Origin of the sequence: Nostoc sp. DedQUE07, from assembly GCF_034530975.2 — a bacterium.
Taxonomy (GTDB): Bacteria; Cyanobacteriota; Cyanobacteriia; order Cyanobacteriales; family Nostocaceae; genus Nostoc.
The window spans coordinates 1-53,084 of record NZ_JAVRCC020000053.1; the positions used below are offsets into that span (position 1 = coordinate 1).

The window sequence follows — 53,084 nt, forward strand, 5'->3', positions numbered from 1 at the left end:
ATGCGATGGAAGCTGTGCTTCACACAGCGGCTTAACCGCCTTGGCGGTTGCTATAAACCGAAAATTGAGACGTTTGTGGTAAATCTGCCTCAAATTCCGAAGATAGGTGAAACAATTGTAGTCGAAAGAATTTCACCGCAAAAGCAGTTTGTAATTATCTTTGAATACATTGTAACGGCAGTGCAATTTAATGCATCTAGGGAATCGGCTGATTCAGTAGATGCCCAGGTAAGTGCATTTCTGAATCACTGTTGGGAGGGAACATCAAATTTCAAAGTTACAAACTTTTTAGAAAAATAATCTCTTACCACAATAGATGATTGAGTAAATATTGTTTGAATTTCCTCATACTTGTAGCCTTGATAAACCAGCTTCACTTGCCTTACGCTTTTCTCACCTCACGGGCATCTGGGCGATTATCTATAAATTCTTGTAGTTCTGCCTTAGCGAAGCTCACCGTTCGCGTAGCGTCTCGTAGAAAAGGTATCGCAGGTTGTAGATGCTGGTCTATCATTGTTCGCTCTTAGACAGAGATATTCCTCCGTATTATCTCGTACATTTTTTCAGAAATCAAATATGATTCCTATAGATAAGCGTATACCTATGAAGAGTAGATATTATCCTTGGTCAGCGATCGGACGAGTGGAATACACCAAAGCTAATGGTAAAAGCTATTATTGCACGGGCACATTAATTGCTGATGATATTGTTTTGACTAATGCTCACTGTGTAATTGATTCTGAGACTCATCAACTTAGTAAAGAACTTCGGTTTCTACCCAATGTGATTAATGCTATAACAATCATATTGATTTGTGAAATTCACAGATCCCCGACTTCTTAAAGAAGCCGGGGATCTAACCACCACAAGAAAAACACTTTATTATATTCAATTAAAAACTACTATAGTTGTTTATGAATAATATTTCGACAAGCAATAATTGGGACACTTCGCTTTACGAAGATAAACACGCCTTTGTTTGGCAATATGGCGAAGACTTGTTGCAATTACTCAACCCTCAACCAGGAGAATCCATTTTGGATCTCGGCTGTGGTACTGGACAACTCACAGAAAAAATTGCCCAAGCTGGGGCTGAAGTAATGGGAGTTGATTATGCATCTGAGATGATTGAGAAGGCAAGACAAAACTATCCCCATATTCGCTTTGATGTTGCTGATGCTAGAAACTTTCAAGTAGATAAGCCATTAGATGCTGTATTTTCCAACGCTGTACTACATTGGGTAAAAGAAGCAGATAGCGCGATCGCTTCTATCCATCAATCCCTAAAACCGGGAGGGCGTTTTGTCGCAGAATTTGGTGGTAAAGGGAATGTAAAGGCGATCGCCACAGCTTTATACAGTGCTTTAGAGTCCATTGGTATCCCTCAAGCACAAGTAGAGAATCCTTGGTATTATCCCAGCATTGGCGAATACGCCAGCCTCTTAGAACATCAAGGCTTTGATGTGATTTATGCTATCCTGTTTCCTCGCCCAACTTCCCTAGCAGAGGGAGAAGCAGGCATTGCAAACTGGATTAAAATGTTCGCCAGTCCATTTTTAACCGGACTTTCACCTGAGCAACAAATACAAATAATTCCCGTCGTTGAGGAATATCTGAAGCCAACACTATATCAACAAGGAACTTGGACAGCAGATTATCGAAGAATTCGTATAGTTGCCATTAAACTTTAGATTGTGCCCTAATTACGAATTATGAATTACGAATTACGAATTAGTATCAGTTATGCATATACCTAAATTGTGCGATCGCCCTACAGCCCTTTGGGCATCCTACGGCTGGCGTTGGCTGTGCCATCGCCAAACATCATTTTCATTACTATTAACTATTAGCCTCACCACTTTACTAGTCCCACCCTCACTAGCACAAACCCCTTCAATCCCGTCGCCTTCTAGTGCGCCTTTAGAATTAGACTTATTGACCAAGCCAAAAGATTATATAATCACAGTTACCACCATTCATCCAGAACGATTGACCGTTCCCAGTTTATGGTGGGCACAACAAAACTCTGAAAAAAAGCTATTGGATAATTGGATCGCATATCCAGCTTCTAACAAAGAACCTGCACGAGTAGACTTGATCGTAAATCAGCAAATTTGGAGCTTACTAGAGTATATAGAGCGCTACGACTTCGTAAATCGCTTGGGTAGCGCTGCACGGAACTTTGGTTACAACGTCCGGGTATTTAATTATCAAAAAGAACCCTTGGCAACCTACACTTGCAACTTTAGTATAAGTCCAGCTTTATGCAGTATCCAAACCATTATTAAGAACAAGATAGGGTTACAGCGTTCTTTGTAGGGACTGGGGACTGGGGACTGGGGACTGGGGAAGATGAGGGAGATGAGGAGGATGAGGGAGAAATAATTAATGCCCAATGCCCCATGCCCAATGCCCCATGCCCAATCCCCAATTAAACTTTCATTTTGGCGAATAAAGACTCGTATTGTTTTATTGCTGATGGAGGTAAAGGAAGTAAAAATTCACTCTTATCGAAAACTTTGCGATCGCTCTCTAACAAACTCCATAATGGTTCTTGGATATCGGAAGCGGCAATATTTGTAGAAATTGGCGAATTAGTTTTAGTCAGCACCGAAATTTGTTTAGCTGTGCTTGGTTGCCAACAAAAATCAATCCATTGATCTGATAAACTATCCTTAGTAATCCCTGCGGGACGTACCCATAAGTCCGCCCAAATTGCTGTTCCTGACTGGGGGATAACTGCGGCAAGCTGCGGATAACGTCCCAAAATAGGCAATACATCGCTTGACCAACCAACTGCTAGCCAAGTGTCTTCCATAATTAGAGGTTCCAAATAATTATTAGAACTGTAAAACTTGACCTGTTGGTTTAAAATCTGTAATTCCTTTTCCAAGTCTGGTACTTGGTCAAGATTGTCTGTATTATAAGATTTTCCTAACTTTTTTAAGACCAAACCAATAACTTCTCGTGGTTGATTGAGTAGAGAAATACGCTGCTGCATTCCATCTCGCCACAAATCACCCCAATCTTTGGGTGTCCATCCCAATTTTTGCAATTTGTCACGGTTATAAACAATTACTGTACTACCCCACCTGTAAGGCGCACCCCACACCTTCCCTTGAGTATCCAAAATACCCTGGTCGTTGCGCGTTACCAGTTGTTTCCACCTTTCATTTAAAGTAGACCACTGCTTTAATTGGTTTCCCTGCATTTCTTGGAGTGGTTGAATCAATTTCTGTTCAATAGCTGCTTGTAGCCAGTAATCTCCCAATGTCACTAGGTCTGCGTCAGCGACTTTTTGACCTTGCCTAAAAGGTATAAAGCGTCTCCATCCCTGCTCATCGCTGGTCTTTGGCTTCTGCTGCCAATTTTGTAATTGGTGAAATAAATCCTGTATATGCTCAACTGGAGCAAACTTTAACTGCACCTGTTGCTGTAAACCTTTGTGGAACCGATTCACCACCTGACCAGGTATAGAACCTTTTAATAACTGTACTTTTAGTTGCGTTTGCTTGTTTCCACCACAGCCAAAAAGCAGTTGTGAAAGCGCCAGTGTGCTTGTACCCAGCAAAAAAGACCGTCGATCCATTGATTTTGGATTTTGAGATTTTTGATTATACCTAATATTAAGCAGAGATTCACCAGTGGCTGACTAGCTGAAAAAGTGAATCTGGAGAATTATCGGGATTTTTTCTTGGTAATACGGTTAATTTTGAATATTTGACTCAAATTAGCGAGTTTTTAGCAAATTTATACCTCAAGATTAATTATTATCCATAAATTTACTTCGTGGTACTTATGGTGAAACCTTACTTGTATTTAGAAGTAATGATTTAAATGTCACATTTTCACCAAAAATTATCAATACTTAAATAATCCATAAGTATCGTTAAGTTTGAGAGTAAATTGAATAACATAGAGAAAATGTACGAATAAAGGTATTAAATGGAGCTATTACAGCAACAGATCCTGACTTTAAGCCAAAAGCTGGATGACCTGTGCCAAGTAATTGAGCAGCTTGATGGTAAAGTCACTCAAACTTTCTCAGAGTGTTCTTTAGCCAATACACAAGCAAAGGATAATTGCCAAAAAAATGACGCGGCTGGAGGCTACCAGTTTAAAGGACGTAACAATTTAAATCCAGAAATGGAACACAAGGATGTATTGACAGATGGCATTTATCTAGACATGCATCGTCAAAGTGGAGATAACATAACACCAGAAATTCAAATACAACGACTGACAGCGCAATTAACAGCAGCGTACAATCGCATTGCTGCTTTAGAAGAACAATTACTTAGAGAGAGAATTCATTAAATTTAACCTGAAGTTCAACGAATTAAAAAAATGGATTGAGGTAGGTCAGACAAGCCTTTAGGTTCAGTTTTGAGTGATGGTTTGATAAGCATATACTTAGATACAAGTAAGTAATCCAGCCATCAAATTGATAAAAAAGTTAAACATTTACGTAGTAAAACCGTCCCTCTCCGAGCCGGAGAGGGAAAAACAAACTTTAATCTTTAGTTCAAGGCAGTACTTAGGCGTTCAAGTTGGGCTTCAATGGCTGCCAAAAGTTGGTGTTGCTGCCAATCTTGGCTAAGATGAGCGGCTATGCAAGCAGCTCCAGCGCCCATGCCTTCTTTCACAAAGCCCTGCTCATATGCTCTCAGTTGAGGATAACGAGAATCAGCAAAGCTCAGATAAGTTGCTAATAAAGGAGGAGTTCCTCCATTATAAGTTAAGCTGTTTTTTCCTAAGTTAAGGGCTAAGTCAACTGTAGCGCCAGTTGGATCTTCTGCTACCCAGCGGGTTGTGCCTACAACTACTGCTTCTGGTTGCCATGATAAAGCGTAAGCTTGAGCGATCGCACTCATCAACGCATAAACCGCCAGCATTTGCGTCCCTCCAGCCAGCATTACACCACAACTACGGCTAGCAGCGATCGCCATCCCAGCTACCACCACTTGCATCGGATCGCCCACGGCGGCGACGAGTTGTAGCGGATCGACAGAATTTTGGATTTTAGATACTTCTCTACGAGAGGCTGCGCCAACGACTTCGCTCAGTACAAGTTTTGGATTTTGGATTTGAGATTGGAAGTTTATCTCCCCCTGCCCCCTGCTCCCCCTCATCTTCTCCAGTCCAGCTTGCACTAGTGCCCACTTTTGCGCGTGGTTACAAACAGGGTGGCTACTGTTAACTTTTCCGGCAGCATCTATACCTAAACCAGTTAATATTGCCAGGGCAGTTGTAGTACCTCCGACAACGCACTCACCGACAATCAGATACTTCTGTTGGATATTGGCAGCTAGGCGTTCTCCCCAAAGTAATCCTTGTTCAAACAAGTGATGTACTGTTGTAATTTCCATAGCAGCCCCTTGACTTAAACACTTAGCAGGAGCACCACCCAAATCAATTACTGGCACAGCAGGAGCTTGGGGTAAACCAGCATTAAATAAATAAATTGGTATCTTTAATGACTCAAATACAGCGCGAGAAATCAGCACAGGTGAAGCGCCAGCGGTCAATGGTGGTAGGGGATATTGGGCTTTATGTTCTGGGCCGTAATACAAAAACTCAGCATCGGCACAAGCTGTATATTTTCGATCGTCTGGAGTGCGACCAGCTGCTGAAATCCCTGGAATTAAACCAGTTTCAGTAAATCCTAAAATACAAGCAAATACGGGTAGACAACCACGATACCTTCGCAGCCATTGTTCACCCTGTTCTTTATGAGTATAGATACTAATTTGGGAATTGGGCATTGGGAATTGGGCAAGGAACATTGGTTATTAGTTAGAACCGATCGTTTAACCAATGACAAATGACAAATGACAAATGACTAATAATTATCCTTCATAATCCATGAGAACTTGTACCCAGTGTGGTGGGCGGGGAATAGGGTTGCCCAAGCGGTCAAAAAGCAACCATGCTGCCAGGTGTACCACAAAAAGGTAGATAAAGTTGTTGAGTATAATTAAAGCGATCGCTCCCACTTGAATCAAAAATACACTGGGACTCGCCAATAAACTCAAGTTAAAAAATACCCACTCAATGAACTCAGTCACTTGGGTAATTACATAAATCCATAGGTCTTCACCCGACAAAACAGACAACAACCACAGCCTAAAAAAGACTCCTAAAGTACCCAATAGCGTACCCAAAGTGATAGAAACAATCCAGGGAAGACGACGACGACACCATGTAGCGCCTAAAAGGACGCCCATGAACCCGTAGGGCATGACAAACAGCAAACTGCGGGCTGGCCCCATCAGTACCGTCAGCAGTAACCCAGAGGTGAGTGCTGCCATCCATGCCGCACGTTTGCCCCAACGCAGATAAACTAGAGCGATCGGCACTGGAAAAAATATCCGCAAAACTGGGCCCAAAGGAAAGTAAAAATTTATAAACCAAATTAAGCTAGCGGTACTGGCTAAAAATGCCGTTTCCACCATCCTCAAGGGCGCATCAGCTTTGATTTGAGGAGGCATTAACTGCTGTTCTTTATCTAACCAATGATTCTGAGGAGTTGGAGATTCAGAGGATGGATCTTCCTCCGGTTCATCTGGGAGAGAATCTAAAATACTCATATCTGACAAGTTTTTAAACGATCATTCTTTCTAAGGCTGACAAATCGGGAATACAAATAGTGTCTTGATCCCGTTTAATCAAGCCTTTTTTTTCTAGCCTTGTCAATACTCGTGTCACCGTTTCCCGGGCCAGTCCGCTCAAACTACTCAATTCCCGATGAGGTAAATTGGGAATTTCGGTTCCAGTTTGCCCTTTTTTTCCCTGTCCTTCTGCCAAAAATAACAACGTATCTGCTACCCTTGACTGGCTATCAGATTCCCGCAACCGCAATCGGCGATTTACTTGCCGTAAACGTCGTGCCATTAGTTGCGCCAATCGAACTCCCGCCAAAGGTTCTATCTGAAGTAATTTGACAAAATCCTGAGCAGGCATACTACCAATTACCGTTGGGGCCAAGGTAATCACATCCGTGGATCGAGGTGCTTCATCTAGCGCCGCCATTTCACCAAACAATTCACCTTTGCCAATAATATTCAGCGTTACCTCTTTTCCTTCCAGATTGTAGGTGCGAATTTTTACCCATCCGTCCATAATAAAATACACAGAACCACCCCAGTCATTTTCCAGTAGAATCACCTGATTGGCTGGGTGAGTGCGGGTAACTAGATGGGTGAGGGCTGATTCTACAGCAGTTTCTGGCAACCCTTGAAAAAAGGGAGCGGAGGCGATCATCCAGGAATTAGCCTGTGCTTGCAAGCTATATCGATCTTCCATTACGACATCTTTAATTCAAGCTGCTATGTACACACAAAAAACAGGAGCGCCATTTGTAGCCTAAGCTATCATTGCACAGCTCCCTTTCAAAGAAAAAACTAAACTATGCTACACAAGAAAGCGACAATAAGTTTTTCTAAATAATCTTTACCTATAAGTTTAAACGGGGTAAAAGTTTTGCAAAAAGTAGTTTATAGCCTGCGGTTGGATTGCTTAGGGGCTAGCTGCACTGCAAACTTGATTAGTTATGAATATAGGCAAACAACATTAATGATACTAAAGGGAGTAAATTATTGCTCAGGTATTTTAGGGATTTTCAAAAATAGGGAACCAATGACCTGCAAAATTAGGCTTTTCGAGCAAAGGCTGTCTGAAGAGGACAAGGAGAGGGGGAGACAAGGAGATGGGGGGACAAAGAGAAACTTTTTTCCTTGTTTTCTTCGATGATTGAAGATTGCCACGACTCCCAGTAATCCATAACATAATGACTAGTCACAATTCCAAGTAGCGGCTTTGGCCACTCAAAATTTCTTCTATGGTCGACGCTGCGCGTAGCAAGATCCCCATAGGGATACGGTGATTGTAAATTAATTGTCACATTAGTTGACATACATTTTTAAGTAAGGTAATCAAAGTGACTTTTAGTACAGATGAAATTCAAAAGCTGATCGCAGACATTGACAACTTACTTGCCAGCGGTGGCAAGCGCCTGTCTAGATTTTTGTCTGGTCAGGCGCAAGAGCCGAAAGAAGTTTTAGAGCGAATTCGCGACTTCTTGGTGAGGTTACAAGAAAAAGAAGCATTAGAGAGCAGCATCCCAAATCAGTCTTCTGAAGAACCGCGATCGCCCTTGGGGGAGCCATCGCCTTTGTTAACAAAATTTATCGATCGCGGTAATAATCAGTATCCACTACCACCGCCCGAACTCACTCAGGAAGAGAATACTGTTGGCACCGGACAATTAAATAATGAATTTTCGAGATTGATTCAGCCGTTGCGATCGGAATTAGAATTGCTTTTGCAAGAGCGAGCCACTCTCATACAAGAAATTCGGCAACTAGAGCAAAAGCGATTGCAAAACTACTCCTTAGCGCAGCAGTTGACAAACCAGGAGCAAATGATTACCGAGTTTTTACAGGTACTCATGAGTCGCCTTGTGCCAACTTTAACACCACTGCTTGGACAGACGAGGGAAAATTCCGCCAGTTCTTCAGAAGCTATTAATTACGCAAATTCTGCAACTCAATCTTTATTAGAATCCTCTGACGATGTGGAGCGCTTAACCCAGCTAGCTAGGGAGTTAGATCGACGCCTATTATCACTAGATGGGACAGTGAATGTAGTCTTTGAAGCACTACAGCGCAATATTAATACTTATTACGAATCCCTGTCGCAAGCACTGGCAAGAATGCATAGCAAGGGGATGCAAGGCGAACAGCTGATGGCCAGCTTTGTCAACAATTTGACCCAGCATTTGCAACAAGAATCCCCTAGTTCGCAGTCATCTTTCCTGGGAGGAGAATCTGAGACACTACCATCATTGACTGAACCAAGCGAGATGGCTGCTGGAATTGCGCCCCAACCATTGGAGCTTATCCAGCCAGAAACTTCATCTCTACTCGCAATTGAGCAACAGGAAACTACGCTCACAGAGGATCTAGATGCAGTGCTGTTGCAGCTTGGTGTATCATCTGAATATTCTCAAACCCCGACCGAATTACCGGAAGATATTTCTGCGGCAATTGGTGATGAAGTAGACCAACTTTACGCCAGTTTGTTTGATGCTGGTGATGTTAATAATCCCAGCCTCGATATTCCCACAAATGACTTATCTGCTTCCACAGCCTCTGCATCACAGTTGAACATCGCCCAGACCCCGCCTGTCTCTCCAACCGTGGATTCTGCGGTTATTACTCCAGATACGGATCTTTCAACCCCAGAGACTTTAGGAAAAGAAAGCACAGATTCATCAGAGCCACAGGAAGAACTATTTTTTGAAGAAGAGACTGACCTAGATTCACCTCTTAGCTTCTCTACTCCACAAATAGACAGTTTGTCAGTACAAATCGGCACTCAGCCAGCTAGTGTTGATACAATTAATACCCTAACTGAGTTATTACCTGATACCGATAGTGAACTGCAATTGCTGGAAGTCTCATCTTCTTCTGTGGATAATGCCACAGCTACAGGAACTGACCTATTGCCTGATAGAGATAGTGAACTGCAACTGCTGGAAGTGTCATCTTTTATGGATGATGCCACAACCACAGCACCAGTGACTCCAGAAGTACCAGAAATTGCCTTGGCAGAGCCTAGCGAAAATATCGCCACATCGCAAGTATTAATTAACAGCGATCGCTCCGAACTGTCTTCAGATAACTACATTGCTGCTTCACCCCAAGAAAACTTACTTTCTATTGAATCAAACCAGTCTCCAGCCGTACCAGATATTTCTTTAGATGAAGAACAGTTGCAGCAATTAGATCGGGATTTGGCTAATTTCGATCGGCAGCTAAATTCTGAGTCGCAGCCAGCTAATAACTTGGATGTTTTCTCGGAACTATTTGATAATACTCAAGACACAATCCCCACAACTTCCCCTGAAAATACCCAAATAGCAGAGAATACATCAACAAATGATTTCTCAAGTTTGGCAGTTACCCAGGTAGAAACTGAAAAAAAAAAGGAAGTCACAACTCCCGTACCAGAAAGTTCTTTACCTCCAATTGCCAACTCCATAAATAATCCAGAAGTTTCGTTAAATACTTTAGAATCAGTCTGGTATTTAGGAATTGATTTAGGTACAACAGGAATTTCCGCTACATTATTAAATCGCTCGACTTTTGTTGTACATCCTATCTACTGGTCAGCAGAAAATCCGCCAGGAACAAGTTCCTTTCAGCAATCGTTTCGTTTACCAACAGAGGTTTATCTGCCTACAGCTTCTGTACCCCACGGTGAAAACGAAACTATCGAAGCACATGAGCAGACAGCACCTGCGGCTGTTGCCCAAGATAAAGCACCCGATCGCTCGGCTACTACTCCTGCAACACCAAAATCGACAGCAGATCCGACGAAAAATAACCTCTACTCGGCGCAGTTGAAGCCTTACTTACAAGTAGCCATTCCCTACAAGAGCGAACGACAGAAATGGGAACCTGTTTTGCAATTAAATGAATTTTCGGCAGGGCCTTTGATTTGGGTTGTGCGATCGCTCTCTAAGTTACTATTAACTCTCAAATCCGAAAAAACAAGTACCACCCCTAGTTTAATGGCTGCCGCTGTTGGGATCGGCGAACAAGATTTTCCCCAGATTATCAATAATATTGCTGGTGTAATTTGTACCTGTCCATCTAGCTGGTCGGAACAATACCGCTTTAACGTGCGGGAAGCTTTACTCACTAGCAAACTTATTCAACATCCGCAGCAAGTCTTTTTTGTTGAAGAAGCGATCGCTAGCCTACTTTCGGAACTTGATGCTGCTAATGGTGAGCAAGTAAAACTAAGCGATGCTCAAGGTACTCATCCAGCAAAAACTAGCGAACATCCGATTGTTGGCAACACCCTGGTGATTAACATTGGGACAACTGCCACAGAAATGTTGCTGGTGAATCTACCAGAAACCTTGCAGCAATTGACATACAATGATTTCATGCTCCATAGTTTTGCTTATGCTGGCAAGGGTATTGAACAAGATATAATTTGCCAACTGCTATTGCCACCGAAATCTCGGCAATCACGCAGAGAAACACCAAGCGATGGCAAAACTACCACGAGTAATTCTTGGCAATGGCAACCGTCAATTCCCGGTTTAGACCAAATGCGTTGGCAGACTTTAGGGTTGGAAGAATTAGAAATACCTAGAGTCGGAGAACCAGATATCACCGCTCGAATTCGTCTCCAACAGCGTCTAGAAAGTTCTCTACTAGGACAGGCGGTATTAGATGCGGCATTAGCCCTAAAGCTGATTTTGCAACACCAAGACTCTTTTACCCTAGAATTAGCCGATCAGCGGTGGGTTTTGCAGCGACGAGACTTAGAAAGCCAGGTATTTATTCCCTTTGTGCGCCGCCTGAACCGAGAACTTAACAAGTTATTGGTAGCTCGTGGCATCCCCACAGAAGCGATTAATCAAGCGATCCTGACTGGTGGAGTGGCTTGTGTTGGAACGGTGAACCGCTGGTTACGCCAAAAACTTCCCAGCACTAAGATTATTCAAGATTTATATCTTGGCGAAAATGGCGCTCCCAATTGCAGCCGGGTTGCTTATGGTTTGGCGATGCTGCCTTTGCATCCGCAGATTTTAGATATACCCAGGCAACAATACACTGATTATTTCTTGTTTACAGAATTGTTGCGACTGCTACCAGACCGTCCCTTATCTTTCGGTGAAGTTATTCAGTTATTTGAGGGTCGTGGGATTAATACTCGCATTTGTCAGCAACGGCTGCTGGCTTTTTTGGAAGGTGAACTGCCTTCCGGTTTGATACCTTCAGTCACAGAATCAACCTGGCTTACCCAGAGTTCGCAAGAAAATCCTGACTATCAGGCGATCGCCACAGCACCACTTTTTGAAAAACAAGGAAGTCTCACTTATCGTCCCAATTCTCAACAACTGTTGTTTTTACGTCGCTATCTAAATGCAATTAAGGCTAGTAATCAGCAATCACTGGAGGAACCATATACGGTGAATTTTGCCTTAGAGGTCGATCGTTGAGACTAGCAGATCGCGCTAGAAATAAGAATACTACTCAAAATTCCAAATGCTTATGTTACGAGCATTTGGAATTTTGTGAATTACTACTAGCACTTCAGCGCAGTAATTTTTGGGATATGTGGGATATGTACGATAGTATTATCTTTTTATTAGTTTTTATTAGATGGATAAAATACCGTAATTTTACAATCTATCACTTGAATTGAAAGATTCTGTAAATTTTTGGTTTTTGGTTTTTATCTCGGCTGAAATTTGTGTATATTAACACTCGGTAGTATCGACAATAGTAGAAAAAATCGCCTAACAATCATGTCTATGTCTACACTACTAATGTAAAAATTCCTGTTATAAAACTAAGTTAGTTCTTGTGAATAATCTTTATCTTTATTCAGTTAATTGTTTGCAACAGCCTTCACACCCGTCAACGTTAAGCGTGAGAAAACGATTAATTGACATTGTTGGAGCCATTGTCGGGCTGATTGTTACATTTGTAATAGCAATTCCTGTAGCAATTGCTACTTTTATTCATGAGCCAAGTCCAATATTTTATTCTCAAATTCGCTGTGGTTTAAACGGAAAAACTTTCCGCATCTGGAAATTCCGCTCAATGATAGTCGATGCTGATAAATTCAAGCATTTGGTTGAGAACCAAGCCAAAGGTCATATTTTTAAATCCGTTGACGATCCTCGCATTACTCCTGTTGGGAAATTTTTGCGGCGTACTAGCTTGGATGAATTCCCTCAATTTTGGAATGTTTTGTTAGGGGACATGAGTTTAGTTGGTACTCGTCCACCTACTTCTGATGAAGTCAGCAATTACGATCCACACCACTGGGATAGATTGCGAGTCAAACCAGGCATTACCGGCGAATGGCAAGCTAATGGGCGTTCCAGCATTACAGACTTTGAAACCATTGTCAAAATGGATATAGATTATCAACGCAAGTGGTCTGTAACTTACGATCTGAGTCTGATTATTAAAACTATCTGGGTGGTCTTGAAAAAGACTGGGGCTTATTAAATTAGAGCATTGGGCATTAGGAGTACTGTTAGCGTCAGCGGGGCGTTTAGCCCGTGCTGAGTTAAGAGGTAAGAGTTAGGAGTTTTGTTTATCTCCTTGTCCCCTTGTCTCCCTCATCTCCCTCATCTACCACTTTCTTGTTCTGACTTCTGACTTCTGAATTCTTCTTCACCCCTTGACTCCGCTACCTGTTTCTGTAGGTACAATGTAACGTTGTAAAAACAAAAATAGTAATAATACTGGAGCGATCGCAATCACTGAGCCAGCCGCTACTAACCGCCAGTCAAGGGAAAATGTACCTGCTAGCTTGGCGACTCCCAAGGGAAGAGTATATAAATTTTCGTCTTGGATGACAATTAAAGGCCACAAAAAGTCACTCCAAGCACCAATGAATACGAAAATAGCTAAAGTTACCAGTGCTGGGCGAACTGCTGGTAACATAATATGCCACCATAATCCTAACTCTGAGCTGCCATCCATCCGGGCGGCTTCTTCTATTTCTTTGGGGACACTCATGAAAGCTTGGCGCAACAGAAAAATGCCAAAGGCAGAAGCTAAACTCGGAAAAATCATCCCTAAATAAGTATTTCTCAAACCCATCTGGACTGTCAAAATATAAAGGGGAATCATCACGATTTGGAAGGGAATCATAATCGTAGAGACGATCGCTACAAAAATCCAGTCTCGCCCGACAAACGATAATCTTGCCAACGGATAGGCAGCTAAAGCGCAAAACAGCAGATTTAAGCCCACAGTCAGCACTGACACCAAGGTACTGTTGTACAGGTATTGCCCAAAAGGTAGGGAGTTCCACACACTAGAGAAGTTATTTAGTGTCGGTTGACTAGGTAGCAACTGTGGCGGCGACTGAAAAATATTTTCCGTTGGCGATTTCAAGGATGTACTGATTAGCCATAGTAAAGGAAAGAGCATCAACAGTGCGATCGCTCCTAATAGCGCATACATTAACAGATTTTGCGATCGTGACTTTTTCCAGTTCAGCATTTGATTAATGAGGAAAAATTCCTTTCATAAAAGATATTTGCACAGTCAGCAAAATAATTATAAATGTGATTTTCTAATTCAATAGTAATGTAAAAATAATGCTATTTGCTGTTTATTTAAAAAATATTTGAGGGATACCTAGCTAGATTTTTAATCCTATTTAATTGATCGACTTGTGTCAATAATATGTTTAAATATATCTACAGGTAGAAAAAGTCCTATAGGTGAAACAGATATAGCAAGACAAACAGTTAAATCATTACAAATATACTGTTGTTTGGCTTTCCATTAATTCTTTTCAGTTATTTAAGTTTTGGAAATTTATGAACATACGACGTTTAGCTTTAATTAGTGCATTCGCTGTAATACTTCCTGCACTCAGCTTGAGCATCAAACCACCAAGTGCTGATGCTGTAGTTTATGGACAATATAAAAACATTAAGCTTCCCTTTGCCGCTGGTCAATCTCGTAAGGTAACAGGGACTCACAACAGAGCAACTGGTCGTCATGCCATTGATTTTGGTATGAATAAAGAAAATGTCCTAGCTATTCGTGGTGGCACAGTTTATCGTAAAGCGTTCGACTCTGAGGGTGGCGGTAATATGCTGATTATTGACCACGGAGACAATTTTTGCTCCATTTACTTGCATCTAAATGAGTTTAAAGTTTCTGAAGGTCAAACAGTACAGCAAGGGCAAGTTATAGCTATATCTGGAAATACGACATCTGTAGGTGCTACGCTTCCCTATCACCTTCACGTGAGTGTAACTCAAAAGGTAAATGGGGTTTGCTCGGCAAATCGAAGCCAGGAAATCGCAATGTTTTTTGATGAAATGCCAACCAGAGAACTACAGTACCCAGAGTTTATAACTTCTCAAAATAGGATTTCTAGCTCTAGCATTCCTTTTGCATCACCTGTTTCCAGCCGACTGAGCATGTCTTCATCAACTGTTGATCTTACAGTCAATGCTGCTAACTTACCTGGTAAAACGGTTTACGTGCAAATGTGGCGGTCAACAGCTTATGGCTATGCACCAAAAGAATGGAATTTTAGTAAAGTAGCTTCAGGAACTTCCATAACTTTTAATGACCTTGATGGGCCTGGTAATACTTTTGCTGGAGTTTCTTATTACACTATCGCCTCACTAAAACCTATTCCAGCAGGAGAAGCGGCAAAACAACGCACCTCTTGTTTTAGCGCGACAGGAGGACAGTATCTTTGTGACACAGTTCGTCGTTGATTAAGTAGACGTAGATTGGGTGGAGCGGAGCGCAGCCCAACTGATTATCAGGATGTTGGGTTATGCAAAGCCTCCACCCAACCTACAATTTTTTTGCAACTTAGCTTCTGTACACACAGGGTTCAAAAGTTTCTCTTACAGGCTAAAGCCAATTCACAGTAGTTAATCTTCAATCGCTACATAAGGTTGTGGTTCCCGCGAACGTTGGGCAATTTGTTCTCGCCGATACTTTGCAAGTTCGCTGTAAAGCCTCTTACGAGAGAGATTCACACTTCCAACAGGCTCATGCTCTAGCAGTGTATGCCAAGGGGAAAACAATATACCCTCATCTAAGCGTTTGCGTTCTTCAAAGTCAAATTTCTGACTGGGAATACGCACAGTTGCAACTTTAATAAATGGTGAATCTGCTTCTTGCCATTCCTGAACGTGGTCTTCAATCGGTGTTTTGTCGTCATCTACATAAAACTGAATTAGGAAGTCAAAAGATGCTTCTCGACCTTCTTCAGTCAAATATTTGACCAGCGTTTCTCGAAGGTAATTTTCTGATTCTGGAAGTGTTTCTGGTGGTTTTTCAGGTTGTTGAGATTTGACAGATAATTTTACAATCCGCTCACCAAATTTAAACGGAGCCATACTCCAATATTGAATCAAAAGTGGATTTCCTACCTTTTTGCTACCAATTTTTTGCAAGATAGCAAAGGCGTAACCAAGTTCTTCCAGCCGTTCTGGGGACAGTTTTCCACTACCTGCTTGGGAAAGGTCGGCGTAATCACGAACATCTTTAGTCAAGAAAATAGGATAATTGTTAAGTATAAAATCTTGAGTTTTTTCTTCATCATCCAAGACTTTTTGCCCGTCCACATTCATCACCTTGATGGCGATACCGCGAACATCAGGCTGGCTATCGGAGTGAAATTTACCACGTTTTTCAGGCGAACCACCACTAGAGAAACGAATCCACGCAGGATAGGTTTGAGGCGTTTTGAACAAACCTACTTTTAGGTCTTCAGGAAGATTGGGTTCAACAATAAACTCTCCCCAAAGGAGTCCATGACTTTTGCTATGAATTTGACGGAGGTCTGGGCCTGTTTTTTGTTGAGCTTGGAGACTACTTGCTATAATTTCGTCAATTATTGCTTCCTGCTCAGTGGTAGATGACGTTGGATTAGTCATAAAACATTTGATAATGTGTCCTCATTATCCTGAATCCTGGAACCTTTTTGAGTCAATCCGGTTTCCGTACAAATAACTTGTAGTGGTTTATCCCAAGGTTCAATAGGTATATGAGACAAATAGGCAAAATCAAAGACAATTCCGATAGTCGGCTTTGTCTGCCATTGCGGTAAACTGAGCAAGCGATCGTAATATCCGCCGCCATAACCCAAACGATATCCTTGATAGTCGCAAGCCACACTGGGTACAAGAATCAAATCTACTTCGGTAACATCTAATAGGGGAGCGTCGGGATGTGGTTCTGTTATGCCATAAGCACCGTTTTGGATAGAATCACTCGGTGTCCAAGTATGCCAATATATGGATTTATCAACGCAGCGAGGAAATCCCCAACGGTATTTGGTGTTTGTAAATAGGGGACTGAGGTCAGGTTCTTTGCGAAAGCTGAAATAAGCAAGTATTGTTTTTGCTTGGGTGAATAAAGTAGAGTTTTGTAAATGAGAGCATAAGCGATCGCTTTTTTCTCTCCATTCTCCAACGGACATTGATTTACGTCTTTTAAGTAGAGTGCGGCGCAGTTGTGCTTTATTTAGTTGATGATTGACTTTGTCCATATAAATAAAAATATTCAAAAAAATAAGCTGGGCATCGCCCAGCTTGTATCACTCTACATTCAGCAGTACATTGTTATGCAGCGTGTTGACGATACCACTCAATGGTATTCTTTAGCCCTTGCTCAAAGCTCACCTGAGCCGTGAAATTAAAGGCAAGATTTGCCCGTTCAGTATCTAAACAGCGGCGGGGTTGACCATTAGGCTTATCAGTTTGCCACACAATTTCCCCCTTAAACTCCATCAATTCGCAGATTAGAGTTACTAAATCAAGAATGGAGATTTCATAACCTGTTCCCAAATTAACTGGTTCCGATTCATTATAGAATTGAGTCCCCATCACAATCCCCCGCGCTGCATCTTCTGAATAGAGAAACTCACGGGTAGGACTGCCATCACCCCAAACTGCAAGTTGCTTTTCTGCATTAATTTGGGCTTCGTGAACTTTGCGAACTAACGCTGGAATGACATGAGAACTTCCGGGGTCAAAGTTATCTTCTGGGCCATATAAATTTACTGGCAGTAGGTAAATCCCATTAAAACCGTACTGCTGACGGTAAGATTGCAATTGAACTAAAAGCGCTTTTTTTGCAATTCCGTAAGGGGCGTTGGTTTCCTCTGGGTAGCCATTCCACAGATCGTCTTCTTTGAATGGCACTGGAGTGAATTTAGGATAGGCGCAGATTGTGCCAACACAAACAAATTTTTCTACTCCCGCTTGGTAAGCAGCATGAATGAGCTGGGTTCCCATGATCAAGTTATCGTAGAACAACTCTGCGGGTTTTTCACGGTTTAAACCGATACCACCGACATGAGCTGCTAGATGGATGATTATGTCTTGCTGGTCAACTGCACGTTGGCTATTTTCCCAGACACGCAAATCGTGATCGCGCGATCGCGGTATTGTAATTTTCTCGCGATCGGCTCCTGCTTTACACAGTTGATCTATCACCTGACGGCCTAGAAACCCCGATCCACCAGTGACTAGAATCCGTTTATTTTTTAGTTCTAAGGCGGTCATATTTTATCCTCTGTGATGCCAAATCAGAAGTGCAAAGCGCCCAGTGTTTGACGAATAGTCGCAATGTCATCTGGAAATTGCGAACCTTTTCCATTGGGTGAAGTATGACCCAATGCTTGTAAGTCTGCTTCTACCATTAGGGAAACTAGTTCTTCAAAGGTTACTGATGGTGCCCAGCCCAAGTTCTGCCGTGCTTTGGTAGAATCGCCAATCAACAACTCTACTTCAGATGGACGCAGGTAACGCTCATCAAACTCTACATAATCTTGCCAATTAAGATTCACATAACTAAATGCCAGTTCCAAAAACTCTCGTACCGAGTGGGTTTCACCAGTAGCAATTACGTAATCGTCTGGCTGGTCTTTCTGCAACATCAACCACATTGCTTTGACGTAATCCTTCGCATAGCCCCAATCTCGCTTGGCATCTAGATTACCCATATAAATCTTTTTCTGCTTCCCAGCAACGATACCAGCTACCGCTCTAGTAATTTTGCGGGTTACAAAGGTTTCACCCCGCCGTGGTGACTCGTGGTTAAAAAGTATGCCATTACAAGCAAACAAATTATAAGATTCACGATAATTTACAGTTTGCCAGTGAGCGTAAACTTTCGCACAGGCATAGGGACTGCGGGGATAAAAGGGCGTTGTCTCAGTTTGAGGTATTGCTTGTACTAAACCGTACATTTCTGAAGAACCCGCCTGGTAAAATCGCACCTGAATTCCGGTACGATGCTGGTAGTCTCGAATTGCTTCCAACAGACGCAATGTCCCCATTCCTACTGCATCTACTGTATATTCTGGTGAATCAAAGCTGACTCTGACGTGGGATTGAGCGCCGAGGTTGTAAATTTCTACTGGCTTTACTTCTTCTAAAATACGCCGTAACGTTGTACCGTCTGTCAAGTCACCGTAGTGAAGAAACAAGCGCACTCCCTCTTTGTGGGGGTCTTCGTAAATGTGATCGATGCGGTCTGTGTTGAAGGTAGAAGTCCGGCGAATTACCCCATGAACCTCATAACCTTGTTCCAACAAAAACTCACTTAGATATGAACCATCTTGTCCAGTAATACCAGTAATCAACGCTCGCTTCTGTTGCGTCATGCTCAATTATCCCTTATTGTCTTTGATTAAAAAGTTACAGCCAATCTGATACAACCTAGCAACTAATTGCTGAATTGCCTAATGGGAAACCTACGAGTTCTTGTTTTTATGAGACTTTTTCCGTAAATAAATATACTGAAGAAAAAGCAATTTAGCACGTAAGTCCAACATTTAGATAACTCAAAATTATTTAATTATGTATATTTTCTTTTACCAGACGATCGAGATTATTTTTATATATATTTTTTGTCAAAACTTCATATATCTCTAGTTATGTGAAGACTTAATAAAATAGCCATTTGAAATTAGACTTCTGGCAAAAGTACCAAATATCCACACTCACAGAAGTCTGAATTAAGTAGAAAAGCACAAATGATAGAAATAAACATGAGCAATCCTGTGAGGGGAGAATTGGTACTTAGGGGCATTAACTGCCCCACAGAATCCACCCTAAGTATTTACTTAGTATGCGCCGTTATTTTTGGGTAGAATTACTACATCAACAGTTTTCAAGATGATCCATAAATCAAGCCAGAAATTCCTAAATTTGACATAATGCAGGTCTATTTGGACTCTCCGAGGATAGGGAATGTCATTACGCCCAGATACCTGCCACAAACCAGTAATTCCTGGACGGATTGTTAAAATCTCATCAATGTGATAACCGTATTTTGGAAGTTCTTCTCTTACCAAGGGTCGGGGCCCGACTACACTCATATCCCCTTTTAAAACGTTCCAGAACTGGGGAAATTCGTCTAAGCTAGTAATTCGCAAAAATCGACCAATTTTGGTAATCCGGGGGTCTTGTTTTAGCTTAAAACTGCTCTCAAATTCTTGTCGCAATTCGGGCGATGTTTCCATCATTTGCATGAGGATTTCATCCGCATTGCTTACCATTGTTCGGAATTTAATACAATTAAACGCTTTGTAATTTTTCCCTACCCGTTCCTGGACATAAAATATTGGCCCTTCTGAGCTGAAGGCAATCAGCAAGGCCAAAATTAAGTAGACGGGGAAGAACAAAATCAATACCGACAGCGAAAACACTATATCGAACAGTCGCTTGGCAAACTCTCCGTTTAAACCCTGAAAAGATAAACCTTTGGGCTTAACTTTTGGCGTCTTCGTTTTTTGACCGCGTTTTAAGAAACGCACAGACGCTCTAGTGTCTTGCCTTACGCCTCGCTTGCCGGAGAGGAGTGAGCTCTGGGCAGTCATCATACTCCTTAATAATCCACACCACACATAGTCCCAATATTAAAGCCAAAATGAGATGCTTCTGGGGGAAATTGCCAAAAGCCTAAAAAAATAAGACGTTAATCAAGACCATCATTGCAAAAATGGTCTTTTTTCGTTGCACTTGTTTACAAAATCTAGATAACGATCTGCAAAGATTTGCGGTGAAAACTGCGCAGCGTGCGATCGCATATACTCAGAATTGAATGAACCCTCATACATTTCAAATTTTTCTACTGCCTCCACCAAAGCCGCCTCTGTTTGCGTCTTGAAAAATATACCTGTCCCTGTATCCGCATCAGAGCGAATATCTCGCACTGTTTCTAAAGCACCCCCTGCACCATAAGCAATCACTGGCGTGCCGCAAGCTTGTGCTTCCACTAAGGCAATACCAAAATCTTCACAAGCTGCATATACAAACGCCTTAGCCCTAGACATATATTTTTTTACCACATTATCGGGTTGCCATCCCAGTATTTGGATATTAGAGTTTGCCATCTCGCGAATCTTGTTCATTTCATCTCCTGTACCAATGACTACTAACGGTCGTTTTAGTTGATTAAAAGCCTTGACAATCAACGATATTTGCTTGTAACTCACTAACCGGGAAACTGTCAGGTAGAAGTCTTCTTTCTCAGACAGAAACAGAAATTGAGCAATATTCACTGGTGGGTAAATGACTGTTGCTTCTCGTCGATAGCAACGCCAAATCCGCCGAGCTGTATGTTGCGAGTTGGCAATGAAATAATCAACGCGATTGGCACTCAATACATCCCACTGGCGCAAACGATGTAATAAATATCGCGTCACCCATCCAGGTAAGCCACTACCCAGTTTGCTGTGGTGCAGATAATCAAAGGTCAAGTCCCAGGCATAGCGCATAGGGCTGTGACAGTAGCAAATATGCATCTGTTCGGGAGTGGTAAGGATTCCTTTGGCAACAGCATGGGATGAAGACAGAATGACATCATAATGCCGCAAATCCATTTGTTCAATTGCCAAGGGCCACAAAGGCAAGTATTTTTGTATACCGTTGCGGGCATAAGGAAAGTTCTGGAGAAACGTCTTACCAATTTGACGCTTATATAAATAACTTTCAGGATTGCTGGATTCAAAATCGATGAGAGCATACAAATCAGCATCAATGTGATTCAAAATTTCTCGGACAACGAGTTCTGAACCACCGGTGGCTTTGGGTGTTAGCCACTCATGAACCAGAGCATATTTCAAGGGCACAGCTAACTTGAATAAATGGAAAATACAAAGGCCAACTTGATGACGTTAACTTAAAAGTTTCCTCTTGTGATTAATTAACGGGAAGCGCCCCAGATTAGCACATAAGACGGAATCTTTCCCTTAGAGGTTCCAGATGGATACTACAACCTGATAATCTCAGATTGGGCATGGGGCATTGGGCATTGGGCATTAGTTATTTCTTTTTGTCTCCCTAATTCCTAGTCCCCAGTCCCTACTCCCTCGATGAAAACTGATATGAAAGGGTGAATTTATGCGAATTCTGATTATGGGTGGTACTCGGTTCATTGGTGTTTATTTGACTCAATTACTGGTGGAACAAGGACACGAGGTGGTGCTGTTCAATCGTGGAAATCGGCCAGCACCTTCTTTAAAGGGAGTAGGACAAATTATAGGCGATCGCACTGATGCTACTCAATTAAAAGCAAAATTATCACAAGAAAGCTTTGATGTCATTTTTGACAATAACGGGCGAGAACTTACTGATACTCAACCATTAGCAGAAATTTTTCAAGACCGAGTGCAACATTTTGTGTATATGAGTTCTGCGGGAGTATATCTCAAATCCGATCAATTGCCACATGTAGAAGGCGATGCTGTAGATCCCAAAAGTCGTCATAAGGGTAAACATGAAACAGAAGCTTACCTGACTCAATTGGGATTACCTTTTACTTCCATTCGTCCTACTTATATTTACGGGCCTCGTAATTATAATGAGTTGGAAGGCTGGTTTTTTGATAGAATTGTGCGCGATCGCCCCGTTCCTATTCCCGGAAATGGTTTGCATATCACCCAGCTAGGTCATGTAAAAGACTTGGCGCTGGCAATGACTCAGGTTTTGGGCAATGAAAAAGCCATAGGACAGATTTATAATATCTCTGGCGATCGCTTTGTCACTTTTGATGCTTTAGCCCGTGCTAGCGCTATTGCGGCTGGCAAATCACCCGATGCTGTCAAAATCGTCCACTACGACCCGAAAAAGTTTGATTTTGGCAAACGCAAAGCTTTTCCGATGCGGGTGCAGCATTTCTTTGCTTCGGTAAATAAAGCGCAAACAGAATTAAATTGGCATCCTGAATATGATTTGATTTCTGGTTTACAAGACTCTCTGGAAAATGATTATTTGGCTAATGCAAAAGATAAAGCTGAAGTAGATTTTTCTGTAGATGAGGAAATTTTAAAAGCGTTGTGAGTAAAGATGTTTAGGGGCAGACAGCGATATGCCCCTCACATCTTCAAAACTCATCAGGGTTAACACCTAACTCGCGCAGTTGTGCTGCTAATCTGTCAGCACGTTGACTTTCTCGTTCTAGTTTTTCTAGCGGTGTGGGCAGCCAATTCCCACTTGCATCATACCAACGTAGCCACAATCGCTCAATTTGTTGGTAAGAACCTTGCCAAAGTCCTAAGCCCAGTTCCAAACCCGGCATCCACACCCGTGGGGTACTCAAGTCCAATTCGCTGTAACGGTCTGCAACTAATTGGAATGCTTGGAGTTTGTCAGTGTAGCGGTCAAACACAATGTAGTAAGGAACTCGCAAAATCCGCTCATAAACTTCCCATTTGGTCGGTGGTTGGTTAATTTCCCGCAGAGTTTGTCCTAAGTCTTCTTTTTCAGTGCCAGGAGAAAGCAATTCTACCACTACAAAAGGAGCAACCCCTTCTTGCCAGATGACGTAACTTAGACGCAAGTTTTGCTGTTCGTAGAGACGTGAAACTCCCACAGCTGCAAACCAGTCTGGGCGTTTGTACCATAGTGTATGCCGGAGGTCATAATAAAGATTTAAGTCACTGGCTACAAATACCTCCTCTGTTGGATAGTTAGGTGGACGGAAGGTTTCGCGCAGAAGTTGGGGCTGAAAAAGGTGAAATTCGTCAGGCAAACCAGAGTCCTCCGGGTATTCACTGGGAAGATCGTACATGGTTGGTAAGACTTCTTTAGGAGATAGAGGCGGGTCTGTTTGGTACATAAAGGGAATCCTGACCGACTAATTTTAAGTTAACGGATCGCGGTAAAGATTGAGTCAAAATCAAAAATATTTTCTTCTACCTGAGAAAGACGCGATAAATTGCGTTTTTAGTCTTTACTGAAATAGGAATGAAAATTTTCTCTATTAGTCAGGCAAATCTTTTTGAAAATTGCCTGAATGCTACTGAAACTAGTTTCTCTAAATACCATTGTTGGTTGATAAAATGAGCCAGATTGTGCAATATCCACTCCACAATGTACTAGAAGCCCGTGCGCGTTTAGGTGAAGGGCCTATCTGGGATTCTACCCAAAACCTAATTTACTGGGTTGATATTTACAACCATCGAGTGCATCAATTCGACCCTGCAACAGGAAAAAATCGCTTTTTTGATGTGGGAGATGTGGTAGGTGCGATCGCAACAGCAGGTGCAGATAGATTAATTATGGCACTACGTCATCACCTAGCATTTCTCAACACCCAGACAGGCGAAGTTACTCCCATTTTGGAGATTGAAGCAAATCTGCCAGAGAACCGTCTCAATGATGGCAAATGTGACCCTCAAGGCCGCTTTTGGATCGGTTCAATGTCTTCTTCAGAAAAACCCCATGCTAGCCTCTATCGTTATGATGCTGATGGCTCATTACATGTGATGGAAACAGGATTGACTATCTCTAATGGGTTGGGTTGGAGTCCAGATCAGAAGACATTTTATTTAGCTGATTCTCCTCACCAAAAAATCTATGCTTATGACTTTGATTCAGTAACAGGTAATATTATCAACCGCAGAACTTTTGTTGATTTAACTCATGAATCTTTCCATCCAGATGGGTTAACAATAGATAGTCAAGGAAATATTTGGTCAGCGATGTGGGATGGGTGGTGTGTGATTCGTTTCAATCCCAAGGGTGAAGAAATATTGCGGATTAATCTACCCGTTCCACTCGTAACGAGTTGTACCTTTGGTGGCAAAGATTTGCAAACACTCTACATTACTACCGCTTCAGTTGGACTCAGCCAAGCGGAGATAGAAAAAAGTTTCTACTCAGGTGATTTGTTTGCTCTCCAAACTGATGTTACTGGATTACCTAGCTATAATTTTGATAAATAAAGTATTAGCTATGTAAAAGTGAAGCGCTAAATTTGCCTCTCGTATTTGTTCAACTCAACTCCTTACTTGTTTGCGAATTCTAAAAATTCCGAGTTCCGAGTTTTGATCTCGAAGTTTCCAGTTCTGATCCTGAAGTTTCGAGTTTTGAATCTCAAGTTTCGAGTTCTGATCTCGAAATTCCGAGTTCTGATCTCGAAATTCCGAGTTTTGATCTCGAAGTTTCCAGTTCTGATCCTGAAGTTTCGAGTTTTGAATCTCAAGTTTCGAGTTCTGATCTCGAAATTCCGAGTTTTGAATCTCGAAGTTTCCAGTTCTGATCCTGAAGTTTTGAGTTTTGATCTCACAATTCCGAGTTTTGCTCTTGAAATTCCGAGTTTTGAGGTTGCTGCCAATATTCCTGTGTAGCTTATTCGTGGTTCACTTTACATCTAATAGGGTATTTTCCTTAATTGGATTTTGCGGCAAAAGATAAATACCACCAGAAATTAAAGTTAGGGCAACAGAAACCCAAAAGGCAATCAGAGAGGGAGTTTGCCACACTTCAGGTAAGGGTGCAATTAAAAGTGCGATCGCCACTATTTGACTAACAGTTTTGAGTTTACCCCAAATATTCGCCCCGGTAATCGTCGTTTGATTCACCCGCCAACCAGCGATCGCTAATTCCCGCGCTAAAATCAAAAATACTCCCCAAGCCGGTATTTTTTCTAGTTCAATCAAAACCATCAATGGCGCTAGTACCAGAAATTTATCCACTAAGGGGTCGAGAAATTTACCCAACTCACTAATTTGGTTGAGTTTCCGCGCCAAATAGCCATCTAACCAATCAGTTAACGCCGCAACGATAAAAATCGCCAAACATATCCACCTAGCTTGTGGTGTGGGATTGTACAAGCCATAAAGCAGAAATGGTACACCTAGAAGGCGAGAGAAGGTAATCCAGTTGGGTAGCGTCATTGAAAATTCAAAATTCAAAATTAACAAGTGTAAAGCAACAACCTGGCAAGCAAATATGCAAAATATATGCAGATTAGTGTATCTGAGTGTGCCTGCGTGGGAAAATCTGTTTTCTGAAGCTCTCTTAAAACAATACTATGACTGAACACACAGACTCTCAATTCCGCATCGAACGCGATTCGATGGGCGATCGCCAAATTGCTAGTAGCGTTTATTACGGTATACAAACGCTACGAGCCATAGAAAACTTCCCCATTAGCGGCATTAAGCCTTTAGCTACCTACGTAGATGCAGGATTAATCATTAAAAAAGCTACAGCAATTGTCAATGGAGAACTAAATTGCATTCCCCAAGATATTAGTCAGGCGATTGTCCAAGCAACTGATGAAATCTTAGCTGGGAAGTTCCGAGATCAATTTGTTGTGGATGTTTATCAAGCGGGTGCTGGAACATCCCATCACATGAATGTCAATGAAGTTCTCGCAAATCGCGCCTTAGAAATACTTGGTGAAGAAAAGGGCAATTACAAACGTGTTAGTCCTAATGACCACGTTAATTATGGGCAGTCTACCAATGATGTGATTCCGACTGCAATTCGGATTGGTGGATTATTGGCATTATCTAAAACATTACACCCAGCAATAGATGGTGCGATCGCATCTTTAGAAAACAAAGCTGTAGAATTTCAAGATATCGTCAAATCTGGCAGAACTCACTTACAAGACGCAGTACCAGTGCGCTTGGGTGAGAATTTTCGGGCTTGGGCGCAAATTCTTACAGAACACCAAAACCGGATTTATACCGCCTCTGGTGATTTGATGGTGCTGGGTTTGGGAGGTAGTGCAGCCGGAACGGGATTAAATACTCATCCTTTGTATCGCGCCCGCGTGGTAGAAGTTCTTTCAGAATTGATTGATACTCCTTTAGAACCTGCACCCCATCTCATGGCAGCTATGCAGAGTATGGCGCCATTTGTAAATGTTTCCGGTGCTTTGCGGAACCTAGCCCAGGATTTAGCCAAAATATCTCATGATTTACGGTTGATGGATTCGGGGCCGAAAACTGGTTTCAAAGAAATTCAACTGCCTCCAGTGCAACCCGGTTCCTCGATTATGCCAGGGAAATATAACCCAGTGATGGCAGAGATGACATCAATGGTGTGTTTTCAGGTGATGGGTTACGATAGTGCGATCGCTTTAGCCGCCCAAGCCGGACAATTAGAATTAAATGTGATGATGCCGCTAATTGCCTATAACTTGATTCACAGTATCGAAATTCTCGGCAATACCATCGCTGCACTCACCGAACGCTGCATTGAGGGAATTACTGCCAATCAGGAACGTTGTTTAGCTTATGCTGAAGGCAGTTTAGCTTTAGTAACCGCCCTAAATACCCACATCGGTTATTTAAATGCCGCAGCTGTCGCCAAAGAATCTTTAGAAACTGGTAAATCTTTACGGCAAATTGTTTTAGAACGCGGATTAATGAATGAAACAGATTTAGCCACAGTGTTAAATCTAGAACAAATGAGTGGTATCGTACCACTCAAAACAGAATAATAGATTATGGGGCATGGGGCATGGGGCATTGGGCATTGGGCATGGGGCATTGGGCATTGGGCATTGGGCATTGGACATTGGACAATAATTAATAGTTCTTCTTCCCCTGCTTCCCCTGCTTCCCCTACTTCCCGTGCTTCCCCTACTTCCCCTGCTCCCCCTGCTCCCTCTATCCCCTACCTATACCATGCAGACTCAAAAACCAGCTGTTAGTCTCATTCGGGCTACATCTTACGAACGAGAGGCTTTACGAGAATCTTTAGTCACACTGCTGGAACCTTTTGGAGGAATGGCAGCGTTTGTAAAAAAAGGCGATCGTGTTTTACTCAAACCGAATCTACTTACCGGATCGCGTCCTGGTAAAGAGTGTATCACCCGTGCCGAACTAGTTTATGAAGTTGCCCAAATGGTAATTGAAGTTGGCGGTAAGCCATTTTTGGGCGATAGTCCTGCTTTTGGTAGTGCCAAGGGTGTAGCAATAGCAAATGGCTATCTGCCTATTTTAGAAGAACTCAATCTTCCCATCATCGATTTTCACGGTCAGCGTTACCAAACCGTTAGTGACAATTTTAACCATCTGCGACTGTCTAAAGAAGCAATGGAAGCAGACGTAGTGATTAACCTACCGAAAGTTAAATCACATGCCCAGTTAACATTAACACTGGGTGTAAAAAACTTGTTTGGTTGCGTTCCCGGCAAAATGAAAGCTTGGTGGCACATGGAAGCGGGAAAAGACGCGAATAGATTTGGTGAAATGTTAGTAGAAACTGCCAGGGCAATTAACCCTAACTTAACGATATTAGATGGTATCATCGGTCATGAAGGAAATGGCCCCAGCAACGGGGAACCTCGCCAACTGGGCATTTTAGCAGCCGCATCAGATATATTTGCCTTAGATCGGGCAATGGTAGAAATCCTCAATGTTTCTCCTGAACAAGTGCCCACAGTTGCAGCTTCTCAAAGGCTAGGAGTTTGTCCAGAACTTGCTGCCATAGAGTTTCCACATTTAAATCCTGACTTATTAAAAATAGAAGATTGGCGACTACCAGACAATTTAATACCCATTGATTTTGGTATGCCCCGCGTCATTAAGTCTACCTTTAAGCATCTTTACACCCGATTTATCAAGGAACCAATCAGTGTTTATGGAAGGCAGTAGGGGGTGGGGAGAAATCAATTCAAAATTCAACTTGCGCTTCTAGCGCACCAAAGGTGCGACTCAAAATTCAAAATTGTACACTTACAGGGAAGCAAGCTACGCGCAGCGTCTGTCTGCGACACGCTGCGCGAACGTAGAGAAGAAAAAGACAAGGGGAGAATAACCCATGCGCCATGCCCAATGCCCCATGCCCCATGCCCAATGCCCAATGCCCCATGCCCAATGCCCAATGCCCAATGTCCAATCCCCAATCCTCAATTTAGTGCAAACGTCGTTACAGCAATTTCATTTATTAGCAGAGTAATCTGTAATTACCCTCCGATTGCTTAACTAAACCGCCCTATTATATTTAGTGGCGGTTTTTTTAGCTGATTAATTTGTTATACAATTTCTCGTCTGAGATTTTGATTTATTCAAAAAGTTATACGGATTTAGAATCTGGAAATTGGGATTGGGTATTTTGTTCAGATATGGGGATTTGGTAATAACTTACTACACCTCTAGGCTACCTTCTAAAACTTGTTTACTCTATCTTTATGTAGATTGACAAAACGGCTGTAATATTACATAGATTGCAAAATTTAAATTCTTAAATATTTGTTTAGTGATATCACTGAATCCATTCAGCCTTATACAGTTAATGTATCTGTGTTTATTCGGTAGTTATCATTGGTTACAAAAATCATTACTACTATTTCTTCTCTGGTGTCAAATATTTTGTGTATAACTACTATATAACAATCAAAAGCACTGAATATCTATCAGTGCAATTGCGGTTTTGTGTCCTGTATCACAAATTAGCAATTCCAGTAAAATGACCTTATCAAAAGCTTTATAGAATGTTATAATCATGAAGTATCGGATAAATATGTTTTGCTAATTAATCTTTAATCAGCGAAAAAATGTAACTTATGATGCTGTCAAAGTTTGCTTTGCGTATGCAACCCGTTACACCATACAAGGAAACACCTGAAAATATTAATTACAAAATAAAACATGATTTGTTGACTTGTAACTTTGTATTAAGAATTCCATGTATAAAAAGGCTACTATGACAGTTGTATAACTGATTTAAATTGTAGAATGCTACACATTTTACAGTTTAAAAATAGCTAAAATAGCATTAATACTCTCACTCAGAGAGTAAACCTACACAGTGTTGCGAAGAACTTCAATTTTGTATGAATTCAAATAGCCAGTCTGCCAATGCCGATACATATTCCCAACGTTTGGCAGACATTGTGGGAACTGCGATCGCTCTGTTGACTCTTACCCTACCCGTATTTGTCATCGCCCACTATTCTTCAACTAATGTTCAAAATAACCAGCAACCTCTGATCCAAAACATACAAACAAATCAAGATTGATCGAGCTTACCAGTCGCATTTTCTCATGAGGATATCTACAAAAAAGCAGAACACTGATTTTGTAGAGAATCTCTGAAGATGTGGATGTAGTTAGTCAAAAATAAGCTAAATCTGGATTGTGTGACTATAGATTTCAGTTGTCTTAAACGTTGTTAGGACAGAAATCCCTCTAACAGTAATTAAGGACGGAAGATATCCATCATACCCTCTTGGAAAAAGCGTTGCGAAGTTTGCTCGTAACGCTTTTTCTATTTTTTGGCTAATTCAAGGGAATAGGTTACATCTGAAAGTTTCTTCCCCAGTGCCCTATGCCATAGAACAAATACCTTGGGAAGAGATCCATATTGCCCTAAAATTCTACACGGGGAGCGAAGCTGACAGAGTGCCCCCATGATTCACAGTTATCAGAGGAGTTTTTTGTGGACTTATCTCGTATTCCTGCCCAACCGAAACCTGGTCTAATCAACGTTCTGATTGAAATTACTGGCAAAAGTAAAAATAAATACGAATACGACAAGGAACTACAAGCTTTTGCTCTAGACCGAGTACTTTATTCCTCAGTACAATATCCTTATGACTACGGCTTTGTACCCAATACTTTGGCTGATGATGGCGATCCCCTAGATGGTATGGTCATAATTGATGAGCCGACCTTTCCCGGCTGTATTATTGCTGCGCGACCAATTGGCTTTTTGGAGATGATTGACGGTGGCGATCGCGATGAAAAAATCCTTTGTGTTCCTGACAAAGATCCGCGCTACACTCAAGTAAAATCCCTGAAAGACATAGCACCACACCGCTTAGATGAAATTGCTGAATTTTTCCGTAGTTATAAAAATTTGGAAAAAAAGGTGACTGAAATTCTCGGTTGGCAAGATGTGGACAAGGTTGCAGCAATAGTTGAAAAATCCGTCAAAGCTTATAGAGGATAATAGAGGAGTTAAGAGTTAGGAGTTAAGAGTTAAGAGTTATGAATTTTTATTCCTAACTCCTCACTCCTAACTCCTCACTTCACTTTGCTAACTTTCCCTTGTTACGGATTTTAAAATCTGCCACCAACCCTAAACCAGAATGCAGCGTACTCTCCTTTTGGCAAAAATTCATAACTGCACCCTTACAGGGGCAAATATCAACTACGTAGGTAGTATCAGTATTGATGAAATCCTTTTGGAAAAAGCTGGTATCTTACCTTATGAGCAGGTGCAAGTAGTTAATAGTGCCAACGGTCAGCGCTTTATTACTTATGCGATCCCCGCTCTAGCTCATTCAGGAATCATTGAGCTAAATGGGGGTGCGGCACGTCTAGGCATTATTGGCGATCGCTTGATTATAATGACTTACGGGCAGTTCACTCCAGAAGAGTTAAAAAGTTACTCTCCTACGGTAGTCATTGTGGACGAAAAAAACAGGCTGTTAGAAGTGCGGCGCTACGATGACCTGCTCACTAAGGTCTAATTTCAAGGAAAATGTCAAATTTTGAGTTGTCGGATTCCCAGAGCTACATAAGAGAAAAGTCATCTACCCTGCCAAGTAGCCCAGCAGGTGAGTTTATCGTGCAATTCTGGGGGGTAAGAGGTTTAATTCCTACTCCTAGTAGCAATACCAGTCGTTATGGTGGTAATACCGCTTGTGTAGAAATACATGTAGCTGGGAAACGCTTGATTTTTGATGGCGGTACAGGCTTACGCATATTGGGTAAAACTTGGCAAGAACTGCAACAGCCACTAGAAGCCCATTTATTTTTTACCAACTGCCAATCAAACCGAATTCAAGGATTTCCCTTTTTTGCTCCTGCATTTATTGGAGAAAATTGCTTCCATATTTACGGCACAGCGGCCTCAAATGGAGCCTCAATCAAACAATGTCTGTACGATCAGATGCTCCAGCCACACTTTCCTTACCCTTTACAGGTAATGCAGTCAGAATTGCAATTTTACAATCTGACCCCAGAAAGTGACGTAAAGTTAGATGATGTCACCATTACAATTGCATTAATTAATCAAACTCAGCGGTCAGTTGGCTACCGAGTTAGTTGGCAAGAGTATAGTGTTGCTTATATCACAGATTTGCACCAAAATGCCGATCAAGTGGAGCGAGAACGGATTTCAGAGTTGATTAAAGGCGTTGATTTGCTGATTGCCAATGCCACTTACACTCCGCCTACATCTCACAACCATGATTCTGCTGATTTACTCTGGCAAGCTGCGGTGAATGCAGCTCTTAGTGCTGGCGTTAAACGGCTAGCCATTTCTCATCATCACCCAGATGACCATGATGATTTTCTTGACCAGGTTCAAGTCGATATTAAATCTGCTTTTCCTCAAGCCATATTAGCCCATGAAGGTCTAGTATTAGCTGTTGGTAAGTGAATTAATCTTGTTGGTATGAGCTGCAAAAAAGCTCGCTTAATCAGCGACCATTAGACCTGGAGCGATCGCACCCTTTTTTAACTATATTTTAGTTGAAGTCGGGCTTGCTGGCGCTGAGAAATTAGATGTAGCCTCACAAAGAGCATTCCCAGCCTCTGGCTGGGAACGAGAGAAAGCTTTTCTAGACTGTCTAATATGCTTAAGTTGACACCAATAACAGATGTGTTCTACGAAGCATTTTGCAACTCGGCTGTGCGGACTGAAAGCTGCTCTGTCTTATTACCTCGTTGCACTTTTACCTGTAATACTTGACCAAGGCGACTGTCTTCCACAACATTCTGCAATTGTTCGGCACTGGTAATAGCTTTACCATCAATTTGCAGAATTACATCCCCGCGTCGGATACCCGCAGATGCCGCTGGAGAATTGGGAACAACTCGCATCACAAAAACACCATTGATTTCTGGTATCTGAATCGGAGAGTTGGGATCGGTGTTATTTTGCTTGGCGAGATCGGGTGTCAAAGTTAGCATTTGCACGCCTAGATAGGGATGAGCAACTTTGCCATCGCGTTGTAGTTGCGCGGCGATCGCTTTAGCTTTATCAATAGGAATGGCAAACCCAATACCCATTGCATCAGGGCGAATGGCTGTGTTAATACCAATCACTTCCCCTTGACCATTCAATAGTGGCCCGCCAGAGTTACCAGGGTTAATAGCAGCGTCTGTCTGAATGAAATCCAAACGTTTATCACTAATGCCAACTTGGGCACTAGAACGTTTGAGGGTACTGACAATTCCTAAAGTAACGGTATTATCAAATCCCAAAGGATTACCGACTGCGATCGCCCAGTCTCCTACTTGGACATTAGTGGAAGAACCCAAAGGCGCGACTGGTAAATCGTTACCAGCGTTAATTTTGACTACTGCCAAATCTGTAACTTCATCAATACCTTGAACTTTTCCTTCAAAGGTGCGACCATCTTTGAGTCGGACTGTTACTTTATCGGCCTTATCGACCACATGAGCATTAGTCATAACTAACCCGCTCTTGTCAATAATGAAACCTGAGCCTAAACCACGTAACTGCTCAGACGGCGGCATCTGTTGGGAGAAACCGTCACCAAAAAACCGACGGAAAAAGGGGTCTTCCATAAATGGATCGACGCGGCGAGTAATTGTTCGCTCAGTATCAATGCGGACAACTGCTGAACCAACACGATTCACTGCTGCTGTCACAAAGCTACTGCTTCCGATCGCAGCACTAGCTGGTGATTGCCGTTGAGCAATTAAATTTGAAGTATCAACAGTTATTGTGGGTGCTGGTTCGGCTTGAGAGGGTAACACTTGCAATGTGCTAACCGCTAGCACAACTCCTAGCGCGATCGCTAAAACATGAGTACTTAGTTGCCGTAAAGACCGAGATATTTTGGAAAATCGCATAATCACAACCTAATTTATAAGCTTAATTGTTGCTTAGTCGTGACAAATCTATTTACAGTTATTTTTATTTTAGGTTTCGCTTGCTCTTTACCCTACTGGGGTTAGGGCATTTTGCGAACTACCTGTAATCAACTTAATAGAAAATTTAACCCAAAAGCTATTATGGACATTACCCTTTCAAGTTCGGTTTTTACCCATCAATAAAACTTTTGGATTGCGAATAACATTAGTCCGCTCTCTGTTCTAACTGTAGATTATGGAAGTCCCTAACTTTTGTATAAAATTTCATTCCGATTAACTGCACCTAGCTGGGGTAAAGAGTTAATGGCTGAGTGGGGAGTGAGGTTAACAGGAACGGTTGGAGGTAATTGTAATTGTTTAACAACACTTTGCAAGAGTTGGTCTTGTCCAGTCCGCAAACCCCAGACATTTGTCCCACGGTTGATAATCGCAAACCAAACCAAACCGCGATCGCGTGTGGGCATTACTCCCGCTAAAGCGCTCACATCCCGGAGAGTACCAGTTTTGATCACAGTCGCTAGGGGAATGTGTCTAGTGTGTAGTGTCCCCCGGTGGTCGAATCCAGACATCGGGAATAAGTCAGCTAGATTCAGTTGATGGGCAGATGCTTCAGCTTGAATAGCCATAAACATGGCACACACAGCCCTGGGGGAAATGCGATTTTCCGGCCCCAATCCAGAACCATTGATTAACTGGATTTCCGCTTGTGGCACTCTCGCTAGATTAGCAGCAGTTGATTGGACTACAGGCGCTCCCCCTACTGAGTCTGCCAGCATCTCTGCCATATCGTTGTTACTATAAACGTTCATTTCCTTGAGCAGTTGCTTCAAGGGCAATGAGCGATGACGCAGTAACAAAGTTTGTTGAGGGTTTGGTTGCGCCTCAACTTTCACTGCACCCGCAATCACAACTTGAGGCTTGGGTGTTCCCTTGGGCATGATTGAGTGGGTGTAAATCGCAGGGCGTCCCCAAGTGGCCCGATTTAGCGTTTGCTTGAGCATCAGACCGGCTAGCATTGGCTGACGTTGAAAATTCATGGCAAAACTGCCAGTAATAATCAAATTTCCTTTTACTTGCTTGATGCCCATTTGATTGAGAGTATTACCAAGAGCGATCGCTTCTTCCCAAACAAACAAAGGATCGCCACGGCCTGTAACCACCAAATCGCCCTGCACAACTCCATTTACCACTGGGCCAGTGATACTCACCAAAGTATCAAATTGGTAATCTGGCCCCCAAGTTTTCAAAGCAACTAGTGAAGTGGCAATTTTGGTTAAAGAAGCAGCCGGCAGCGGTGTCGTACCTTGGTGATTTGCCATCAGCATTGGTCCCGACTGCATCCAAATTCCCTGACTCTCAGCCAGATTTTGCGCCACCACTTTTGATGTAATGAGCTTTTTCAAATATTCCTGCACTGTAGTCGCCCCAGTTGGATTTGGATCGGGGGCAAGAACAAAGCCAGGGCTACTTTGCCAAGTTAGTGCATCTAAGGCATCTAGAGGTTTGATTTGTACTCCAGCCATTTCCAGCCAAAGCGACACCAAACCTGAACCCAATAATTCCAGCATTTTTTATTCCTCTGTTAGGATCTCAAGCGTTGTTTACTGTGCTAATATACAAGCTTTTTTACAAAAATCAGTATTGAGTCATAATAACTGGTGTTTTTCTCATCTGTAAGTAGGGTGAATAATATTGTTTTCGCGCTAAAGACACGATAAATCGCCGCCTCTATAATAATCAGCCTTTTGTCTTGACAGCGATTCATCGCATCTCTTGCCTTAACCTACGCGCAGGGTGTCGCAGCCTGATAATAAAAGGCTTTATGCTGTGCGATCGCTCTTGGTAATTCCATAACCTTGAAACAAGGAAAGGGAAAGTATTCAAAATTCTCTCCCTTTTTTCCCTTAATACAACGTGAGTTCGATGAACCTCTCCCGGACAACCTCCCTCTCCCATAGGGAAAGGGAGGAGCAACGAGAAATTAGGGTTTTGGCTCCCCTCTGGGTGTCCAAGAGGGGTTGGGGGAGAGGTCAAAAAAGGGATTGTCGAACTCACGCTAATACACTAATCAGCATTCAAGTTGCATAATCAGAGCGGACATCTTATCCGCCCTACAAGATAGTGAGAAAATTTTAATATGCAAATTAGATGTGTTTTAGCTTACCTACTTTCTTTCTGGATGCGCTGCATCCTCTGGTGAAGGAGTACCCATCCGGTTAATTGTGGCAATCATCTGATACAAACGTCCCAAATCGCGTTGATTGAAGTATAAAATGAGGCGAGGTAATCCAACAGTTTCATCTTGTGCTTCTTGAGGTAATGCCTGACTTTTTTCAATTCTTCCTTGAATAATAATGTCGCTGAAATCAGCATTAAGTTGTTCTAAAAGAGCGTCTGATATATCTGTCTTCAGGCGGATGACTAACTTATTGCTTACATAGCGGCTGGAATGATAAACCTGGTAAAAACGGGTGATAGCGTCACAAGCCACATCCAGGTTATCTGTCACCGTGTAAAGGTTGGGGTCTTCAGGATTGACAAGACCGTTTTGCACTAATTGCTTATCAATATATTCGCTCCAAGAGCGCCAGTAATCACCACCAGGGCGATCGATTAAAACTAAAGGTACTGGCCCAAATTTACCAGTTTGGCTTAATGTCATACATTCAAAGGCTTCATCTTGAGTGCCAAAGCCTCCCGGAAACAAGGCTACAGCATCACTTTCTTTGAGGAGAAACAGCTTGCGGGTAAAGAAATATTTGAAGTTAATTAGCTTGGGATCGCCCTCTATAAAAGGGTTTGCTTGTTGTTCAAAGGGTAACTGAATGTTTAATCCAAAGGAATTTTCTCGTCCAGCACCTTCATGACCCGCCTGCATGATTCCACCACCACCGCCAGTCATCACCATAAATCCTAATTGAGAAACAGCGCGAGCAAACTCAAGGGCCATTTGGTATTCTGGCCTATCTGGCGCTAGACGAGCAGAACCAAAGATGGTGACTTTGCGAACGTGTCGGTAATCATAGAAAAGCTGGAAACCGCGCTCCATATCTGCTAATGCAGCGGATAATATTTTCCAATCGAGACGCTCAATTTCAGTATCAGCTAGACGAACAATAGTAGTAAGTGCTTGCTGAATAAATTGCCGATTTTTTAATGTCGGTAAACGAACGATCAATTCAGCGATATCCGCCTGTAAAGACTCTAATATGTCAAACGACGCAGATGAGGTCATGAGAACTGCTGCAACAATGGCACTATATTTTACGTGAACTACTCACACTCTAGCAAGCGAGAATAGCCTTCTGATGTGCAATTAGCAAATTTATAACTGGTTTTGAAGCTAGGAAATTCTAAAAATCTTTTTGATAAGGCTTGTTGCAATACTTCAACTGTTGGACACCATAACAAGTTCTCTTAGTAGATAGATTGACATAATTTACCTATTAAGGATAATTGCGGTCGCAATACATAGCAGATTTCAAGGAAGGTGAGGTACACAACGATTTGTCTGACCCAGGTATAAAGCTTGTTTTACTCCTGAATTCTGTATTCTGCGGTATATCGGAGTTTGTGTAAAATGATATGACTTACATCTATAGCGTATATCAAAAGAAAATTTTGTATCTTATTGCCAGATTTTTTGGGAATTAATGTCCATAATAAAAGCACTCTAACCCTAATCTAAGAAAGTAAAAAAGCTCTTTAAATCGCAATACCGTTCAGTTCAACCTAAAATCCTTGGTAGAGACACGAAATGGGACTAGGCTTCTCTACAAGACGCTGCGCGATCGCCCCACTATGCTAATGTCCCGCTGGCTAACGTGTCTTTACAGGTCAAAATCAGTACCAAAAATCCTTAACCCAAGCTTATTTCTCTAAAGGATGTTTGATCGCAAACTATATCAATTACGCTTAGACACATTAATTCATAATGTGATTTATTTATATAGTGCCTAAATCTTATAGAATATTTTCGCAAATCTAAGTAGGAAGATAGATGGAAGTTTCTGGACGCATCAATTACCCACTGAATCCTCCTCCCCCTCTTGAAGATTTTCCCGTCCTTCAAACTGAAAAATATACCCTACGGCTGGCTTCAACTGAAGAAGAATTAGAATCAATTTTTCGGTTGCGCTTTGAAGTTTTTAATCTTGAACTAGGCTTGGGGTTTTCTGCTTCTAATTTTACCCAGATGGATATAGATAAGTTTGATGCGGTTTGCCATCATTTAATCCTAATCTCCAAACATACGGGTAAAACGATTGGAACTTATCGGATGCAGACCTATATAATGGCTTCTCAAAGACTAGGCTTTGATGCTACCGATATATTTAATCTTAATGGAATTCCCAATTCTGTGCTTCAGGTATCAGTGGAAGTTGGGCGTGTATGTATAGCTAAAGAATATCGCAATAGTCAGGCACTTTTACTACTCTGGGAAGGGCTGGCAAATTATCTCATCTGGAGTAAAAACCAATATTTCTTTGGCTGTGCATCATTACTAACACAATGTCCTGGGCAAGCTACTTGCGCTTATGATTATTTTCGGCAGAATAACTTGATGCATCCAAGTATTTTGGTTTACCCAAATTCACAATTTTGTTTAGAACTGACTCAAAATTATCCAGGTTCATCTAATATTGAAATTCCTAAAATTTTGCAGGCTTACTTGAATATTGGAGCTAAAATATGCAGCCTTCCTGCTATTGACCGACACTTTAAAACTATTGATTTTTTAACTATATCTAATATTGCAGACTTTGGCAGATGGCGTTATCCAAACCTTCTCAAAAAACCCTTACCACAAATATAGCTAGATTTAGTGTATTTTATACTTTATTGACATCTCGGTTTCAAAACAAAATCCAGTTTTGCGGGATTTGATACAACCTTGCCCATTTCTTTTTGTAGTTAATAAAGGAGAGGTGTTGATTGCCAATCTTTCCAATCAAATTAAAGTCCAGTTGGCGATGTTTAACAAATAGGCTTTGCTTGAAGTCTTCGCTATGTCTACGATGGGCGTAGCTGCAACACCTCATCCAGTCCACTTAATTTAGATAATTTGAGAAAACTTTTTAGGAAACCCACTTATGCGCCATCTCAAATTTGCTCCGAGTTGGTTGCGATTTTTAACTATCTTCTTATTGACGATGGGTATATTATTTCGCTTTTCTAATCTTGATGGTAAAGTTTTTTGGCACGATGAAATTTATGCCTCATTGCGAACTTCTGGTTACACAATTAATGAAGCTAAACAGCAACTTTTTAATAATCGTGTGATTGGTAAAGAAAGTTTTGCTCAGTTTCAAGGTGTAAATCCAGAAAAAAGCTTAAATGACACAATTATGTCTTTAGCAAAACAAGATCCTCAACATCCGCCATTGTATTACATAATAGCTAGATTGTGGATGGAAATCTTTGGTAATTCGGTGACGGCTATTAGAAGTTTATCAGCCTGCATTAGTTTGCTGGTGTTCCCTTGTGTTTATTGGCTATGTCGAGAATTATTTAATGTGCCATTATCGGTTCCTGGTGTTGCGATCGCACTCATGGCTATCTCTCCAATTCATCTAGTATACGCCCAAGAAGCACAAGAATATATTCTTTGGTTAGTCACCATTTTACTATCTAGTGCGTCTCTGCTGCGAGCCATAAGGCTAGAAGATGAGCTAGCAGAAGAACGACAAAAACCAGATTTATTCGCTATTTGGAGCCTTTATGCAGTTACTTTAGCGATTAGTCTTTATACATTTCTTTGGAGTGCATTTGTAGCAGTTGCTCACGGAATTTATGTAATTACCGCTGCCAAATTTCAGTTTAATGAAACTGTTAGAACTTATCTGATAGCATCACTGGTAGCTTTTTTAGCTTTCATGCCTTGGATAACAGTTGTGATTGGTGAATTTTTTCAATTTTTGATTTCAGCAGATAAAACAACGATACAGTCAGAATTGATACCTATATTTCCATTTTTGCTAATGCAGTTAAGCCGGATTTTTTTTGATATAGACCTTAGTTCCGAAAATTCTCTAGGCTATGTAATTGCACTAGCTTTTTTAACTTTAGTAGCATATTCAATTTATTTTATTTGTCGAGCAACTAACTATAAAGTCTGGTCTTTTATCATCACATTAATTGTAGTACCAGCATTACCCCTAATACTGCCAAATTTAATTGCTGGGAGTATACGAGCGTCTATCGAACCATATTTAATACCATCTTATTTAGGAATCCAAATAGCTGTTGCTTATCTATTAGCTACACAATTATATAATGAGAGCGGGGCACGTCGGAGCTTTTGGTACATAATCATGACATTAGTGATTATTTGTGGTTTAATTTCTTCTAAGGTAAGTTTTCAGGCAGAAACTTGGTGGAATAAGGGTATAAATTATAGCAGTCCACAAGTTGCCCAAATCATCAATCAGAGTAATCGTCCACTTTTGATCGGTGATGCTTTGGGTAATAATTATGGTAATATCTTTTCTTTAAGCTATCTTTTGGAACCAAAAGTACGATTTCTGTTGGTAAATCAAAAAATTCCTAAAATTCCTGATGGGTTTACTGATGTGTTTTTACTTAATCCTTCAGACACTTGGGGTAAAACAATAGAAAAAAAGTATAAATTAAAGACAGATATTGTTTATAGCGATCGCTATTATTCGATTTTGAAATTGGCTAAAGCTCGTAATGTGCGCCGACGTAATATCTCATCTAATAATAAATTATCTGCTAATTTATAGCGTGCTATAGCTGTTACCAGATGCTTTAATGACAGCGATTAAACATGATGTAGTTGTTTCATTAAGATACATAATTTTTGTAAAATTTATTGTGAAATTTAGTTATGCAGCATCTCCAATTTGCTCCGAATAGATTGCGATTTCTCATTGTAGTTTTGTTAATGGTGGGTATATTTTTTCGTTTTTTTAACCTTGACCGCAAAGTTTACTGGCACGATGAGACTTTCACTTCATTACGAATTTCTGGTTATACGTCAAATGAAGTTAAGCAGCAAATATTTAATGGTCGCATAATTAATAAGGAAAGTTTTGCCAAATTCCAAAGTCCCAATATGGAGAAAGGCTTACGTGACACAATTATATCTTTGGAAGTAGACGATCCACAGCATCCACCACTGTATTATATACTCGCTCGGCTTTGGGTAGGAATCTTTGGTAATTCGGTGACAGCAATCAGAAGTTTATCTGCGTTTATCAGCTTGTTGATTTTTCCGAGTATTTATTGGCTATGTCGAGAATTATTTAAAGCATCGGTATGGGTATCTGAGGTTGCGATCGCACTGATAGCAATCTCCCCTATTCACTTAGTATACGCCCAAGAAGCACGAGAATATATTCTCTGGATAGTGACTATATTGCTATGTAACGCTTCATTACTACGAGCATTACGATTGGAATCACAACATGGAGTACTACGTATACTAAATTGGGGAATATATGCAGTCACTTTGGTGCTTAGTCTTTATACATTTTTATTCAGTGGATTTGTTGTAGTCGCTCATGGAATTTATGTAATTGCCACTGCAAAATTTAGGTTTACTAGAACAGTAAAAGCTTATCTATTAGCATCTTTTGCAGGGTTTTTAGCTTTTACACCTTGGATACAGGTTGTGATAGTTAACTTGTTGCAATTAAAAAGTTCAACAGCTTGGACAAAAAGACATTTACCCTTAGATGCTTTGATTAAATCTTGGCTTTTACAGTTAAATAGGATTTTTCTGGATTTAGATTTAGGCTTTGAAAATCCCTTTACCTATGTAATTACGCCATTTTTTTTAGTTCTTGTTGGATATTCTATTTATTTTATTTATCGAAAAACTAACTATAAAATTTGGTTGTTTATTGTCACGCTAATTCTGATTCCTGCATTACCTTTAATGCTACCAGACTTACTTTTTGGGGGTATACGCTCACTTGCAGAACGTTATTTATTGGTTTCTTATTTAGGAATTCAACTAGCTGTTACTTATTTACTAGCTATGCAGCTATATAATAAGAGTCTTGTACGCCGAAGAATCTGGCAAACAATCATGGGACTAGTGATTATTTGTGGACTAGTTTCTTATGGAGTGAGTTCTCAGGCCGAAACTTGGTGGAGTAAGGTTATTAGCTATGGTAATCCACAAGTTGCAAAAATTATAAATCAGGCAACTCATCCACTTTTAATTAGCAATGATTCTGGTATTAATTATGGAAATGTCTTTTCTCTCAGCTATCTTTTACAGCCAAAAGTGCAGTTTCAATTAGTAAGAAACCTTTCTATCCCTAATATTCCTGATGAGTTCACTGATATTTTTTTACTAAATCCTTCGGATACCTGGCGTAAGCAAATAGAAACAAATTATAATTATAAAACTTTTGTAGTATACAGTGACAAAAATTACTTGCTTTGGAAAATAGAAAATCCACGTAGGTAGCGATGTATTTTTGAAAAAATTAGGACTTAACCAAAACTAGACACTGTAGTTATGGGCAATTCATATAAATGAATTCGCGTCAGATAGAGAAGGAACTTAATTGTTTTTCAATTATTATTTGTATAATTTTATATTAAAAAATATTTTCATATATTCAAAATTATATGGAGATATTTGCTAAAATCATTATCTTTTATAAAATATTTAAATAGGTTCTTGATTAAAATCAGCTAAAAACAACAAAAATAAATATTAAACAAATTCTCATCTGAAACTAATTTAAGTAATGGTACGATGCTTTAAATTATCCTTTGTGATGAATTCAATGATTCATTGAAAGGTGTTCTATGCAAATAACAGATTTTCTTGGTCTTTTACATCCTGCGATCGCAATTATATTCGTCTTTCCACTTATTGGTACAGTAGTTAATTTTGCTTGGCAAACACGCCAACGCAGATTGCAAATTTTAGCAGGTAGTAAGAGTAAAATTCCTCCAGTGGTGGGTGCAGAACATAAGCAGTTAGGTGAAAGGCTCACAAGTGCAGTTGTTGGATTAACTTTAATCGGATTAAGCTACCCTATTGGTAAAAATATTATCAAAAATAAATTGTGGAATCAAACACCTTTCCAAGTTATTTTTATACTGCTAATATTTGCTGCCACCATCGCCTCATTAGTATTTCTTTATCGGGCAAAACAGCGGGTGTGGCGGGCAGTTTTTGCAACTTTGACTGGTGCAGGTTTAGTAATTATCGGCTGTCAAGATGGAGTCTATCGCCGCACCAATGAGTGGTATTGGTCACATTATTATATTGGCATTACCGCAGCACTGCTAATGATTTTTTCATTAGCAATTGTTCAAGATATTTATCAAGATAAGTCCAATCGCTGGCGTCTTGTCCATACGATTTTAAATTGCATTGCTTTGTTGCTATTTATTGGACAAGGTATGACAGGAACGCGAGACTTGTTAGAAATTCCTCTGAATTGGCAAGAACCCTATATTTATCAGTGTGATTTTGTTAATAAAACTTGTCCAACCCCAAATTCCCAAGCACCAAAATAAGCAGGGGAGCAGGGGAGACAAGGGGACAAGGGGACTAGGAGGAATTATTGAACAAGCCTCTTCCTTGTCTACCTTGTCTCTTCTCCATACCCAATGCCCAATGCCCAATGCCCAATGCCCAATTATAATAATTTATTTGTCTAATCATTGTAGTGGTAAAGTGACAATTACTGTTGTACCAACACCCTGCTCACTTTCTAATTGAATATGACCACCATGTAACTCCACACATTTTTTAACTATAGTGAGTCCCAATCCTGTTCCTTGAATTACACCCACATTGCTGGCGCGATAGAAGGTTTGAAATAGATGAGTTTGATCTTTGAGAGGAATTCCCATTCCCCGATCTTTGATTTGGAAAATTGCGAGGCGATCTTTGCAAATCAAATCAAACCAAATAGTATCACTTTCAGGAGAATATTTAATGGCATTGGAAATCAAATTAGTTAAGGTACAATTTAGTAGGTCTTCATCAATTTGGGCTTGGGTCGATTCACCTTGACAAGTAAAGATAATGCTGTGTTTACTACCTGCATTGAGTTGAAGAATATCTGTGAGTTCGCTACAGAAATTTTCTAAATTTAACAGCGTAGGCTTGTATTCGAGTTTAGCTGCTTCCGTTTTACTCAAGAACAATATCTCATCTAAAAGATTAAGCATCTGGTTGATAGCATTTTGTATTCGATCGAAATATTTAGTTCTGCGGATATCAGTTAGTTTATTGCTGTTGTATTGAAGGATATCTACAGCCGTCTGAATCGTAGTCATAGGGGTGCGGAACTCGTGAGAAACCATTGCTACAAAGTTTGACTTTAACTCGTTGAGTTCCTGTTCTTTTGCCAGCGCTTGACGGGTGCGTTCTTCACTCTCGCGTAGTTGGTTGAGAATTTCGCTTCTTTCAATGGCATAGCGAATGGCACGCACTAACCATTGTATAGTGATTTTATCTTTAACTAAATAGTCTTGCGCTCCTTCTGCTAATGCTTGCAGTGCTAAATCTTGATCGTCAACACCTGTTAATACCACAACTGGGATATCAGGTACTGCTGCCATAAATTCTTTCAACGTGTCCAGTCCAATAGAGTCTGGAAGGCCGAGGTCTAACAAAACTAAGTCGAATCTGCGTTGCTTTCGACTCTCTATGTGAGAATTATCAAGGTTAGACGTAGAATTTTCCCTGCTAGCTTCTATCGCCTCAGATAACCGTTCAACATGTAACATCTGCCATTGTTCTTGATCTGAATTTAAAAATATCCGGCGTAGCAGATGAGCATCACTTGCACTATCTTCTACTAATAGAATGTGAATTGTGAGCTTTTCCATAGTACAGGGTTATATCAATTTGTTAGATAATCACCTGATTTCCTATTTTTTAGATAGGGCTAGAATTCATGCGCTTGTTAAAAGGTTAATAAGCGGTTATTAGATACCTATTTAAAGATACCTTAATTTGCGTTGAGGGTAAAATAAAATACTGTTCCTATGTCCGGCCCGGTTTCGACTCAGCCCAGATGCGTGCGATCGCCATACCGCTCAACGATTTTTTTGTAGATAGCTAGACCAATGCCAGTACCAGAAAATTCTCGACGAGTATGAAGACGGCGGAAAACCTCAAAAATTCGCTCAAGATATTGAGATCATTATCCTGAGCGATCGCTATATGTAAATTACTTAGAGCTAGACTGAGGGCAGTATCACAGTCAACGAGAACAAATTCCTGACCGCGAGTACCCACACGATAATAAACATAGCTGCGGTAAGCTACGCTAACGCACCAACGTAGAGAGAGACAATGCAATTTTTGACACAAAAACAAGTGGAGATGTAGTGTAACACCACATTTCCACTCTAAATTTAGTGTATTAGGGTTACAACAAAAGACCCCACGAGCTGATTAAAACTTGGGAAAGTTCAAATTAATTAACGTGACTCAGTTCCTTGATTGGGGCTACCTGCTACACCATCGTTTTCTGGAGCTTCTGGAGTAGCAGTGGATTTAGCATCACTCTTTTGTGCATCACCAGTTTTGCGGATACTTTCCTCAGTAGGGGTTTCGCCGTCAGCAGAAGCAGTAGACGCAGGTTGTTCATTATTAGATTTTTGTTGTTCAGCCATGATTACATCCCTTATTATTTATCTTTGAGATTATCTTAAAAAATTAGGAGTATGAATGCATCTATCCAGATATAGTTATGGCTGATTTTTACCTCTATCGGAAGTATTGTTTAGTATTACTCATGTATGCTGAAAAAATCCAGAAATGTAGAGTTATTTAACCTTACAACCCTTCTTATGGCTAAGGTAGAACCTGGAACGGGTTTTATGTCTAAGATGTTTTTGAAATTGCTTTATTGATAATTGTCAGTAAATGGCAAGCGATCTGAGTCTAGCTAGGCGAATAATATGGTGTGATGATGGTGATACAAACTATCAAAGTCTAATTAATGAACCAGAACAATCTATCGTTACCATCTGGATGTATCCTTCGCAAGGCAAGCTCTGGGGATCAGTGGTCGATTCGATTGCTGGTATTTTCAGCCAAACTCGATCCAACCCAATTAAATTGGCAGCAATTTTGGGTAGTTGAATACAATGAGAATTTGATAGCTTGCGGACAGCTGCGTAACTTTTCAGGGGCACAAGAACTTGGTAGCTTGGTCGTTGCATCAGCTTGGAGAGGTCGCGGTTTGGGTAGTTTGCTAACGCAGCATTTGATTAATACAGCAGTGCAACCACTTTATCTGGAATGCTTAGGTCAACGGCTGGTGCAGTTTTACAGTCGCTTTGACTTTGTGCCAATATCTTTTGAAGACTTGCCACAATTTCCCAAGACAATAGGCTTATCTACGCTCAAGGAGAAATTTAGATTCTCGCAGTTAGCTAAAAGGCTGCTCAAAGTTCCTGTGGTATTTATGGAATATCGAGGTCAGACTAATTCGTAATTCGTAATTCGTAATTTAAGAGATGCAGAACAAGGCTTGATACAAGATGTTTCTAGTCCTTTACTCTCCCCATTTCCTATTTCAACTTAGAGGTTTAGCAAAAATCGTTAGTAAGACAGGCCCTAGTAAATAATGGTGATTCAAACACAATAACCCAGCAGAGGAGCCAAGAAGTTGACGTTGATTAGGGCTGTAGAGTCTAATTCCACGGGGAGAGATTGGCAATAATTGAGGTTCTGTCTCTTTTTTGGAAGTAATGTCAACCAAATAAAAGCGTCCACCGGGAGAAAGTACCCGTGCTATCTCACTAACCACCTGTTTTGGTTCCAAATAGTGCAAGAAGCTGATAGTACTGAAAACGGCATCAAATTGACCATCAGCAAAGGGAAGAGACTCAGCTTTGCCCTCAATATAAATTAAGCGTGGACGATGGCGGTTGTTCTGTCTTGCTACCCGCAACATATTAGCAGATAAATCCAATCCGGTAGCTTGGAGATTGGGAAACTGAGTAGCAAGGCGCTCAAGCAAGCGTCCAGTACCACAGCCGATATCAAGTACATTTGCTAGCTCTGGGAAATCGACGTACTCCAGCAACCGTTGGTGAATGGCTCGATAAAACACTGAAGGAAAGAACCAATCGTAACTTGATGCCCATAGGTCAAAAAGTAGCTTTTTATTATTGAAAAAGTCATCAGTCATTAGTTTTCGCAGCTTTCTTAAAACTTGATGCTTTTTAAGAGTAAGTTTAGCTGCGCCTCCAAAAATTTGGTTAACAACACAAATTAACTATAGCGGTTCAGAATTAGTTGTAATATCGGGCTTTTGTTGGCTTACTTACACGAAGCTAAAGACGGGCTAATATCTAGGTTCAATGCCAGATAAAATTAATGTTTCTACCAACTTGCGATCGAGGGGTTGAGAGAAAAAATATCCCTGTGCATATTTGCATTTCATCACTTGAAGTTGTGCCAGTTGCTCTAGTGTTTCTACACCCTCTGCTATTACATCTATATTTAGACTCTGTGCTAGAGCGACGATCGCTTGAATAATCTCTAAGTTTTCTCCATTAGCACCAATCTTAGCAATAAAGGAACGATCGATCTTCAAGGCATTACTGGGAAAGCGGTGCAGGTAACTCAAGGATGAATAGCCGATGCCAAAATCATCTAAGTGTAATTGAATATTCATCTCTTGCAGCTGCGATAGCATAAAAGTTGCTAATTGAATATTCTCCATAAGTACGCTTTCGGTAATTTCCAGCTTTAAACTGCCAACTTCTAAACCAGTCTCTTGGATAATTTGGTTAATTTGCTCAATTAGGCTAGGTTGTGAAAACTGCTTAGTGGAAAGATTTACACTGATTGTTAAAGGTGGGTCAGTAGGAAATTGTAATTGCCAAGCACGCATCTGCCGACAAGCCTCGCCTAGTACCCAATAACCAATAGGGATAATCAGCCCAGTTTCTTCTGCCAGGGGAATAAAGCTGTCTGGAGATATTAATCCGTATTGCGGGTGCTGCCAGCGAACGAGAGCCTCGAAGCCAATAATTTTGTAAGTTTCTAATAAAATAATTGGCTGGTAGTAAACCTGAAACTCCTGGCGTTCAACTGCCCGTCGTAGATCCATCTCTAACTCTAATAGCTTTGTAACTTGGGTGTACATGGTTGAGTCAAATATTTCATGGCGTGCCTTACCCAATGCTTTAGCGCGATACATTGCAATGTCAGCATCGCGCAAGAGTTCCTCCGGTCGGTTGTAACTACCCTTGCTCAGGGCGATGCCAATACTGACGGTGGTAAATACCTCGTACCCACTGAGTTGGAACGCAGATGTCAGAACTTCGTGTATCCGCTCCACTACGCTTGTTACGTCATTGGCATTTTGGAGATCGTCAAGCAAAATTGTAAACTCATCTCCCCCTAGACGGGCAACTGTGTCTCCAGCCCGCAGGCAATTTTCTAATCTACGAGCAAGGGCAGTTAGTAGTTGATCTCCAATTGTATGACCGAGACTATCGTTGACAACTTTGAAGCGATCTAAATCTAGAAAGAGAACAGCGAATCTATAATCTGCACGTCGTTTTGTCAGCATGAGCGCCCGTTCTAGCCGTTCCATAAATAAGGCACGGTTTGGCAGTTTGGTTAGTATATCGTGAAAGGCATCATGAATTAATTGCGCCTCTGCCAGTTTTAGAGCAGTAATGTTGCGAGAAATACTTAAAACAAAATATACTGAACCATCGCTAGCCAATTCAGGCACAAGACGGGTATGGTAATGTCTTGTTTGCTGGGCGATCGCTAAACTGCATTCAAACTCCGTTTCTTCCTTGGTTTGGAAAACTTGCCGAAGCTGGCGATCGCATATCCAGCAAAATTCTTCCGGCAGATTTAACTCTGCGTTTGTTTTGCCGATAAATGTTTCGGCTGATATTCCTGTAATGTTTTCAATAACTGGATTAACGTAAACGTAGCGCAATTGAGGGTTAAATCTGGAAATAATATCGGGTGCATTTTCAATTAGTGCTTTGAATTCTTGCTGGCGACGTGCTAATGCTTCCAGAATTTGGTTGCGCTCGGTGATATCCTGAAAGACCAAAACTGCACCCGTGATATTACCGTTATCATCTTTAATCGCTGCAACACTATCATCAATTGGTATTTCTGTACCGTTTTTAGCGATAAGTATCCTCTGTTCTGGTAGATCGATAGTAACGCCAGACTGAAGGACTTGCGTTACAGGACTTTCAATTATTATACGAGTTTTTTTAGGAGCAATATTGAATACTTCTGCTGCTTCTTTACCAAACGCATCTGAATAATTCCAACCCGTCAGTACCTCCGCAATTGGATTCATAAAAGTCACAGTTCCAGATTCGTCGCTAGTAATCACAGCATCTCCAATACTTTTAAGTACAGTAGTCAGCCATTGTTCATTCTGTTTTAATTTTTTTTCCGTCCGATGTTTAGAAAGAGTAATTTCAATCGTGAATTTTAATTCTTTTTCTTTAAAAGGCTTGAGAATGTAGCCAAACGGCTCTGTTACCTTTGCTCGATTCAATGTTGATTCATCTGCATTAGCAGTCAGATATATGACTGGAATATTAAAAATATTATGAATTATCTGAGCAGCCTCCACACCGTCCATATTTCCTTTAAGGTGAATATCCATTAAAACTAAATCTAAAGAATCGTCTGCTGCTTTCTTAATTGCTTCTTCTCCAGAATCGGCAAGCCCTATAACAGTGTATCCAAATTTCCTGAGCCGATTTTGTATATCCATTGCCACGATGAATTCATCTTCAACAACTAATATATTTACTGGGTTCATGTTTTTATTGAAAATTTAAATTTATAAATTTTTAGTCGGAAATATAATTTTATACTTTACTCCGTTATTGCTGCTAAAATCGATATTGCCTTTTAGCTGATGTGTTAGACCTTTTACTAATCGCAGACCTAATGATTCTGTATTGTGAAAGTCAAAATTTTGGGCAAAACCGACACCATTATCACTGATGGCAAGTATATATAAGTTTACTCCATCAAAGCGAAAGTCAATAGAAATTTCTCCCCCCTCTGTTTGGGGAAAGGCATATTTTAGGGAATTTGAAATAAGTTCATTGATAATTAAGCCGCAAGGAATAGCTGCATCAATGGCTAGAAAAACCTCCTCAACATTCATTTTCAAGGTAATAGCGCTGGAATTAACGTTGTATGAATAAAATAAATTAGTTACTAAATCTTGGATATAGTCGGCAAAATTAATCCTTGCCAAGTCTTGAGATTGATATAGTTTCTCGTGGATCAGAGCCATTGATTCAATCCGGTTCTGGCTATCTTTGAATACCTCAAGAGCTTGATTGTCCTTGAGATACTCTGCTTGCAGGTTGAGCAGACTAGAAATAATCTGCAAGTTATTTTTTACTCGATGATGAATTTCTTTCAATAGCACCTCTTTTTCTTGAAGCGATGCTTTAATCTGCTCCTCTGCTTGTTTACGCTCCCGTCTCACTAGTGCTTCGCGCAACTCGCGGGCAACAGCAGGGGTTAGTCGCGCTAAATTGCCTTTGATGATGTAGTCATGGGCACCAGCCTTCATGGCGGCGACTGCGGTATCTTCACCAATAGTTCCTGAGACGATAATGAATGGCAGGTCAAGTCCACTTTCCTTAACCTGCTTCAATGCAGCAGGGGCGCTAAAGGTGGGCATAGAATAATCGCAGATAACGATATCCCATGTTTGCTCTTTGATCGCAGCTTTCATGGCTGTGGGTGTATCAATCCGTTCAAAGGTTACTTCGTAGCCACCACGTTGTAGTTCGCGCAGCAGCAACAAAGCGTCGTCTTCTGAATCCTCAACAAGTAATACGCGCAGTGGTACACTCATGTAATTCGTAATTCGTAATTCGTAATTCGTAATTCGTAATTAAGAAAGTCAGCCTTACGTCTATAACCTGATTTTGGAGGATTGGGAGAAGCTATATTCTTGGTGGTGATTCGTTTAAGACAAACCAGTACAATCCTAGTTGTCGCACTGCTTCACTGAATTGGGAAAAGTCTACTGGTTTGCGAACATAGCTGTTGGCTCCCAAGCTGTAACCATTGATTAAGTCTTGCTCCTCTTTGGAGGAGGTGAGAATGACGACGGGAAGGATTTTTGTCCTGTCATCGGTTCGCAGGTGTCGTAAAACTTCCAGACCATCCATTTTAGGCAGTTTCAAATCCAAGAGGATGATATGGGGCATAACGTTCATGTCGCGATCGGCGTATACACCTTTACCAAAGAGATAATCTAGAGCTTCCACCCCATCCCGTGCTACTACTACCTCATTCATAATATTGTTTTTCTTGAGTGCCCGTAGGGTGAGCGCTTCATCGTCAGGATTGTCTTCTACAAGTAAAATCATGTTGTATTCCTCTAGTTAAAGGGTGAAGTAAAATGTTGCGCCTTGCTCCACTACGCTTTCTGCCCAGACACGGCCACCATGACGGTGAACAATGCGCTGCACAGTAGCTAATCCGATGCCAGTGCCTTCAAACTCAGTCATGGCGTGTAGGCGCTGAAAAGCACCGAAGAGTTTCTCAACATAGGCCATATCGAAGCCTGTGCCATCATCACGGACAAAATATACATGGGTGTTATTTTGCTGTAAAAGCCCAAATTCTATTCGGGCTTTTTGATGTTTACCTGTAAACTTCCACGCATTACCCAGTAGGTTTTCTAGCACGATCCGTAACAGATGAGCATCACCATTAGCAACCAATCCCGGCGTAATGATAAACTCTACTTGGCGTTCTGGTTGGGTTTTGTGCAACTCTGTAGCGATCGCCTCCACTAGTGCGCTGAGATCGACCTTTTCGTAACGCATCTCACTACGCGTTAATCGTGACAGATTCAGTAAATCGTCGATCAGTTGTGCCATTCGCTGGGTAGCTGCACGCACTCGCTGGAGGTAGTTTTGACCTAGTGCGTCCAGCTTGTCAGCATAATCTTCTAGGAGTGCTTGACTAAAGCCATCGATGCTCCGCAAGGGGGCGCGCAGGTCATGAGACACAGAATAACTAAATGCTTCCATCTCTTTGTTAGTGGCTTCGAGTTGTGCTGTGCGTTCTGCAACTCGCCCCTCAAGCTGGACGTTCAGACGCAGAATCTCTGACTCCGCCTTTTTGCGCTCATTAATTTCAGTTTGTAATTCTTCGTTAGTGTTTCTCAGTTCGGCAGTCTGTTTGTTAACCTCTATTTCTAACTCATCGCGAGCTTTTTGCAGAGAATTTTCCATCCGCTTGCGTTTGACGAGTTCCTGATTGGTAATCGTGGCTGCCAAACCAACGATAAGAGAAGCGATAATGCTGCCAAAAATAGTTAGCAAAGTTGTTTGATGAGCGCTGGCGTTCGCCTCCATTGACCGCTGTTTCAACAACTGATTCTCTTCGTTCTCCATAGCTGTAGTCAGCATTCGGATGTCCTCCATAATTTGCTGACCCCGATCTGTTTGAACTATTTGCAGCGCAGACTCTAAATTTTTGCTCCTAGCGTCGATCGTCTGTTCAATCAAAACCAGTTTTTTGGTTATCAGGGGTTCAAGGCGATCGAGCCGTTGCTGTTGATTCGGGTTATCCACAGTCAATTGGCGCAGAGTCTTAAGTTTCTGAGCAATCTCGCCAGTTGCACTGCGGTAGGGTTCCAAATACCGTTCTTTGCCTGTGAGAAGATAGCCTCGTTGTCCAGTCTCTGCATCTTTGATCTGTGACATTACTTCTTTTGTTTTTTCAAGCACCTCGCGTGTATGTGTTACCCATTGAGCGTTTTCTCTATACTGAAGCAAACTAAGATATGAGATGATGCCAACACCAGTCATAATTGCGACTGCTATTACAAAACTGCCTGTATTCTTTTTGTAAATAGCCCATTCCATTTTTTACCTTCCTAGTTGAAAAAATAGCTGCTGGCTAAATTGGTAAAAACGGTGAGCCAGTGCTGTAGCACGGTAACAGTTGCTCTCTACTGGCTATCTTCTTTTGTTTACGTTCGCGAACAGCGTGTCAGAGACAGAGACTGTGCCAATGAGACGAACCGCGATCGCTGCGTTAGCGCCGTTAGGATCGTCACGCGTTCCCGTCTTTGAAAGAGAAGGGTGACTAGCTGTCCAACTACTCGTCATAGTTTTAGTAATTAATACCAAGTTTCTTAACTTTGAGAGCGAATTAGCTCTAATAAAGGATATCCATATTAATTAATGATTGTGACCGTATATTTGCTGAGACATGAGAAGGCCAATAATAACTTTTGTTAACTAATTCAGTATATTTCCGTAGCTATTTTCCCCAAATTTTCGCTTGCATAAATTACATTAACATGCTATAAAACACCAGTAATTGCACGTAAAAATCTTTACTCATATTAGCTTGATATTAAATTGATTAATAAATACGTAGACTAGATATAGCAATCTGATTTGATTTCTGAATTAATCGTAGGGACTAGGGACTGGGGACC

General features: G+C 41.1%; 47 protein-coding genes and 1 pseudogene. 22 read left to right on the forward strand and 26 right to left on the reverse strand.

The genetic code is table 11. The features are described 5' to 3' along the window. The gene (locus tag RMZ95_RS27740; protein ID WP_322683477.1) at positions 1-300 is read left to right on the forward strand and encodes a hypothetical protein; all 300 of its coding nucleotides are present in this window, start codon (positions 1-3) and stop codon (positions 298-300) included. 82 nt (positions 301-382) lie between these two features. Here the strand turns inward: RMZ95_RS27740 and RMZ95_RS27745 are convergent, their stop codons facing one another. Beyond that, the gene (locus RMZ95_RS27745) at positions 383-514 is read right to left on the reverse strand and encodes a hypothetical protein (protein WP_322683478.1); all 132 of its coding nucleotides are present in this window, start codon (positions 512-514) and stop codon (positions 383-385) included. Positions 515-603: 89 nt separating this feature from the next. Between RMZ95_RS27745 and RMZ95_RS27750 the strand changes: the two genes are divergently transcribed. From RMZ95_RS27750 to RMZ95_RS27760, 3 genes are all read left to right on the forward strand, one after another. Beyond that, a complete protein-coding gene (locus tag RMZ95_RS27750; protein WP_322683479.1) occupies positions 604-843 on the forward strand; it encodes a trypsin-like serine peptidase in 240 nt (79 codons plus the stop codon). A gap of 71 nt (positions 844-914) precedes the next feature. Further along, complete coding sequence (locus tag RMZ95_RS27755) at positions 915-1,691, forward strand: methyltransferase domain-containing protein (RefSeq protein ID WP_322683480.1); 777 nt, start codon at positions 915-917, stop codon at positions 1,689-1,691. A 52-nt stretch (positions 1,692-1,743) separates the two neighbouring features. Continuing rightward, positions 1,744-2,319, forward strand: coding sequence for a hypothetical protein (locus tag RMZ95_RS27760; protein ID WP_322683481.1), 576 nt, complete (start codon positions 1,744-1,746; stop codon positions 2,317-2,319). 112 nt (positions 2,320-2,431) lie between these two features. Here the strand turns inward: RMZ95_RS27760 and RMZ95_RS27765 are convergent, their stop codons facing one another. Next, entirely contained in the window at positions 2,432-3,589 is a 1,158-nt protein-coding gene (locus RMZ95_RS27765; protein ID WP_322683482.1) for an extracellular solute-binding protein, read from the reverse strand. 356 nt (positions 3,590-3,945) lie between these two features. Here RMZ95_RS27765 and RMZ95_RS27770 point away from each other — a divergent pair, with 356 nt between their 5' ends. Continuing rightward, positions 3,946-4,317 (forward strand): hypothetical protein, encoded by a 372-nt coding sequence (locus RMZ95_RS27770; RefSeq protein ID WP_322671173.1) that lies wholly within the window; start codon positions 3,946-3,948, stop codon positions 4,315-4,317. 203 nt (positions 4,318-4,520) lie between these two features. Here RMZ95_RS27770 and RMZ95_RS27775 read toward each other — a convergent pair whose 3' ends face one another. The 3 genes from RMZ95_RS27775 to RMZ95_RS27785 all read right to left on the reverse strand — a co-directional run bounded on the left by RMZ95_RS27775 (position 4,521) and on the right by RMZ95_RS27785 (position 7,305). Next, on the reverse strand, positions 4,521-5,765 hold the full coding sequence (locus RMZ95_RS27775) for a nicotinate-nucleotide--dimethylbenzimidazole phosphoribosyltransferase (RefSeq protein ID WP_322683483.1): 1,245 nt from the start codon (positions 5,763-5,765) through the stop codon (positions 4,521-4,523). Between the two features lie 84 nt (positions 5,766-5,849). After that, positions 5,850-6,590 carry a DUF2232 domain-containing protein gene (locus RMZ95_RS27780; protein ID WP_322671171.1) on the reverse strand — a complete coding sequence of 247 codons (741 nt, stop codon included), beginning with the start codon at positions 6,588-6,590 and terminating at the stop codon, positions 5,850-5,852. Positions 6,591-6,603: 13 nt separating this feature from the next. Continuing rightward, entirely contained in the window at positions 6,604-7,305 is a 702-nt protein-coding gene (locus tag RMZ95_RS27785; RefSeq protein WP_094349203.1) for a Crp/Fnr family transcriptional regulator, read from the reverse strand. Positions 7,306-7,939: 634 nt separating this feature from the next. Here RMZ95_RS27785 and RMZ95_RS27790 point away from each other — a divergent pair. Together RMZ95_RS27790 and RMZ95_RS27795 are read left to right on the forward strand one after the other, a co-directional pair. Further along, positions 7,940-12,022: a hypothetical protein gene (locus RMZ95_RS27790; protein WP_322683484.1), complete on the forward strand. Its 4,083-nt coding sequence runs from the start codon at positions 7,940-7,942 to the stop codon at positions 12,020-12,022. A gap of 367 nt (positions 12,023-12,389) precedes the next feature. Beyond that, complete coding sequence (locus tag RMZ95_RS27795; protein WP_322683485.1) at positions 12,390-13,043, forward strand: sugar transferase; 654 nt, start codon at positions 12,390-12,392, stop codon at positions 13,041-13,043. Positions 13,044-13,211: 168 nt separating this feature from the next. On the opposite strand, the gene RMZ95_RS27800 is transcribed toward RMZ95_RS27795, so the two are convergent. Then, entirely contained in the window at positions 13,212-14,048 is an 837-nt protein-coding gene (locus RMZ95_RS27800; protein ID WP_322671168.1) for a carbohydrate ABC transporter permease, read from the reverse strand. A gap of 323 nt (positions 14,049-14,371) precedes the next feature. Here RMZ95_RS27800 and RMZ95_RS27805 point away from each other — a divergent pair, with 323 nt between their 5' ends. Continuing rightward, the gene (locus RMZ95_RS27805; RefSeq protein ID WP_322671167.1) at positions 14,372-15,289 is read left to right on the forward strand and encodes a M23 family metallopeptidase; all 918 of its coding nucleotides are present in this window, start codon (positions 14,372-14,374) and stop codon (positions 15,287-15,289) included. Between the two features lie 162 nt (positions 15,290-15,451). On the opposite strand, the gene RMZ95_RS27810 is transcribed toward RMZ95_RS27805, so the two are convergent. From RMZ95_RS27810 to RMZ95_RS27835, 6 genes are all read right to left on the reverse strand, one after another. Then, positions 15,452-16,462, reverse strand: a complete 1,011-nt coding sequence (locus RMZ95_RS27810) for a catalase family protein (RefSeq protein WP_322683486.1) — start codon at positions 16,460-16,462, stop codon at positions 15,452-15,454. Then, positions 16,459-17,076, reverse strand: coding sequence for a 5-formyltetrahydrofolate cyclo-ligase (locus RMZ95_RS27815; RefSeq protein WP_322683487.1), 618 nt, complete (start codon positions 17,074-17,076; stop codon positions 16,459-16,461). Before RMZ95_RS27815 ends, RMZ95_RS27810 begins: the two co-directional genes overlap by 4 nt. A 73-nt stretch (positions 17,077-17,149) precedes the next feature. After that, complete coding sequence (locus RMZ95_RS27820; protein WP_322683488.1) at positions 17,150-18,094, reverse strand: GDP-L-fucose synthase; 945 nt, start codon at positions 18,092-18,094, stop codon at positions 17,150-17,152. A gap of 23 nt (positions 18,095-18,117) precedes the next feature. Further along, positions 18,118-19,197, reverse strand: a complete 1,080-nt coding sequence (gmd, locus tag RMZ95_RS27825) for a GDP-mannose 4,6-dehydratase (protein ID WP_322683489.1) — start codon at positions 19,195-19,197, stop codon at positions 18,118-18,120. 462 nt (positions 19,198-19,659) lie between these two features. Then, complete coding sequence (locus tag RMZ95_RS27830) at positions 19,660-20,415, reverse strand: sugar transferase (RefSeq protein WP_322671249.1); 756 nt, start codon at positions 20,413-20,415, stop codon at positions 19,660-19,662. A gap of 111 nt (positions 20,416-20,526) precedes the next feature. Beyond that, positions 20,527-21,669, reverse strand: coding sequence for a glycosyltransferase (locus RMZ95_RS27835; RefSeq protein ID WP_322671162.1), 1,143 nt, complete (start codon positions 21,667-21,669; stop codon positions 20,527-20,529). Between the two features lie 271 nt (positions 21,670-21,940). Here RMZ95_RS27835 and RMZ95_RS27840 point away from each other — a divergent pair, with 271 nt between their 5' ends. After that, the gene (locus RMZ95_RS27840; RefSeq protein ID WP_322683490.1) at positions 21,941-22,879 is read left to right on the forward strand and encodes an NAD-dependent epimerase/dehydratase family protein; all 939 of its coding nucleotides are present in this window, start codon (positions 21,941-21,943) and stop codon (positions 22,877-22,879) included. Positions 22,880-22,922: 43 nt separating this feature from the next. Here the strand turns inward: RMZ95_RS27840 and RMZ95_RS27845 are convergent, their stop codons facing one another. Then, positions 22,923-23,657: a Uma2 family endonuclease gene (locus RMZ95_RS27845; RefSeq protein WP_322683491.1), complete on the reverse strand. Its 735-nt coding sequence runs from the start codon at positions 23,655-23,657 to the stop codon at positions 22,923-22,925. A gap of 223 nt (positions 23,658-23,880) precedes the next feature. On the opposite strand from RMZ95_RS27845, the gene RMZ95_RS27850 reads away from it, so the two are divergent. Next, positions 23,881-24,765, forward strand: a complete 885-nt coding sequence (locus RMZ95_RS27850) for an SMP-30/gluconolactonase/LRE family protein (protein WP_322683492.1) — start codon at positions 23,881-23,883, stop codon at positions 24,763-24,765. Between the two features lie 417 nt (positions 24,766-25,182). Here the strand turns inward: RMZ95_RS27850 and pgsA are convergent, their stop codons facing one another. Next, the gene (gene pgsA, locus RMZ95_RS27855; protein WP_322683493.1) at positions 25,183-25,719 is read right to left on the reverse strand and encodes a CDP-diacylglycerol--glycerol-3-phosphate 3-phosphatidyltransferase; all 537 of its coding nucleotides are present in this window, start codon (positions 25,717-25,719) and stop codon (positions 25,183-25,185) included. 137 nt (positions 25,720-25,856) lie between these two features. On the opposite strand from pgsA, the gene RMZ95_RS27860 reads away from it, so the two are divergent. The 7 genes from RMZ95_RS27860 to RMZ95_RS27890 all read left to right on the forward strand — a co-directional run bounded on the left by RMZ95_RS27860 (position 25,857) and on the right by RMZ95_RS27890 (position 32,173). Then, the gene (locus tag RMZ95_RS27860; protein WP_322683494.1) at positions 25,857-27,278 is read left to right on the forward strand and encodes an aspartate ammonia-lyase; all 1,422 of its coding nucleotides are present in this window, start codon (positions 25,857-25,859) and stop codon (positions 27,276-27,278) included. A gap of 187 nt (positions 27,279-27,465) precedes the next feature. Further along, on the forward strand, positions 27,466-28,437 hold the full coding sequence (locus RMZ95_RS27865) for a DUF362 domain-containing protein (protein WP_322683495.1): 972 nt from the start codon (positions 27,466-27,468) through the stop codon (positions 28,435-28,437). Positions 28,438-28,603: 166 nt separating this feature from the next. Beyond that, positions 28,604-28,741 carry a hypothetical protein gene (locus RMZ95_RS27870; protein WP_322683496.1) on the forward strand — a complete coding sequence of 46 codons (138 nt, stop codon included), beginning with the start codon at positions 28,604-28,606 and terminating at the stop codon, positions 28,739-28,741. An 877-nt stretch (positions 28,742-29,618) separates the two neighbouring features. Continuing rightward, positions 29,619-29,804 (forward strand): hypothetical protein, encoded by a 186-nt coding sequence (locus RMZ95_RS27875; RefSeq protein WP_322683497.1) that lies wholly within the window; start codon positions 29,619-29,621, stop codon positions 29,802-29,804. A gap of 419 nt (positions 29,805-30,223) precedes the next feature. Beyond that, a complete protein-coding gene (locus RMZ95_RS27880; RefSeq protein ID WP_322683498.1) occupies positions 30,224-30,736 on the forward strand; it encodes an inorganic diphosphatase in 513 nt (170 codons plus the stop codon). Positions 30,737-30,875: 139 nt separating this feature from the next. Further along, entirely contained in the window at positions 30,876-31,259 is a 384-nt protein-coding gene (gene panD, locus RMZ95_RS27885; protein WP_094349223.1) for an aspartate 1-decarboxylase, read from the forward strand. An 11-nt stretch (positions 31,260-31,270) separates the two neighbouring features. Continuing rightward, positions 31,271-32,173, forward strand: coding sequence for an MBL fold metallo-hydrolase (locus tag RMZ95_RS27890; RefSeq protein WP_322683499.1), 903 nt, complete (start codon positions 31,271-31,273; stop codon positions 32,171-32,173). Positions 32,174-32,400: 227 nt separating this feature from the next. Here the strand turns inward: RMZ95_RS27890 and RMZ95_RS27895 are convergent, their stop codons facing one another. From RMZ95_RS27895 to RMZ95_RS27905, 3 genes are all read right to left on the reverse strand, one after another. Next, positions 32,401-33,615 (reverse strand): HhoA/HhoB/HtrA family serine endopeptidase, encoded by a 1,215-nt coding sequence (locus tag RMZ95_RS27895; protein WP_322683500.1) that lies wholly within the window; start codon positions 33,613-33,615, stop codon positions 32,401-32,403. A gap of 266 nt (positions 33,616-33,881) precedes the next feature. Then, positions 33,882-35,204 (reverse strand): D-alanyl-D-alanine carboxypeptidase, encoded by a 1,323-nt coding sequence (locus RMZ95_RS27900; RefSeq protein ID WP_322683501.1) that lies wholly within the window; start codon positions 35,202-35,204, stop codon positions 33,882-33,884. 596 nt (positions 35,205-35,800) lie between these two features. Then, the gene (locus tag RMZ95_RS27905; protein WP_322671150.1) at positions 35,801-36,871 is read right to left on the reverse strand and encodes an LOG family protein; all 1,071 of its coding nucleotides are present in this window, start codon (positions 36,869-36,871) and stop codon (positions 35,801-35,803) included. Positions 36,872-37,636: 765 nt separating this feature from the next. Here RMZ95_RS27905 and RMZ95_RS27910 point away from each other — a divergent pair. From RMZ95_RS27910 to RMZ95_RS27925, 4 genes are all read left to right on the forward strand, one after another. Beyond that, positions 37,637-38,452 (forward strand): GNAT family N-acetyltransferase, encoded by an 816-nt coding sequence (locus RMZ95_RS27910; RefSeq protein ID WP_322683502.1) that lies wholly within the window; start codon positions 37,637-37,639, stop codon positions 38,450-38,452. 277 nt (positions 38,453-38,729) lie between these two features. Continuing rightward, positions 38,730-40,382: a glycosyltransferase family 39 protein gene (locus tag RMZ95_RS27915; RefSeq protein WP_322683503.1), complete on the forward strand. Its 1,653-nt coding sequence runs from the start codon at positions 38,730-38,732 to the stop codon at positions 40,380-40,382. Positions 40,383-40,486: 104 nt separating this feature from the next. Beyond that, positions 40,487-42,079 (forward strand): glycosyltransferase family 39 protein, encoded by a 1,593-nt coding sequence (locus RMZ95_RS27920; RefSeq protein ID WP_322683504.1) that lies wholly within the window; start codon positions 40,487-40,489, stop codon positions 42,077-42,079. 347 nt (positions 42,080-42,426) lie between these two features. Next, the gene (locus tag RMZ95_RS27925) at positions 42,427-43,146 is read left to right on the forward strand and encodes a DUF4079 domain-containing protein (RefSeq protein WP_322683505.1); all 720 of its coding nucleotides are present in this window, start codon (positions 42,427-42,429) and stop codon (positions 43,144-43,146) included. A gap of 144 nt (positions 43,147-43,290) precedes the next feature. Here RMZ95_RS27925 and RMZ95_RS27930 read toward each other — a convergent pair whose 3' ends face one another. From RMZ95_RS27930 to RMZ95_RS27940, 3 genes and pseudogenes are all read right to left on the reverse strand, one after another. Further along, positions 43,291-44,469: a hybrid sensor histidine kinase/response regulator gene (locus RMZ95_RS27930; RefSeq protein WP_322683506.1), complete on the reverse strand. Its 1,179-nt coding sequence runs from the start codon at positions 44,467-44,469 to the stop codon at positions 43,291-43,293. Positions 44,470-44,591: 122 nt separating this feature from the next. Beyond that, a pseudogene (locus RMZ95_RS27935) lies at positions 44,592-44,780 on the reverse strand (ATP-binding protein); the annotation flags it as partial. A 286-nt stretch (positions 44,781-45,066) separates the two neighbouring features. Further along, positions 45,067-45,261 carry a hypothetical protein gene (locus tag RMZ95_RS27940; protein ID WP_322671144.1) on the reverse strand — a complete coding sequence of 65 codons (195 nt, stop codon included), beginning with the start codon at positions 45,259-45,261 and terminating at the stop codon, positions 45,067-45,069. Positions 45,262-45,590: 329 nt separating this feature from the next. On the opposite strand from RMZ95_RS27940, the gene RMZ95_RS27945 reads away from it, so the two are divergent. Beyond that, on the forward strand, positions 45,591-46,088 hold the full coding sequence (locus tag RMZ95_RS27945; RefSeq protein ID WP_322683507.1) for a GNAT family N-acetyltransferase: 498 nt from the start codon (positions 45,591-45,593) through the stop codon (positions 46,086-46,088). Positions 46,089-46,169: 81 nt separating this feature from the next. Here RMZ95_RS27945 and RMZ95_RS27950 read toward each other — a convergent pair whose 3' ends face one another. From RMZ95_RS27950 to RMZ95_RS27975, 6 genes are all read right to left on the reverse strand, one after another. After that, a complete protein-coding gene (locus tag RMZ95_RS27950) occupies positions 46,170-46,787 on the reverse strand; it encodes a class I SAM-dependent methyltransferase (RefSeq protein WP_322683508.1) in 618 nt (205 codons plus the stop codon). A 156-nt stretch (positions 46,788-46,943) separates the two neighbouring features. Then, positions 46,944-49,415: an EAL domain-containing protein gene (locus tag RMZ95_RS27955; protein ID WP_322683509.1), complete on the reverse strand. Its 2,472-nt coding sequence runs from the start codon at positions 49,413-49,415 to the stop codon at positions 46,944-46,946. 21 nt (positions 49,416-49,436) lie between these two features. Further along, positions 49,437-50,474, reverse strand: a complete 1,038-nt coding sequence (locus RMZ95_RS27960; RefSeq protein ID WP_322683510.1) for a sensor histidine kinase — start codon at positions 50,472-50,474, stop codon at positions 49,437-49,439. A gap of 91 nt (positions 50,475-50,565) precedes the next feature. Next, positions 50,566-50,994, reverse strand: a complete 429-nt coding sequence (locus tag RMZ95_RS27965) for a response regulator (RefSeq protein ID WP_292861307.1) — start codon at positions 50,992-50,994, stop codon at positions 50,566-50,568. Positions 50,995-51,009: 15 nt separating this feature from the next. Continuing rightward, complete coding sequence (locus tag RMZ95_RS27970) at positions 51,010-52,503, reverse strand: sensor histidine kinase (protein ID WP_322683511.1); 1,494 nt, start codon at positions 52,501-52,503, stop codon at positions 51,010-51,012. A gap of 93 nt (positions 52,504-52,596) precedes the next feature. Further along, positions 52,597-52,749, reverse strand: a complete 153-nt coding sequence (locus RMZ95_RS27975) for a hypothetical protein (RefSeq protein ID WP_322671138.1) — start codon at positions 52,747-52,749, stop codon at positions 52,597-52,599. Positions 52,750-53,084 lie beyond the last annotated feature (335 nt).

Excerpts from the sequence above, each read along its gene's own strand:
- RMZ95_RS27740 (WP_322683477.1), top strand. The coding sequence starts at position 1 with ATGCGATGGAAGCTGTGCTTCACACAGCGGCTTAACCGCCTTGGCGGT.
- RMZ95_RS27745 (WP_322683478.1), bottom strand. The coding sequence starts at position 514 with ATGATAGACCAGCATCTACAACCTGCGATACCTTTTCTACGAGACGCT.
- RMZ95_RS27750 (WP_322683479.1), top strand. The coding sequence starts at position 604 with ATGAAGAGTAGATATTATCCTTGGTCAGCGATCGGACGAGTGGAATAC.
- RMZ95_RS27755 (WP_322683480.1), top strand. The coding sequence starts at position 915 with ATGAATAATATTTCGACAAGCAATAATTGGGACACTTCGCTTTACGAA.
- RMZ95_RS27760 (WP_322683481.1), top strand. The coding sequence starts at position 1,744 with ATGCATATACCTAAATTGTGCGATCGCCCTACAGCCCTTTGGGCATCC.
- RMZ95_RS27765 (WP_322683482.1), bottom strand. The coding sequence starts at position 3,589 with ATGGATCGACGGTCTTTTTTGCTGGGTACAAGCACACTGGCGCTTTCA.
- RMZ95_RS27770 (WP_322671173.1), top strand. The coding sequence starts at position 3,946 with ATGGAGCTATTACAGCAACAGATCCTGACTTTAAGCCAAAAGCTGGAT.
- RMZ95_RS27775 (WP_322683483.1), bottom strand. The coding sequence starts at position 5,765 with ATGCCCAATTCCCAAATTAGTATCTATACTCATAAAGAACAGGGTGAA.
- RMZ95_RS27780 (WP_322671171.1), bottom strand. The coding sequence starts at position 6,590 with ATGAGTATTTTAGATTCTCTCCCAGATGAACCGGAGGAAGATCCATCC.
- RMZ95_RS27785 (WP_094349203.1), bottom strand. The coding sequence starts at position 7,305 with ATGGAAGATCGATATAGCTTGCAAGCACAGGCTAATTCCTGGATGATC.
- RMZ95_RS27800 (WP_322671168.1), bottom strand. The coding sequence starts at position 14,048 with ATGCTGAACTGGAAAAAGTCACGATCGCAAAATCTGTTAATGTATGCG.
- RMZ95_RS27805 (WP_322671167.1), top strand. The coding sequence starts at position 14,372 with ATGAACATACGACGTTTAGCTTTAATTAGTGCATTCGCTGTAATACTT.
- RMZ95_RS27810 (WP_322683486.1), bottom strand. The coding sequence starts at position 16,462 with ATGACTAATCCAACGTCATCTACCACTGAGCAGGAAGCAATAATTGAC.
- RMZ95_RS27815 (WP_322683487.1), bottom strand. The coding sequence starts at position 17,076 with ATGGACAAAGTCAATCATCAACTAAATAAAGCACAACTGCGCCGCACT.
- RMZ95_RS27820 (WP_322683488.1), bottom strand. The coding sequence starts at position 18,094 with ATGACCGCCTTAGAACTAAAAAATAAACGGATTCTAGTCACTGGTGGA.
- gmd (WP_322683489.1), bottom strand. The coding sequence starts at position 19,197 with ATGACGCAACAGAAGCGAGCGTTGATTACTGGTATTACTGGACAAGAT.
- RMZ95_RS27830 (WP_322671249.1), bottom strand. The coding sequence starts at position 20,415 with ATGACTGCCCAGAGCTCACTCCTCTCCGGCAAGCGAGGCGTAAGGCAA.
- RMZ95_RS27840 (WP_322683490.1), top strand. The coding sequence starts at position 21,941 with ATGCGAATTCTGATTATGGGTGGTACTCGGTTCATTGGTGTTTATTTG.
- RMZ95_RS27845 (WP_322683491.1), bottom strand. The coding sequence starts at position 23,657 with ATGTACCAAACAGACCCGCCTCTATCTCCTAAAGAAGTCTTACCAACC.
- RMZ95_RS27850 (WP_322683492.1), top strand. The coding sequence starts at position 23,881 with ATGAGCCAGATTGTGCAATATCCACTCCACAATGTACTAGAAGCCCGT.
- pgsA (WP_322683493.1), bottom strand. The coding sequence starts at position 25,719 with ATGACGCTACCCAACTGGATTACCTTCTCTCGCCTTCTAGGTGTACCA.
- RMZ95_RS27860 (WP_322683494.1), top strand. The coding sequence starts at position 25,857 with ATGACTGAACACACAGACTCTCAATTCCGCATCGAACGCGATTCGATG.
- RMZ95_RS27865 (WP_322683495.1), top strand. The coding sequence starts at position 27,466 with ATGCAGACTCAAAAACCAGCTGTTAGTCTCATTCGGGCTACATCTTAC.
- RMZ95_RS27870 (WP_322683496.1), top strand. The coding sequence starts at position 28,604 with ATGCGCCATGCCCAATGCCCCATGCCCCATGCCCAATGCCCAATGCCC.
- RMZ95_RS27875 (WP_322683497.1), top strand. The coding sequence starts at position 29,619 with ATGAATTCAAATAGCCAGTCTGCCAATGCCGATACATATTCCCAACGT.
- panD (WP_094349223.1), top strand. The coding sequence starts at position 30,876 with ATGCAGCGTACTCTCCTTTTGGCAAAAATTCATAACTGCACCCTTACA.
- RMZ95_RS27890 (WP_322683499.1), top strand. The coding sequence starts at position 31,271 with ATGTCAAATTTTGAGTTGTCGGATTCCCAGAGCTACATAAGAGAAAAG.
- RMZ95_RS27895 (WP_322683500.1), bottom strand. The coding sequence starts at position 33,615 with ATGCGATTTTCCAAAATATCTCGGTCTTTACGGCAACTAAGTACTCAT.
- RMZ95_RS27900 (WP_322683501.1), bottom strand. The coding sequence starts at position 35,204 with ATGCTGGAATTATTGGGTTCAGGTTTGGTGTCGCTTTGGCTGGAAATG.
- RMZ95_RS27905 (WP_322671150.1), bottom strand. The coding sequence starts at position 36,871 with ATGACCTCATCTGCGTCGTTTGACATATTAGAGTCTTTACAGGCGGAT.
- RMZ95_RS27910 (WP_322683502.1), top strand. The coding sequence starts at position 37,637 with ATGGAAGTTTCTGGACGCATCAATTACCCACTGAATCCTCCTCCCCCT.
- RMZ95_RS27915 (WP_322683503.1), top strand. The coding sequence starts at position 38,730 with ATGCGCCATCTCAAATTTGCTCCGAGTTGGTTGCGATTTTTAACTATC.
- RMZ95_RS27920 (WP_322683504.1), top strand. The coding sequence starts at position 40,487 with ATGCAGCATCTCCAATTTGCTCCGAATAGATTGCGATTTCTCATTGTA.
- RMZ95_RS27925 (WP_322683505.1), top strand. The coding sequence starts at position 42,427 with ATGCAAATAACAGATTTTCTTGGTCTTTTACATCCTGCGATCGCAATT.
- RMZ95_RS27930 (WP_322683506.1), bottom strand. The coding sequence starts at position 44,469 with ATGGAAAAGCTCACAATTCACATTCTATTAGTAGAAGATAGTGCAAGT.
- RMZ95_RS27940 (WP_322671144.1), bottom strand. The coding sequence starts at position 45,261 with ATGGCTGAACAACAAAAATCTAATAATGAACAACCTGCGTCTACTGCT.
- RMZ95_RS27945 (WP_322683507.1), top strand. The coding sequence starts at position 45,591 with ATGAACCAGAACAATCTATCGTTACCATCTGGATGTATCCTTCGCAAG.
- RMZ95_RS27950 (WP_322683508.1), bottom strand. The coding sequence starts at position 46,787 with ATGACTGATGACTTTTTCAATAATAAAAAGCTACTTTTTGACCTATGG.
- RMZ95_RS27955 (WP_322683509.1), bottom strand. The coding sequence starts at position 49,415 with ATGAACCCAGTAAATATATTAGTTGTTGAAGATGAATTCATCGTGGCA.
- RMZ95_RS27960 (WP_322683510.1), bottom strand. The coding sequence starts at position 50,474 with ATGAGTGTACCACTGCGCGTATTACTTGTTGAGGATTCAGAAGACGAC.
- RMZ95_RS27965 (WP_292861307.1), bottom strand. The coding sequence starts at position 50,994 with ATGATTTTACTTGTAGAAGACAATCCTGACGATGAAGCGCTCACCCTA.
- RMZ95_RS27970 (WP_322683511.1), bottom strand. The coding sequence starts at position 52,503 with ATGGAATGGGCTATTTACAAAAAGAATACAGGCAGTTTTGTAATAGCA.
- RMZ95_RS27975 (WP_322671138.1), bottom strand. The coding sequence starts at position 52,749 with ATGACGAGTAGTTGGACAGCTAGTCACCCTTCTCTTTCAAAGACGGGA.